The 57,141-nt window shown below is 74.3% G+C and carries 50 protein-coding genes and 1 tRNA gene (2 of these 51 cut by a window edge); 24 read left to right on the top strand and 27 right to left on the bottom strand.

Annotation, left to right across the window (positions count from 1 at the left end):
* From AB0469_RS23645 to AB0469_RS23620, 6 genes are all read right to left on the bottom strand, one after another.
* Positions 1–169, bottom strand: partial view of a hypothetical protein gene (locus AB0469_RS23645; RefSeq protein WP_366453418.1) — the start only. The gene continues 365 nt to the left of window position 1, outside the view; only the first 169 of its 534 coding nucleotides appear in the window; the start codon lies at positions 167–169; its stop codon lies beyond the left edge, outside the window.
* Positions 166–1,311, bottom strand: a complete 1,146-nt coding sequence (locus AB0469_RS23640) for a DUF4129 domain-containing protein (protein ID WP_366453417.1) — start codon at positions 1,309–1,311, stop codon at positions 166–168. The genes AB0469_RS23645 and AB0469_RS23640 overlap by 4 nt, the downstream gene beginning before the upstream one ends.
* A 165-nt stretch (positions 1,312–1,476) precedes the next feature.
* Positions 1,477–2,118: a DUF305 domain-containing protein gene (locus AB0469_RS23635; protein ID WP_366453415.1), complete on the bottom strand. Its 642-nt coding sequence runs from the start codon at positions 2,116–2,118 to the stop codon at positions 1,477–1,479.
* Positions 2,119–2,188: 70 nt separating this feature from the next.
* Positions 2,189–2,758 (bottom strand): DUF6153 family protein, encoded by a 570-nt coding sequence (locus AB0469_RS23630; RefSeq protein WP_366453414.1) that lies wholly within the window; start codon positions 2,756–2,758, stop codon positions 2,189–2,191.
* 65 nt (positions 2,759–2,823) lie between these two features.
* A complete protein-coding gene (locus AB0469_RS23625; protein WP_366453413.1) occupies positions 2,824–3,861 on the bottom strand; it encodes an NUDIX hydrolase in 1,038 nt (345 codons plus the stop codon).
* Between the two features lie 90 nt (positions 3,862–3,951).
* Positions 3,952–4,575 carry a LysE/ArgO family amino acid transporter gene (locus AB0469_RS23620; protein WP_366453412.1) on the bottom strand — a complete coding sequence of 208 codons (624 nt, stop codon included), beginning with the start codon at positions 4,573–4,575 and terminating at the stop codon, positions 3,952–3,954.
* Between the two features lie 69 nt (positions 4,576–4,644).
* Between AB0469_RS23620 and AB0469_RS23615 the strand changes: the two genes are divergently transcribed.
* The 9 genes from AB0469_RS23615 to AB0469_RS23575 all read left to right on the top strand — a co-directional run bounded on the left by AB0469_RS23615 (position 4,645) and on the right by AB0469_RS23575 (position 14,651).
* Positions 4,645–5,595, top strand: a complete 951-nt coding sequence (locus AB0469_RS23615; protein ID WP_366453411.1) for a LysR family transcriptional regulator ArgP — start codon at positions 4,645–4,647, stop codon at positions 5,593–5,595.
* A 113-nt stretch (positions 5,596–5,708) separates the two neighbouring features.
* Complete coding sequence (locus AB0469_RS23610) at positions 5,709–6,329, top strand: dihydrofolate reductase family protein (RefSeq protein ID WP_366453410.1); 621 nt, start codon at positions 5,709–5,711, stop codon at positions 6,327–6,329.
* Between the two features lie 100 nt (positions 6,330–6,429).
* Complete coding sequence (locus tag AB0469_RS23605) at positions 6,430–8,526, top strand: serine/threonine-protein kinase (protein ID WP_366453409.1); 2,097 nt, start codon at positions 6,430–6,432, stop codon at positions 8,524–8,526.
* 32 nt (positions 8,527–8,558) lie between these two features.
* A complete protein-coding gene (locus tag AB0469_RS23600; RefSeq protein ID WP_366453408.1) occupies positions 8,559–8,951 on the top strand; it encodes a TOBE domain-containing protein in 393 nt (130 codons plus the stop codon).
* A 73-nt stretch (positions 8,952–9,024) separates the two neighbouring features.
* Entirely contained in the window at positions 9,025–10,107 is a 1,083-nt protein-coding gene (gene corA / locus AB0469_RS23595; protein WP_366453407.1) for a magnesium/cobalt transporter CorA, read from the top strand.
* Positions 10,017–10,742: a GNAT family protein gene (locus tag AB0469_RS23590; RefSeq protein WP_366453486.1), complete on the top strand. Its 726-nt coding sequence runs from the start codon at positions 10,017–10,019 to the stop codon at positions 10,740–10,742. The genes corA and AB0469_RS23590 overlap by 91 nt, the downstream gene beginning before the upstream one ends.
* A gap of 151 nt (positions 10,743–10,893) precedes the next feature.
* Positions 10,894–11,724: a chitosanase gene (locus tag AB0469_RS23585; protein ID WP_366453405.1), complete on the top strand. Its 831-nt coding sequence runs from the start codon at positions 10,894–10,896 to the stop codon at positions 11,722–11,724.
* A gap of 157 nt (positions 11,725–11,881) precedes the next feature.
* Positions 11,882–12,235: a DUF805 domain-containing protein gene (locus AB0469_RS23580; RefSeq protein WP_366453404.1), complete on the top strand. Its 354-nt coding sequence runs from the start codon at positions 11,882–11,884 to the stop codon at positions 12,233–12,235.
* Between the two features lie 196 nt (positions 12,236–12,431).
* Positions 12,432–14,651 carry an NADP-dependent isocitrate dehydrogenase gene (locus AB0469_RS23575; protein WP_366453403.1) on the top strand — a complete coding sequence of 740 codons (2,220 nt, stop codon included), beginning with the start codon at positions 12,432–12,434 and terminating at the stop codon, positions 14,649–14,651.
* Positions 14,652–14,733: 82 nt separating this feature from the next.
* Here AB0469_RS23575 and AB0469_RS23570 read toward each other — a convergent pair whose 3' ends face one another.
* The gene (locus AB0469_RS23570) at positions 14,734–15,222 is read right to left on the bottom strand and encodes a hypothetical protein (RefSeq protein WP_366453402.1); all 489 of its coding nucleotides are present in this window, start codon (positions 15,220–15,222) and stop codon (positions 14,734–14,736) included.
* Positions 15,223–15,345: 123 nt separating this feature from the next.
* On the bottom strand, positions 15,346–16,680 hold the full coding sequence (locus AB0469_RS23565; protein ID WP_366453401.1) for a DUF2254 domain-containing protein: 1,335 nt from the start codon (positions 16,678–16,680) through the stop codon (positions 15,346–15,348).
* Positions 16,681–16,924: 244 nt separating this feature from the next.
* On the opposite strand from AB0469_RS23565, the gene AB0469_RS23560 reads away from it, so the two are divergent.
* Together AB0469_RS23560 and AB0469_RS23555 are read left to right on the top strand one after the other, a co-directional pair.
* Positions 16,925–18,535: an endo-1,3-alpha-glucanase family glycosylhydrolase gene (locus AB0469_RS23560; protein WP_366453400.1), complete on the top strand. Its 1,611-nt coding sequence runs from the start codon at positions 16,925–16,927 to the stop codon at positions 18,533–18,535.
* A gap of 225 nt (positions 18,536–18,760) precedes the next feature.
* Positions 18,761–19,903 (top strand): aminotransferase class V-fold PLP-dependent enzyme, encoded by a 1,143-nt coding sequence (locus tag AB0469_RS23555; RefSeq protein ID WP_366453399.1) that lies wholly within the window; start codon positions 18,761–18,763, stop codon positions 19,901–19,903.
* Positions 19,904–19,918: 15 nt separating this feature from the next.
* On the opposite strand, the gene cobF is transcribed toward AB0469_RS23555, so the two are convergent.
* Positions 19,919–20,671: a precorrin-6A synthase (deacetylating) gene (cobF, locus tag AB0469_RS23550; protein ID WP_366453398.1), complete on the bottom strand. Its 753-nt coding sequence runs from the start codon at positions 20,669–20,671 to the stop codon at positions 19,919–19,921.
* 18 nt (positions 20,672–20,689) lie between these two features.
* On the opposite strand from cobF, the gene AB0469_RS23545 reads away from it, so the two are divergent.
* The 4 genes from AB0469_RS23545 to AB0469_RS23530 all read left to right on the top strand — a co-directional run bounded on the left by AB0469_RS23545 (position 20,690) and on the right by AB0469_RS23530 (position 24,066).
* Positions 20,690–21,445 carry a (Fe-S)-binding protein gene (locus AB0469_RS23545; protein WP_366453397.1) on the top strand — a complete coding sequence of 252 codons (756 nt, stop codon included), beginning with the start codon at positions 20,690–20,692 and terminating at the stop codon, positions 21,443–21,445.
* Positions 21,442–22,920 carry a lactate utilization protein B gene (locus AB0469_RS23540; protein WP_366453396.1) on the top strand — a complete coding sequence of 493 codons (1,479 nt, stop codon included), beginning with the start codon at positions 21,442–21,444 and terminating at the stop codon, positions 22,918–22,920. The genes AB0469_RS23545 and AB0469_RS23540 overlap by 4 nt, the downstream gene beginning before the upstream one ends.
* A 197-nt stretch (positions 22,921–23,117) precedes the next feature.
* Positions 23,118–23,666, top strand: coding sequence for an LUD domain-containing protein (locus AB0469_RS23535; protein WP_366453485.1), 549 nt, complete (start codon positions 23,118–23,120; stop codon positions 23,664–23,666).
* A gap of 4 nt (positions 23,667–23,670) precedes the next feature.
* A complete protein-coding gene (locus AB0469_RS23530; RefSeq protein ID WP_366453395.1) occupies positions 23,671–24,066 on the top strand; it encodes a VOC family protein in 396 nt (131 codons plus the stop codon).
* Here the strand turns inward: AB0469_RS23530 and AB0469_RS23525 are convergent.
* Complete coding sequence (locus AB0469_RS23525; RefSeq protein WP_366453394.1) at positions 24,046–24,528, bottom strand: DUF309 domain-containing protein; 483 nt, start codon at positions 24,526–24,528, stop codon at positions 24,046–24,048. The two genes, AB0469_RS23530 and AB0469_RS23525, sit on opposite strands and share 21 nt — an antisense overlap.
* A 119-nt stretch (positions 24,529–24,647) precedes the next feature.
* Between AB0469_RS23525 and AB0469_RS23520 the strand changes: the two genes are divergently transcribed.
* A tRNA-Pro gene (locus AB0469_RS23520) sits at positions 24,648–24,721 on the top strand.
* Here AB0469_RS23520 and AB0469_RS23515 read toward each other — a convergent pair.
* The 13 genes from AB0469_RS23515 to AB0469_RS23455 all read right to left on the bottom strand — a co-directional run bounded on the left by AB0469_RS23515 (position 24,687) and on the right by AB0469_RS23455 (position 45,316).
* Entirely contained in the window at positions 24,687–25,949 is a 1,263-nt protein-coding gene (locus AB0469_RS23515; RefSeq protein ID WP_366453393.1) for a hypothetical protein, read from the bottom strand. The two genes, AB0469_RS23520 and AB0469_RS23515, sit on opposite strands and share 35 nt — an antisense overlap.
* Positions 25,946–26,854: a phytanoyl-CoA dioxygenase family protein gene (locus tag AB0469_RS23510; protein WP_366453392.1), complete on the bottom strand. Its 909-nt coding sequence runs from the start codon at positions 26,852–26,854 to the stop codon at positions 25,946–25,948. The genes AB0469_RS23515 and AB0469_RS23510 overlap by 4 nt, the downstream gene beginning before the upstream one ends.
* 14 nt (positions 26,855–26,868) lie before the next feature.
* The gene (locus AB0469_RS23505; protein WP_366453391.1) at positions 26,869–27,330 is read right to left on the bottom strand and encodes a lasso peptide biosynthesis B2 protein; all 462 of its coding nucleotides are present in this window, start codon (positions 27,328–27,330) and stop codon (positions 26,869–26,871) included.
* A gap of 1 nt (position 27,331) precedes the next feature.
* Positions 27,332–27,583, bottom strand: a complete 252-nt coding sequence (locus AB0469_RS23500) for a lasso peptide biosynthesis PqqD family chaperone (RefSeq protein WP_366453390.1) — start codon at positions 27,581–27,583, stop codon at positions 27,332–27,334.
* Positions 27,577–29,346, bottom strand: a complete 1,770-nt coding sequence (locus AB0469_RS23495) for an asparagine synthase-related protein (RefSeq protein WP_366453389.1) — start codon at positions 29,344–29,346, stop codon at positions 27,577–27,579. The genes AB0469_RS23500 and AB0469_RS23495 overlap by 7 nt, the downstream gene beginning before the upstream one ends.
* A 150-nt stretch (positions 29,347–29,496) precedes the next feature.
* Positions 29,497–29,628 carry a lasso RiPP family leader peptide-containing protein gene (locus AB0469_RS23490; protein WP_366453388.1) on the bottom strand — a complete coding sequence of 44 codons (132 nt, stop codon included), beginning with the start codon at positions 29,626–29,628 and terminating at the stop codon, positions 29,497–29,499.
* A 167-nt stretch (positions 29,629–29,795) separates the two neighbouring features.
* Entirely contained in the window at positions 29,796–30,860 is a 1,065-nt protein-coding gene (locus AB0469_RS23485) for a COX15/CtaA family protein (protein WP_366453387.1), read from the bottom strand.
* A 153-nt stretch (positions 30,861–31,013) separates the two neighbouring features.
* The gene (locus AB0469_RS23480; RefSeq protein ID WP_366453386.1) at positions 31,014–32,465 is read right to left on the bottom strand and encodes an FAD-dependent oxidoreductase; all 1,452 of its coding nucleotides are present in this window, start codon (positions 32,463–32,465) and stop codon (positions 31,014–31,016) included.
* A gap of 109 nt (positions 32,466–32,574) precedes the next feature.
* Positions 32,575–33,798: a LuxR C-terminal-related transcriptional regulator gene (locus AB0469_RS23475; protein ID WP_366453385.1), complete on the bottom strand. Its 1,224-nt coding sequence runs from the start codon at positions 33,796–33,798 to the stop codon at positions 32,575–32,577.
* Positions 33,795–35,555, bottom strand: a complete 1,761-nt coding sequence (gene paaN, locus AB0469_RS23470) for a phenylacetic acid degradation protein PaaN (RefSeq protein ID WP_366453384.1) — start codon at positions 35,553–35,555, stop codon at positions 33,795–33,797. The genes AB0469_RS23475 and paaN overlap by 4 nt, the downstream gene beginning before the upstream one ends.
* Before the next feature lie 356 nt (positions 35,556–35,911).
* Positions 35,912–36,799 carry an SDR family NAD(P)-dependent oxidoreductase gene (locus AB0469_RS23465; RefSeq protein WP_366453383.1) on the bottom strand — a complete coding sequence of 296 codons (888 nt, stop codon included), beginning with the start codon at positions 36,797–36,799 and terminating at the stop codon, positions 35,912–35,914.
* Positions 36,800–36,900: 101 nt separating this feature from the next.
* Positions 36,901–38,082 carry an NAD(P)/FAD-dependent oxidoreductase gene (locus AB0469_RS23460; RefSeq protein WP_366453382.1) on the bottom strand — a complete coding sequence of 394 codons (1,182 nt, stop codon included), beginning with the start codon at positions 38,080–38,082 and terminating at the stop codon, positions 36,901–36,903.
* 1 nt (position 38,083) lies between these two features.
* A complete protein-coding gene (locus tag AB0469_RS23455; protein WP_366453381.1) occupies positions 38,084–45,316 on the bottom strand; it encodes an amino acid adenylation domain-containing protein in 7,233 nt (2,410 codons plus the stop codon).
* Positions 45,317–45,514: 198 nt separating this feature from the next.
* Here AB0469_RS23455 and AB0469_RS23450 point away from each other — a divergent pair, with 198 nt between their 5' ends.
* Positions 45,515–46,306 carry an alpha/beta hydrolase gene (locus tag AB0469_RS23450; protein WP_366453380.1) on the top strand — a complete coding sequence of 264 codons (792 nt, stop codon included), beginning with the start codon at positions 45,515–45,517 and terminating at the stop codon, positions 46,304–46,306.
* Positions 46,307–46,499: 193 nt separating this feature from the next.
* On the opposite strand, the gene AB0469_RS23445 is transcribed toward AB0469_RS23450, so the two are convergent.
* On the bottom strand, positions 46,500–47,705 hold the full coding sequence (locus tag AB0469_RS23445) for an MFS transporter (protein ID WP_366453379.1): 1,206 nt from the start codon (positions 47,703–47,705) through the stop codon (positions 46,500–46,502).
* Between the two features lie 132 nt (positions 47,706–47,837).
* On the opposite strand from AB0469_RS23445, the gene AB0469_RS23440 reads away from it, so the two are divergent.
* From AB0469_RS23440 to AB0469_RS23430, 3 genes are all read left to right on the top strand, one after another.
* Positions 47,838–48,749: a LysR family transcriptional regulator gene (locus AB0469_RS23440; RefSeq protein ID WP_366453378.1), complete on the top strand. Its 912-nt coding sequence runs from the start codon at positions 47,838–47,840 to the stop codon at positions 48,747–48,749.
* A gap of 197 nt (positions 48,750–48,946) precedes the next feature.
* Complete coding sequence (locus tag AB0469_RS23435; RefSeq protein ID WP_366453377.1) at positions 48,947–50,023, top strand: hypothetical protein; 1,077 nt, start codon at positions 48,947–48,949, stop codon at positions 50,021–50,023.
* Positions 50,024–50,318: 295 nt separating this feature from the next.
* The gene (locus tag AB0469_RS23430) at positions 50,319–52,133 is read left to right on the top strand and encodes an ABC transporter ATP-binding protein (RefSeq protein ID WP_366453376.1); all 1,815 of its coding nucleotides are present in this window, start codon (positions 50,319–50,321) and stop codon (positions 52,131–52,133) included.
* 38 nt (positions 52,134–52,171) lie between these two features.
* Here AB0469_RS23430 and AB0469_RS23425 read toward each other — a convergent pair whose 3' ends face one another.
* Complete coding sequence (locus tag AB0469_RS23425) at positions 52,172–52,765, bottom strand: TetR/AcrR family transcriptional regulator (RefSeq protein ID WP_366453375.1); 594 nt, start codon at positions 52,763–52,765, stop codon at positions 52,172–52,174.
* Between the two features lie 147 nt (positions 52,766–52,912).
* On the opposite strand from AB0469_RS23425, the gene AB0469_RS23420 reads away from it, so the two are divergent.
* Genes AB0469_RS23420 through AB0469_RS23410 form a run of 3 tightly spaced genes read left to right on the top strand, consistent with a single transcriptional unit; the run spans position 52,913 to position 54,774 of the window.
* Positions 52,913–53,866 carry a class I SAM-dependent methyltransferase gene (locus tag AB0469_RS23420; RefSeq protein WP_366453374.1) on the top strand — a complete coding sequence of 318 codons (954 nt, stop codon included), beginning with the start codon at positions 52,913–52,915 and terminating at the stop codon, positions 53,864–53,866.
* Positions 53,866–54,213, top strand: coding sequence for an STAS domain-containing protein (locus AB0469_RS23415; protein ID WP_366453484.1), 348 nt, complete (start codon positions 53,866–53,868; stop codon positions 54,211–54,213). The genes AB0469_RS23420 and AB0469_RS23415 overlap by 1 nt, the downstream gene beginning before the upstream one ends.
* A gap of 33 nt (positions 54,214–54,246) precedes the next feature.
* Positions 54,247–54,774: an ATP-binding protein gene (locus AB0469_RS23410; RefSeq protein ID WP_366453373.1), complete on the top strand. Its 528-nt coding sequence runs from the start codon at positions 54,247–54,249 to the stop codon at positions 54,772–54,774.
* On the opposite strand, the gene AB0469_RS23405 is transcribed toward AB0469_RS23410, so the two are convergent.
* Complete coding sequence (locus AB0469_RS23405) at positions 54,746–55,327, bottom strand: hydrolase (RefSeq protein WP_366453372.1); 582 nt, start codon at positions 55,325–55,327, stop codon at positions 54,746–54,748. The genes AB0469_RS23410 and AB0469_RS23405 overlap by 29 nt on opposite strands.
* Positions 55,328–55,563: 236 nt before the next feature.
* Between AB0469_RS23405 and AB0469_RS23400 the strand changes: the two genes are divergently transcribed.
* Entirely contained in the window at positions 55,564–56,613 is a 1,050-nt protein-coding gene (locus AB0469_RS23400) for an enoyl-CoA hydratase/isomerase family protein (protein ID WP_366453371.1), read from the top strand.
* Between the two features lie 7 nt (positions 56,614–56,620).
* Here the strand turns inward: AB0469_RS23400 and AB0469_RS23395 are convergent, their stop codons facing one another.
* Positions 56,621–57,141, bottom strand: partial view of a TetR/AcrR family transcriptional regulator gene (locus tag AB0469_RS23395; RefSeq protein WP_366453370.1) — the 3' portion only. Its footprint extends 223 nt past the window's final position; 521 of the gene's 744 nt are visible here — the last part of the coding sequence; its start codon lies off the right edge, out of view; it ends in the stop codon at positions 56,621–56,623.

Raw genomic sequence — 57,141 nt, 5'->3', positions numbered from 1 at the left:
AGGTGACGAGGGCGGCGCCGGTGGCCGCCGCGGCGGCCCCGTCGGTCAGGGCGAGCAGCACTTCGGCCGCGACGGCGACCGTCGCCAGTACGGCCACCGAGTGCCGTACCGAACCGGGCTCCCGCAGCACGGAGCCGGCCAGGCCGCGGATCCGCGCGCCCGCCTTCACCCGGCCCCCGCCCCGGCTCCGGCTCCGGCTCCGGCCTCGGCTCCGGCTCCGGCCTCGGCTCCGGCCTCAGCTCCGGCTCCGGCCTCGGCTCCCGCCCCGGCCCCGGCCTCGGCTCCCGCTCCGGCCTCGGCACCGGCTTTGGCCTCGGCCTCGGCTCCGGCCTCGGTCCCGGCCCCGGCTTCGGCCTCGCGCGCCGGCGGGCGCAGGCCGTGCGCGATCTCGCCGAGCGCGGCCGCCGCCCGGTCGCGGTGGCCGTCGTGCATCGGGTGCGTGGAGTAGCGGGCCTCGCGGAACAGGGCGGTGAGGTCGGCGGCGGCCGCCCCCGCGGACAGGCCGCCGTCGAGGGCCCGCTCCAGCAGGTCCTGGGGGCTGTCCGAGGCGTGCCGCGCCACGCCGGAGCCGGCGAGCGACTCCTGCATGGCGAGGTAGCAGGCGATGACGGCCGTGCGGGCGTCGGCCGCGTCCAGCAGGGCGCGGCGCCCGGAGTCCACGGCCCGGGCCATGCGCTCCCGCCCGCCGTCGGGCGTCGCGTACGTCGCCGGTGCCCCGGGTGCCGCCGGACGAGTCAGGTACCGCCACAGGCGGAACGCCGCGAGGACGAGGGCCACGGCCAGCACGGCGATGCCGAGGCCGAGCAGGACGGGCGTCAGCCCGAGGTGCGCGCCCTCCTCGCCGGGGGCGGCCTGCGGCGGGGCGGAGGGCGGTGCGGACAGGGGGTCCTGCCGGGAGAGGGGAGGGGGCACGGGCTCCGCGCCGCCCCCCGAACCGCCGCCGGACGTGCCGAACCGGTGCAGGACCACGATGAGCAGGGGGACGACCAGCGGTGCGGCCAGCAGGACGCGGCCCACGCCGTCGGCCAGCCGCTGTTCCACCGGGCCGAGCGCCAGGTGGGAGCCGACCCGCTCCCGGTACTTCCCGCGCAGGGCGATGCCGACGAGGAGCGACAGCAGGGCGAGGGCGAGCACGAGGACGGGGTTGCCGCCGAGCGGCCCGCGGCCTTCGGCCAACAGGCCCGCGCCGGGGTGCAGCAGCAGTGCCACCAGGGCCGTTCCGCCCACGACCAGGACGCTCGCCGCCGCCCGTGCGCCGCCGGCCGTGCCGCGCAGCCGTCCCCCGCCGGACGTACGTTCCCGCCCCACCATCGCCCCCTCCCCCCGGAGACCGGCAGCTTCGCACACCGGATGTCGGTGATCCATAAGGTCAAGGGGCGGGCGGGGGAACTCCGTTGCCGCCGCGCCGGCCGCCCGGCCGCCGCCACGCGGAAGGCACTCGCCGCCGGACGGGGCGGCGAGTGCCTTCGGCCGGTGTCAGTTCCCGCCGAGGAGGCCGTTCATCCGGGTGATCTCGGCGCTCTGGGAGCCGATGATCGCGGCGGCCATGTCCTTGGCGGGCTGGTACCTGCCGTCCGTCTGCTCGGTCCTGGCCATGGCGACGGCGCCCTCGTGGTGCTTGACCATCAGCTGGAGGAACGCGGTGTCGAAGGCCTTGCCGGAGGCCTTCGACAGCCGGTCCATCTCCTCGCCCGTCATCATTCCGGACATCGAGTGGCCCGCGTGGCCGCCGCCCTCCGCGGCGGGCACCTGCTCGCCCCAGGAGGCCAGCCAGCCGGACAGGGTCCGGATCTCCGGGTCCTGGGCCTTCTCGATCTCGTCGGCGAGCGCCTTGACCTCGGCCGACTCGGCGCGGGTCGCGGCGAGGCCGGCCATCTCCAGGGCCTGGCGGTGGTGCGGGATCATCCCCTGGGCGAAGGCGGTGTCGGCGGCGTTGTTCGCGCCCCGGCCCTGGGCCGTGCCCGAGGGGGCGGCGGAGGCGGAGGCGCCGGCTTCGTGGCCGCCGCCGTGCCCGGAGGCGTCGCCGGAGGTCCCGCCGCAGGCGGCGAGGACGAGGGCGGCGGTCGCGGTCGCGGCGAGCGCGGTGGTGCGGCGGATCAGGGAACGCCGGATGTCCATGGTGGTGCTTCTCCTGTGCTGGGACGTGTCGGAACGGCTCGGCCGGCGGGAGGTGCCGGCGAGGTCCGCCCTATACGCGCAGGAGCTGCAGTTCGCTGAGGGAGGGCGGCGCGCGCCCGTGCGCCGTCGACCCGGGCGGCGCCGCGTGGGCGGCCGCCGCCGCGGCGGGGACGCCGCCGGGGGCCGGGGCGGGGGCGGGCAGGACCGGTGCCCCGCTGGTGCCGGAGGCCGCGCAGGTGGGGTCGGCGTGCTGGGCGTGCCCGCCGCCGCCGTGGGCGGGGTCGCCTGCGCGGGTGCATCCGCAGTCGTCCGCCGGTCGGGCCTGCGCGGATCCGGTCTGCGCCGGTCGGGCCTGCGCGGACCCGGTCTGCGCCGCTCCGGTCTGCGCCGCGTGGGTGCGGGTGGCCCAGGCGTGGGTGGTGGAGGCCCCGGTGTGGGTGGTGGCGGCCCTGGTGTGGGCGGCGGCCCCGGTGTGGGTGGTGGTGGCCCCGGTGTGGGCCGCGGCCGGTGCGTGGGGCCGGGGCAGTCCGCCCGGACCCAGGCCGTGCATGGCCACCAGGCCCGTCAGGACGGCCAGGACGAGCAGCAGGAAGGCGGCCGGCCCGCCGGGCCTCCCCGTTCCTCCCGCTGGTGTCCTCATGCCGGGCATCGTATGCGACGCCTCCACGCATACTCCACAGGGGTAGGGGGTATGTGTCGGGCTCCTCAGACCGGCCGGCCCCGGTGCAGCTCCAGCGGGCCGCCGCCCTCGGCGAGGGCCTTCAGGCAGGCCTTGATCTGCCGCCGCAGATGCGGCTTGACCAGCCCGCGCAGCTCGCCGCGGCGCGCGGTCCGCCACTCCAGCAGCTCGCCGGGCGCCAGCCGGATCCGGGCCAGGGAGGCCGCGTCGAGCACCCCGCCGTCGTAGAGGAACCGCACCCGTGCGGGGCAGCCCGGGCGGTGGGACCAGTTGACGGCCAGGAGCCGGCCGGGGGCCAGGTCCAGGCCGATCTCCTCGTGGACCTCCCGCGCGGCGGCCGCCCGGGGGGTCTCCCCGAGGTCGCTGTCGACCCCGCCGCCGGGCAGCAGCCAGCGGCCCGGCTCGCCGTAGCCGGGCCGGACCAGCAGGACGGCCCCGTCCCGGTCGGTGAACAGGACGTTCGCCGCGGTGAGGGCCTTGGGGCGGGCGGCCAGGTGTGCCGCGGCGTCGTAGCCGCCCGCGTGCTCCCGGGCCGCGCGGTCCGCCGGGTCGAGCCCGGCCGGCGATCCGGGCTGCGGGACACCGTCGACGAGGTGCGCCAGCGAGCCCGAGTGCAGCGCGGCCAGCGCGGCGGCGAGCCGCGGCGCGAGCCGGGCGGACAGCTGCCGCACCGCCTCCCCGGGCGGGAGCCAGCGGGCCTCGGAGACCTCGCCGTCGGGGAAGGTGAGCGCCCCGGCCCGTTCGGCGGAGAGCGGCCCCACCAGGTACACGTGGACCACGAGCGAGCGCCCGAGCGCCCCGGGCGGGCAGGAGTCCACGGCGAGCAGCCGGCCGACCGGCACGGACAGGTCCAGCTCCTCCTTCAGCTCGCGGGCCAGGCCCTCCTCCGGGGTCTCGGTGTCCTCCACCGTGCCGCCCGGCAGTTCCAGGCCGTCCTTGTAGGAAGGGGTCAGCACGAGGACCCGCCCCTCCGCGTCGAGGACGATCCCGGTCGCGGCGACCAGCGGGGACGGCTGGGCGGCGTAATAGGCGCGCACGGCCTCGGGCGACGGTCGGTCGGGCACGGCGGCGGCTCCTGGACTCGCGGGGTCGGTGGTGGGCGGCGGGCCCGCGGCGGGCACCGCGCACCGCGACCGCCGCCCCGCCCGCCGGCCTCAGGCCCGGGCGAGGAGCATGCCGCCCATCGTCACCATGGTCGCCGCCACCACCCCGTCCAGCACCCGCCAGGCCCCCGGCTTCGCGAGCAGGCCGCTCAGCAGCCGGGCCCCGTAGCCCAGGGTGGAGAACCAGGTCAGGCTGGCCAGGCCGGCCCCGGTCCCGAAGGCCCAGCGCAGGTCCCCCCGGTCGGCGGCGAGCGAGCCCAGCAGCAGGACGGTGTCCAGGTAGACGTGCGGGTTCAGCCAGGTCATGGCCAGGCAGGTGAGCACGGCCGCGCGGGCGGAGCCGGAGGCGGCGCCCTCGGCCGTCAGGGCCGCGCCCGGGGCCGGGCGCAGCACCCGGCGCGCGGCGAGGATCCCGTAGCAGACGAGGAATCCGCCCCCGGCGATGCCGACGGCCGTCAGGGCGGCCGGCCAGGCCGTGACGAAGGCGCCGACTCCGGCCACGCCGAGGGCGATGAGGACCGCGTCGGACACCGCGCAGATGGCGACCACCCACAGGACGGCGTGCCGGCGCGCCCCCTGCCGGAGGACGAAGGCGTTCTGCGCGCCGATGGCGACGATGAGGGACAGGCCGGTGCCGAAGCCGGCCAGGAGCGCTGCGGTGATGCCGTTGTTCATGACTCCGACCGTAGACAGCGCGCGTCTCTCGGTACAGCTAAAGATTTTTACGTACCCTTAGCGTTCGTGATGGACGAGCTTCCCCTGGAGCAGGTGCGGACCCTGCTCGCGGTCGTGGACGAGGGCACCTTCGACGCGGCCGCCGCCGCCCTGCACGTGACGCCCTCCGCCGTCAGCCAGCGGGTCAAGGCCCTGGAGCAGCGCACCGGGCGGGTCCTGCTGATGCGCACCAAACCGGTGCGGGTCACCGAGTCCGGCGAGGTGGTGGTCCGCTTCGCCCGGCAGCTGGCCCGGCTGGAGCGGGACGCGCGGGCCGAGCTCGGGATGGGCACGGCCGACGGCCGGGGGCCCGTCCGGCTGCCGATCGCGGTGAACGCCGACTCGCTGGCCACCTGGTTCCTGCCCGTGCTCTCGCGGGTCCCGCAGGACCCGCCCGTCTGCTTCGAGCTGTACCGGGAGGACGAGTCCCACACCACGGCGCTGCTGCGCGAGGGCCAGGTGATGGCCGCCGTCACCTCCTCGCCGGACCCGGTGGCGGGCTGCACCGTACGGGCCCTGGGCCTGGCCCGCTACCTGCCCGTGGCCGGCCCCGGCTTCGCCGCCCGCCACCTGGCCGGGGACCCCGCGGAGGACCTGCGGGAGGCGCCGACCATCGTCTTCGACCGCCGCGACGACCTCCAGGACGCCTTCGTCCGCTCGCTGACCGGGGACGGCACGGGCGCCTCGGCCGTCCGCCACCAGGTGCCCACCTCGGAGGGCTTCCGCGACGCGGTGGCGGCCGGACTGGGCTGGGGGCTGGTGCCCGAGCCGCAGGCCGAGCCCCTGCTGCGCGCCGGGGCCCTCGTACGGATCACGCCGGGGCGGACGCTGGACGTGCCGCTGTACTGGCAGCAGTGGAAGCTGGACTCGCCCGTGCTGGCGGTGGTGGCCCGGCTGGTCGCCGAGACCGCCCGCGGGGCGCTCCTTCCGCCGGGGCGGCCCGGACCCGGCGGGCCCGCCGCCGGGGACCGCTCCCGCTGACCGCTCCCGCTGACCGCTCCGGGGCGGTCGCCGCCCGGGATGAGGCCCGGCCGCGGGCGGCGTCTACTGGGAGACGACGGGCGTACGCCGACCGACCGCCGGGGAGCACCGGGATGAGGAAGATCACCGCAGAGCTGTTCGTCTCGCTCGACGGCGTCGTGGAGGCGCCCGACCAGTGGCACTTCCCGTACTTCGACGACGCCATGGGCGCGGCCGTCGACGCGGTGGTCGGAGCGGCCGACACCCTCCTCCTCGGCCGCCGGACCTACGAGGGCTTCGCCGGGTCCTGGCCGCAGCGGGAGGCCGCCGGCGGGGAGGACGCCGCCTTCGCCGCGCGGCTGGGCGACGTACGGAAGATCGTCGTCTCGCACGGGACCCCGGACCTCGGCTGGCGCAACGCCGAGCTGCTCCGCGGGGACCTCGTCACGGGGGTCAGGGCCCTGAAGGCCGAGCCCGGCGACGGGCCCGTGGTGATCAGCGGCTCGGTCTCCGTCGTCCGGCAGCTGCTGGCGGCGGGCGAGCTCGACCGGCTGCACCTGCTGGTGCACCCGCTGGCCGTCGGCCGGGGGATGCGGCTGTTCGAGGACGACGCGCCCCCGATCCCGCTGAGGCTGCTCTCCTGCGAGGCCTTCGGGACCGGCGTCCTGAACCTCTTCTACGCCCCCGCCGCGGCGCCCCGCAGCGCCGGCTACGAGGACGCCAGGACCCATCTGCCCCGGGACGGATCCGCCTGAACGCGCTCCGCCGACCGGGTGAACCCTGATGTGATCATGCCCTCTACCCTTGGCTCCGGCAGGCCGTCGACGGACGGCCGGTGAGGGAACGGAGCGGGCGGTGCCGGTGCCATCGGAGCAGGCGAACGACGGGGACCTGGTCGGCCGGGCGCTCGGGGGGCGCTACCGGGTCACGGCGGTCGTCGGCCGCGGCGGCATGGGCGTGGTCGCGCGGGCGGTCGACGAGCTGCTCGGCCGCGAGGTCGCCGTCAAGCTGCTGCGGGCCTACACCGACGCCAGCCCCGCCGAACTGGCCGACCTGCGCACCCGGATGCAGCGGGAGGCCCAGGCCGCCGCGCGCATCCGGCACACCGGTGTGGTCACCGTGCACGACGTGACCGAGGAGCAGGGGCTCCCGGTCATCGTGATGGAACTCGTGGACGGCCCCTCGCTCGACGCGGTCGTCGAACGGCAGGGCGCGCTGGACCCGTACGAGGCCGCCGCGATCGGCGCGCAGCTGATGGACGCCCTCGACGCCGCCCACCGGGCCGGCGTCCTGCACCGGGACGTCAAGCCGGGCAACGTGCTGATGGAGCGGGGTGGCCGGGTCGTCCTCACCGACTTCGGCATCGCCAGCATGCAGGCCCCCGACGACGAGGAACGGGCGAAGCTCACCCGCAGCGGCGAGATCGTCGGCTCCCTGGACTACCTGCCGCCGGAGCGCGCCCAGGGCCGCGAGCCCGGCCCGGCCTCGGACATCTGGTCGCTGGGGATGACGCTGTACGCGGCGGTGGAGGGGGTCTCGCCGTTCCGCCGGACCTCGGTGTGGTCGACGCTCTCCGCCATCGTCGCCGAACCCCTGCCCCAGGCCCGGCGGGCGGGACCGCTCGGGCCGGTGCTCCAGGCGCTGATGGCGAAGGATCCGGAGGCCCGGCCGACCGCGGAGCAGGCGCGGGCGATGCTGGAGGCGGTGGCGTCCGGAGCCGGCGGGACGGGCGGGGCCGCTGGGACGGCCGGGGCGGCTGGGATGGCCGGGCCGGTCGGGGCCGTCGGGGCCGCTGGGACGGCCGGTGGTGCCGGCGTCGCCGGGCCGCACCCCGACGGTCCGGGTGCGGCCGGGGTCCCGGCGCCCGGCTGGACGGGGCCGTATCCCGTCGCGCCAGGAGCCGGAGTGCCGGGCGGGACGGGGGACCAGCCCGTCGGTCCGGGTGCGGCCGGTGGTGCCGGCGTCGCCGGGACGCATCCCGGGCAGCGGGGTGCGGCCGGGGTTCCGGCGCCCGGCTGGACGGGGCCGTATCCCCTCATGCCCGGGCCGGGCGGGACGGGGGCCCACCCCGACGGTCCGGGTGCGGCCGGGGCGCAGCCTCGGCCCGCCGGGTTCGGGCCGACGCCCACGGCGCCGTCCGCCGCCGCGCCCGCCCATGGACCGGCCGCCGCGCCCGCTCACGGACCCGGCGGCGCGTCCGCCCACGGAACCGGCGGCGGGGCCGCGCCCGCCGGGTTCGGGCCCCCGCCGGGCGCCGTGGACGCCGGTGCCGGTGGGGCGGGATCGTTTCCGCACCCGCCCCACGCCCCGTCCCCCTACGCCCCGTTCCCCGCGCAGGGCGGTCCGGCGGGGCGTTCCCCGGCCGCCGCGGGGGCCCCGGCCGGGGGCGGGGCACGGCGCGGCCGCCGGGCCGCGATCGCCGTCGCCGTGGCCGCCGTACTCGCCGCCGGAGGCGTCGCGTACGCCCTGACCTCCTCCGGCGGCGGCAAGAAGGCGCACACCACGGCCACGCCGCCGACCGCCGCCGCGTCGCCGGCGACCGGCGACCTGCCGGTCCCGGCGAGCCCGGGCCCGTCCCCCTCCCCGTCCCGGACCGGCCCCTCCGCCACGCCCTCGAAGAAGGCCGGCACGGCGTCGCCCTCCGCGTCGGCCCCCTCGGCCGCCGCCAAGCCGGGCCCCGTGCCGACGGGCTGCGCCGGCTGGACCCACAAGGACCCCAAGCCCGGCACCTACGGCTACATATCCGGCGACCACCACCTCCTGGCCGCCCCCTACCAGCAGTGCGCCCAGGGCTCCCTGGTCAAGAGCGGCACGAAGCTCTGGTACCACTGCTACGTCGTCAACTCCTACGGGAACCAGTGGACGTTCGTGCGCGTGGACGGAACGAACCAGACCGGATGGCTCTACAACCGCGACCTCACCGGCCAGAAGGGCTCGTCCCCCGCGTGTTAGCCCCCCGCCGCCCCCCGGCCTAAGCTGCGCCCATGGAGTCCTACACCATCGGCCAGGCGGCCCGGCTGCTCGGCGTCAGCGTCGACACGGCCCGCCGCTGGGCCGACGCCGAGCGCTTCCCCACCCGCCGCGAGGGCACCCGCCGCATGGTCGACGGCCCGGACCTGGCCGCGTTCTGCGTGGAGGCCGCGCAGGAGGGGACCGAGGGGGAGGAGACCCCGTACACCTCGGCGCGCAACGCCTTCCCCGGCATCGTCACCGGGGTGAAGCTCGGCACCGTCGACGCCCAGGTGGAGATCCAGGCCGGCCCGCACCGCATCGTCTCCCTGCTGACCCGGGAGGCGGTGGAGGAGCTGGGCCTGGAGGTGGGCTCGCGGGCGACGGCGCGGGTGAAGTCGACCAGCGTCTTCGTCGACCGGGGCTGACCTCCGGCGGGGCCTCCGGCACGGCGGTGGCAGACTGGCCGCTGATCCGCCGAAGGGAAGTACCTCCTTGTCCATGTTCAGCAACCTGCGCCGGGCCGTGCGCCGCGGCTACCGGCGGGCCGTCGACCTCAGCCACCCGGCCCGCTCCCCGCTCGGCAGCGCCGTGGTCAACTGCGTGGTCTACCAGGACGGCATCCGCCAGGAGGGCTGCGCCGAGGTCGAGGAGGCGCTGCGCCGGGTCCGCAAGACCGGCGAGGGCTTCGTCTGGATCGGCCTGCACGAGCCGTCCCAGCTGGAGCTCGCCGGACTCGCCGAGCTGCTCGGCCTGCACCCGCTGGCCGTCGAGGACGCCGTCCACGCCCACCAGCGCCCGAAGGTGGAGCGCTACGACGACACGCTCTTCGCGGTCTTCAAGACCGTCCGCTACGTCGAGCACGAGGAGCTGACGGCGACCAGCGAGGTGGTGGAGACCGGCGAGCTGATGGCCTTCGTCGGCGAGGACTTCGTCATCACCATCCGGCACGGCGGCCACGGCACCCTCGGACCGGTCCGCGAGGCGCTGGAGGCCGAGCCGGAGCAGCTGGCGAAGGGGCCGGCAGCCGTCCTGCACGCCATGGCGGACCACGTGGTCGACGACTACGTGGCCGTCACGGACGCGGTGCAGAGCGACATGGACGCCGTGGAGACGGCCGTGTTCAGCGAGCACGGCGGGCGCGGCGACGCGGGCCGCATCTACCAGCTGAAGCGCGAACTGCTCGAACTGCGGCGGGCGGTGGCCCCGCTGGGGCGGCCGCTGGAACACCTCGCCACGCAGCCGATACCGGTCATCCCGGCGGAAGTCCGGGCGTACTTCCGCGACGTGGCCGACCACCTGACCCGCGCCACGGAGCAGATCTCGGCGTACGACGGGCTCCTCGACTCGATCCTCCAGGCGCACCTGGCGCAGGTGACGGTCGCCCAGAACGAGGACATGCGCAAGATCACGGCGTGGGCCGCGATCGTGGCCGTGCCGACGATGGTGTGCGGCGTGTACGGCATGAACTTCGACCACATGCCGGAACTGCACTGGACGTACGGCTACCCGGCGGTCCTCGTGGTCATGGCGGTGGCCTGCTACGTCATCCACCGGGGCTTCCGCCGCAACGGCTGGCTCTGACACCGGGACCGGGTGCGGTCCGGCCCCGTCCGGGAGGTGGAACCGCTGCGCGCGCGGCACTCGCCGGCGGGCGGGTACGGCTGGAGCCGCTCGACCCGCGGCACCACGACGGGCTGTGCGAGGCCGTCCGCGACGGGAACCTCTGGGAGCTCGCGGTCACCCTCGTCCCGCACCCCGACGACGTGCGCGGCTTCATGGCCGACGCCGTCGCGGCGCGCGAGGCGGGCACGGACCGCGCCTACGCGACGGTGGACCTCGCCACCGGCAGGATCGCCGGCTCGACCCGGCTGATGAGGATCGACACCGCGCACCGCCGGCTGGAGATCGGCTGGACCTTCCTCGGCCGGACCTGGCAGCGGACGGGGGTGAACGCCGAGGCCGAACTCCTCATGCTCGCGCACGCCTTCGAAGAGCTCGGCATGAACCGCGTGGAGCTGCTCACCGACGTGCGCAACGCCGCCTCGCGGGCCGCGATCGCCCGCCTCGGGGCGACCCGGGAGGGGGTCGTGCGCCGGCACATGGTGATGCGGGACGGCCACGTCCGCGACACGGTGATCTTCTCGCTCACCCGCCCCGAGTGGCCGGAGGCGAAGCGGGCCCTGTGCGAGCGCCTGGCGGCCCGGCGGGCGGTCTGAGTCCGTTCCCGCGGCGCGCCGGCCGGTTCGCCCAGGGTGTGGACCGTCGGATTCCGGAGGTGGCCTCCGCAGGGGTGTCCTCTGCCGCCCGTATCTGGTAGGAAAGTTTCCTAACGGAACAGGAAAGGCTCAACCCCCCTACGGAGGCCTCGTGTTCACGATCCCCCGCACCCCCCTGGTCATCGGCGTAATCCTCGGTGCCGCGCTCCTCGCCACCCCGGCCGCGGCCCAGCCCGTGGCCGCGCCGCCCGCGCCGGTCACCGTCCGCGCCGCGGCCGGCCTCGACGACCCGGCGAAGAAGGACATCGCCATGCAGATCGTCTCCAGCGCCGAGAACTCCTCCCTCGACTGGAAGGCCCAGTACAAGTACATCGAGGACATAGGCGACGGCCGCGGCTACACCGCCGGCATCATCGGCTTCTGCTCCGGCACCGGCGACATGCTCGACCTCGTCGAGTACTACACGCGGGTCAAGCCCGGCAACGTGCTCGCCAAGTACCTCCCGGCCCTGCGCAAGGTCAACGGCAGTGACTCCCACGCCGGCCTCGACCCCGACTTCACCAAGGACTGGGCGAAGGCGGCCCGGGACGCCGAGTTCAAGAAGGCCCAGGACCACGAGCGCGACCGCGTCTACTTCGACCCCGCCGTCAAGCAGGGCAAGGCCGACGGCGTCGGCACCCTCGGCCAGTTCGCCTACTACGACGCCATCGTCATGCACGGCGACGGCGGCGACGCCACCAGCTTCCGCAACATCCGCAAGCGGGCCCTGTCCAAGGCCAGGCCCCCGGCCCAGGGCGGCAACGAGACCGCCTGGCTGAACGCCTTCCTCGACGCCCGCGTCTGGGCGATGAAGCAGGAGGAGGCGCACAGCGACACCAGCCGCGTCGACACCGCCCAGCGCGTCTTCCTCAAGAAGGGCAACCTCAACCTGAACACCCCGCTCGACTGGAAGGTCTACGGGGACTCGTACCACATCGGCTGACCCCGGCCCGCGGGCGGTCCAACTCCCCCTGAAACCAGGGGTGCTGGCCTAATCCAGATGGCTCGAAGTGGCTTGAGCGCGTCGCCGCGGGGGCATAACCCCGGCCCGGCCCCGTTTTCAGGGGAGGGGCCGCAGGTTCCGTCCCAAGGGGGGACTCGTGAACTACTACCTCGACGTCATCAAGCGGTACGCGGACTTCCAGGGCCGCGCCCGCCGCCAGGAGTACTGGATGTTCCTCCTGTGGAACATCCCGATCGTCATCGTCCTCGCGATCCTCGACTTCGCGCTCGGCAGCTACCCGGTCATCAGCTGGATCTACACCCTCGCCGTGTTCCTCCCCTCCCTGGGGCTCACGGTCCGCCGGCTGCACGACACCGGGAAGTCGGGGTGGTGGTACCTGATCAGCCTCATCCCCTTCGTCGGCTTCGTCTGGATCATCATTCTGATGGCCACCGAGGGTGACGCCGGGCCGAACGCCTACGGCGCGAACCCCAAGCAGACCGGCGCCTGACGCACCTCCCGGCACCCCGCGTTCCACAGCGCCGTCACCGGCTCGTCGCAGCCGGTGACGGCGCTTTCGCGTGCGGGGTGACACGCGTCTCGCTCGGGTTGCGGCAGGGGGCTGTCCTGACCGGCCCGATCACGAGATATCTTGATGTCGAGCAATGTTGCAGACGAGAGACGCAGACTGTGGAGCGGAGCATCCGGTGACTGACTCGACCATCATCTACACGCACACTGACGAGGCCCCGGCCCTCGCGACGTATTCCTTCCTGCCTGTGGTCCAGGCCTACGCGTCGACGGCCGGTGTGAATGTCGAGACCCGTGACATCTCCCTGGCCGGTCGGATCATCGCCGTGTTCCCCGAGTACCTCGAGGAGGGGCAGCGCATCGCCGACGCCCTCGCCGAGCTCGGCGAGCTGGCGAAGACCCCCGAGGCCAACATCATCAAGCTGCCCAACATCTCGGCCTCGATCCCGCAGCTGAAGGCTGCGATCGCCGAGCTCCAGGGCCAGGGCTACGCCCTTCCGGACTACCCGGACGACCCGAAGACCGACGAGGACCGCGACGTCCGCGCCCGTTACGACAAGGTCAAGGGCAGCGCCGTCAACCCGGTCCTGCGCGAGGGCAACTCCGACCGCCGCGCCCCGGGCTCGGTGAAGAACTACGCCAAGGCCCACCCGCACCGCATGGGCGCCTGGACCCCCGAGTCGAAGACGAACGTCGCCACCATGGGCGCGAACGACTTCCGCTCCACCGAGAAGTCGGCCGTCATCGCCGAGGCCGGCACCCTGCGCATCGAGCACGTCGCCGCCGACGGCGCGACCACCGTCCTGCGCGAGTCCGTACCGGTCCTGGCCGGCGAGGTCGTGGACGCGTCCGTCATGCACGTCGACGCCCTGCGCACCTTCCTGAACGACCAGATCGAGCGGGCCAAGGCCGAGGGCGTCCTGTTCTCCGTGCACCTCAAGGCCACGATGATGAAGGTCTCCGACCCGATCATCTTCGGCCACGTGGTCCGCGCCTTCCTCCCGAAGACCTTCGCCCGCTACGGCGAGACCCTGGCCGCCGCCGGCCTGTCCCCCAACGACGGCCTCGGCACCATCCTGAACGGCCTGGGCGCCCTCGCCGACGGCGACGCGATCAAGGCCTCGATCGACGCCGAGATCGCCGAGGGCCCGGCCCTGGCGATGGTCGACTCCGACAAGGGCATCACCAACCTGCACGTGCCGTCCGACGTCATCGTCGACGCCTCGATGCCGGCCATGATCCGCACCTCCGGCCACATGTGGGGCCCGGACGGCGCCGAGGCCGACACCCTCGCCGTCCTCCCGGACAGCAGCTACGCCGGCGTCTACCAGGCCGTCGTCGAGGACTGCCGCGCCCACGGCGCGTTCGACCCGTCCACCATGGGCTCGGTGCCGAACGTCGGCCTCATGGCCCAGAAGGCCGAGGAGTACGGCAGCCACGACAAGACCTTCGAGATCGCCGCCGCGGGCACCGTCCGCGTCGTCGACGCCGCGGGCAACGTCGTCATCGAGCAGGAGGTCGCCGCCGGCGACATCTTCCGCGCCTGCCAGACCAAGGACCTGCCCATCCAGGACTGGGTCAAGCTCGCCGTCACCCGCGCCCGCGCCACCGGCTCCCCGGCCGTCTTCTGGCTCGACGAGAACCGCGCCCACGACGCGCAGCTCATCGCCAAGGTCAAGACGTACCTGGCCGACCACGACACCGACGGCCTGACCATCGAGATCCTCTCCCCGGTCGAGGCCACGAAGTTCTCCCTCGAGCGCATCCGCCGCGGCGAGGACACCATCTCGGTGACCGGCAACGTGCTGCGCGACTACCTGACCGACCTCTTCCCGATCCTGGAGCTGGGCACCAGCGCCAAGATGCTGTCGGTCGTCCCGCTGATGGCGGGCGGCGGCCTCTTCGAGACGGGCGCCGGCGGCTCCGCCCCGAAGCACGTCCAGCAGCTGGTCAAGGAGAACTACCTGCGCTGGGACTCGCTGGGCGAGTTCTTCGCGCTGGCCGCGTCCTTCGAGCACCTCTCCACCACCACGGGCAACGCCCGCGCCCAGGTGCTGGCCGACACCCTCGACCGCGCCACCGGCACCTTCCTCAACGAGGACAAGTCGCCGACCCGTCGCCTCGGCGGCATCGACAACCGCGGCAGCCACTTCTACCTCGCCCTGTACTGGGCGCAGGAGCTGGCCGGCCAGAGCGACGACGCCCAGCTGGCCGCGGCCTTCGAGCCGCTCGCCAAGACGCTGGCCGAGCAGGAGGAGGCCATCGTCTCCGAGCTCGTCGCCGTCCAGGGCTCCCCGGCCGAGATCGGCGGCTACTACCAGCCCGACCCGGCCAAGGCCGCCGCGGTCATGCGTCCGTCCGCGACGCTGAACCAGGCGCTCGCGCTCCTGGGCTGACGCCCCGGGCAGGAGCAGTGGTACGGGTCCGCCCCGGCCGGCACACCACGCCGGCCGGGGCGGACCCGCGTCCGGCAGCGGCTCAGAGGCGGTGGACGCGACCCTCGCCGACCGCCAGGGGGTGGCGCCCCGCCGCCAGGATGCGCAGGCCGGGCGCCACGGCGAGCAGCCGCCGCAGCCAGGCCAGGGCCTCGGGGGAGAGCCGGTCGCTGTCGTCCAGCACCAGCAGCAGGTCCCGTTCGGCGAGCCAGGAGGCGGCGTCCGCGGCCCCGCAGGGCAGGACCGGCACACCGGGCAGCCGGCCCAGCGCGGCCACGAGGTCGCGCACGCCGCCGTCCCCGCAGGGGCGGACCACGACCGCGCCGTCGCAGAAGTTGGAGGAGATCCGCCGCGCGATGTCCCGCACGAGCAGGCTCCGCGGTGCGCGGAAGCGGCCCGTGACGGTCAGCACCCGGCCCCGCCGGACGGCGGTGAGCAGGACCGACAGCTCCGTGGAGGTGGCCGGAAGCGACCCGGCCGCCCCGTCCGATCGTGCAGGTCTGGTGTCGCCCATCATCACGATGCCCCCCATTGCATGCGTGACCGGTGCGGCAGCCGGGACGGTTCGGGCCGCGTGACGACGATTATGCGCCCCTTCCCCGGCATGCCTAGGGGAATGTCGTATTCCGTACCGTCGCATGCCCGCCGACGGGGTTCAGCCGATGCCCTGCCGGTCCGGGTGGAGGGCGAACGCCGCGCGCTGCGGGGTCGCCGCCGTGGTGTGCACGGCCTCCTCCAGGAGGTCCCGGTGGCGCCGTACCGGCTCGCGCCGGTCGGGCGGGGCGAGCCGCTCCAGGTCGTCCAGACAGGCCGCGACGCGCCGGGTGATCTGCACCGAGCCGATCCCGTAGTCCCGCGCCTCGGTGAGGGCCAGGTCCAGCAGATCCGGCCAGCTCGGCAGGGTCTCCACCAGCCGCACCGTCCCGTCCCCGTCCCGGTGGAACGCCCGCCCCAGGGGCTGCACGGCGAAGGCGGTCAGCAGCACCTGGATCCGGTCCAGGGCCTGTACGGCGGTCGTCGGGTCGTTGACCGAGGGGGACAGGGCGCGCGAGGCGATGTCGGCCAGCTGGCGGATCCCGAAGGCCAGGTCCTGCTCGGTGGTCCGCTCCACGCCCAGCTCCAGGGCCGCCTGGAGGTCCGCGTCCGACGGCGCCGGCCCGCCCGCGACCCGGAACAGCACGGTGCCCGGCACCAGGTAGTCCCCGATCCGGGGGACCAGGTGCAGGACGAGCCCCTCGCGCCGGGCGAGCGCCACCAGCCGCGGCACGTCCACGGCCTGGAGCACCCCGGGCCGCCGGACGTGCGCCACCGTCGCGCCGCCCGGGTCGGCGGCCCGCTCCGCGGCGCCCCCGTCCACGGCGCGCCCCGGCCCGGCGCTGTCGCGGATCAGCCGCAGGCTCTCCCGGCACACCCGGTCCATCACGTACGGGACCCTCATCAGCCGGATGGTGGAGTGCACGTAGACGACGAACAGACCCAGGCTGAGCACCAGGAAGCCCATGGCGAGCGAAGCACCCAGGTAGGGCACGACCGCGTCCCCGCCGTCGGACGCCCCGTACTCCTTCTGCACGCGCAGGGTGTACAGGAAGGTGCACAGGAACGTCCCCAGCGTCAGCTTCGTGACCCTGCTCTCCACGTAGAGGCGCAGCACCCGCGGCGAGAACTGGCCCGCCGCCATCTGGAGCGCGACCAGGGTGATCGGGAAGACCACGCCGATGAACGTCAGCATCGCCGAGCTGACCGCGGCGACCGCCGTCTTCGCCGCCGACCCGAAGTCCGCGGCGGTGCGCAGGAACCACAGGCCGGAGAGGTCCGCTTCGGCCCAGCGGGCGTCGAGGTCGTGGATGAAGGCGTCGGCCTGGACCACGAGCGTGGCCAGCACCCAGCCGATCAGCAGACCCGCGAACGGAACGAGGAGGAAGGAGTTGCGCATGCGCTTGCGCAGCCTCGGGAACACCCCTCGGCGGCGCCGCACCACGGTCATGGGCATGGACGCCAAATTAGCCCCGGCGCAGCGGTCTTCGTCGTTCCTGAGGTCCGCGTGACGTACGTGCCGCAGCCGTGCCGGGGCGAACGGTTGTCCGTGCTGCGGACATCGGCTCTACTGCTCTCAGCCCCCCGGCGGGGCGATTCCAGGGAGGGGCTCGACGATGACGGCGGACCGGCGGACCAACAGGCGTGCACGCAGGCCCTCTTCGCACCGGCGCCGTCCGCTCCTGCGGGGGAGCGGGACGTTGGCCGCCCTGCTGCTCTCGGTCTTCCTCCTGGTCGGCGTCTGCGCCGCCGCCGGCATCGCCGGGGACCCCTTCTCGACCGGCGCCGCCGCCCCGGCCGCACCCCGGTCCGGCGCATCCGGCTCCGCCGGGCCGTCCGCCGTCCCCTCCGCCCCGCCGTCCGGCGGCCGGGGCGCGGACCCGGGCACCGCGGGGTCCGCGCCTCCCGCCACCCGGGGCCAGGTCGACACCGGCGGCCCCCGGCCCGCCGGCGCCCTCCCCTTCGACCTGCCCGGCCCGGCCGCGCTGCGCTCCGGCGACGCGGGCCGCAAGCTGGTGTTCGCCCACTACTTCACCCCGTACCCGCTCTCCCTGGACAACGCGAGCGCCGACGCCGACTACTACACCCGCAACTACCTCGACCCCGGCGGCGAGAGCGGCAAGCACCGGCGCTACGGCGGCCTGCTGCGCGACCGTCCCCTCCCCGTCCCGCCGAAGGACGGCGACTGGGAGTACGCCAACCTCCGGCAGGAGGTGCGCACCGCGCGCGACGCGGGCATCGACGGCTTCACGCTCGACCTGCTCTCCCTCTCCGGCAAGAACCGGGAGCGGGCCGAGATGCTGCTGCGGGCGGCCCACGCGGTGGACCCCGCCTTCAAGATCATGCTGATGCCGGACATGACCGCCCTGGACACCGACGACCCCGCGGTGCTCGCCGACGCCGTGGCCGCCCTCGCCGCGTCCCCCGCCGCCCACCGGCTCGGCGACGGCCGCCTCGTCCTGTCGCCGTTCAAGGCCGAGCAGAAGGACCCCGGCTGGTGGAGCAGGGTCCTCGACACCCTCAAGGCCCGGCACGGCATCCGCACCGCCTTCGTCCCCCTCTTCCTCGACTTCGACGCCCACAGCGCGGCCTTCGCGCCCCTCAGTTACGGGTTCTCCGAGTGGGGCAGCCGCAGCTACGCCGGCCAGGAGGGCGCCACCGCCGACGTCCGGCGCGCCCACGGCCTCGGCAAGATCTGGATGCAGCCCGTGTCCGTCCAGGACGCCCGCCCCAACCAGGGGGTCTACGACGAGGCCGGCAACACCGCGACCCTGCGGTCCACCTGGACCCACGCCATCGACGACGGCGCCGACTGGGTCCAGCTCACCACCTGGAACGACTACTCCGAGGGCAGCCAGTTCGCCCCGTCCCTGCACAACGGCTACGCGTACCTGGACCTCGCCTCGTACTACCTGACCCGCTTCAAGACCGGCGGCTGGCCGCCCGTCGTGCGCGACACGCTGTACCTCACCGCCCGCACCCAGTTCGCCGACGCCGACCCCGGCGGCGGCCAGTCCCTGGTGATGTCCCTGCGCAAGGGCAGCGCGGCCGCACGGGACGCGGTGGAGGTGCTCAGCTTCCTGACCCGGCCCGGGACCGTCCGTACGGCGGTCGGCCGGACCGCGGGGGAGTACGGGGCCCCGGCCGGACTCCACTCCGAGCTGCTCCCCCTGGGGCCCGGCATCAGCTCCGCCCGGCTGGTGCGCGACGGCAGGTCCACGGCGGAGGTGGAACTGCCGTACCCGGTGGACCGGAAGGTACCCGTCCAGGACCTCCAGTACTACGCGGCCACCAGCGGCCGGGCGGGGTAGCGGAGCCGGGACGGCACCCGCCCGACGCAACGCCCCGGCCGCCCCCGCCCCCGTGGCGCACCCGGGTGGCGCCGTCGGGCACAGGGGTGAAATCGGGCGCGGCGGGGGCCCTGCCAGGCCAATCCCGCCCAAGCGGCCCTTTCCCTGCGCCCCGGCGCGCCGCATGCTGCCCGAGCGGGCCCACGAGGCCAGGCGCGCCCGCCCGTCCCCGACCCGGAGGCATCCGTGACCGAACCGACCGCCCCGTCCGCCTTCCCCGGCGGCCCCGCCCTCTTCCGGCTGGACCCCGCCGTCGCGCACCTCAACCACGGCTCGTACGGGGCGGTCCCGCTGCCCGTCCAGGAGGCCCAGGAAGCCCTGCGCGCCCAGGCCCACGCCGACCCCGACGCCTTCTTCAACGGGGTCTCGGACCGGCTCGCCGCCGCCCGCGGCCGGATCGCGGCCCGCCTGGGCGCCGACCCGGACGGCCTCGCCTTCATCTCCAACGCCACCGAGGGCGCCAACCTCGCCCTCGACGCCATTCCCCTCGGCGAGGGCGACGAGATCCTCGTCACCGACCACGGCTACGGCACCGTCGTCGACGCCGCCGCCCGCCGGGCGAAGGTCACCACCGTGGCCCTGGACCCCCGCCTTCCCGACGAGGACGCCGTCCGGGAGGCCGTGCTCGCCGGGGTCACCCCGCGCACCAGGGTGGCCGTGCTCGACCACGTCAGCTCGCCCACCGCCCGCCTCATCGCGGGCCCCCGGCTCCTGGCCGACCTCGCCGCCCGCGGGATCACCACCGTCGTCGACGGCGCCCACACCCCCGGCATGCTGGCCGAACCGATCGCCGCCGGCGCCGACTTCTGGTTCGGGAACCTGCACAAATGGGGGTACGCCCCCTCCGGCAGCGCCCTCCTCGCCGTGGCCCCCGCCCACCGCGCCCGGGTCCGCGCCCTCAGCCCGTCCTGGGAGGACCACCGCGGCTTCCCGCTCTCCGTCGAGTACCGCGCCACCTTCGACTACACCGGCTGGCTGGCCGCCCCCGAAGGCCTCGACCTCCTGGAGCGGCTCGGCGCCGACCGGGTCCGGGCCCACAACAGCGCCCTGGCCGGCTACGGGGCCGAACTCCTCGCCCGGATCCCCGGACTCACCCCGCTGCCGCACACCCCGGGCCTGGCCCTGCGCTCCCTGCTGCTGCCGCCGGGCGTCGCGGAGACCCGCGAGGCCGCCACGGCCCTGCGCGAGGAACTCGCCGCGAAGCTCCGCATCCGGGTCCTGGTCTGGCCCTGGGCGGGCGGCGGCGGCCTGCGGGTCTGCGGGCAGGTCTACAACCGGCCCGAGGAGTACGAACGCCTCGCCGCGGCCCTCCCCGCCTTCCTGCCCTGACCCGCCCCGGCCGCCTCAGGCCCGCCGCAGCAGATAGGTGTCCATGATCCAGCCCTTGCGGGCCCGGGCCTCGGTCCGCAGCTCCTCGATGCGGCCGGACACCTCCGACAGCTTCCCCGACACCAGGATCTCGTCCGGGGTGCCCACGTACGCGCCCCAGTAGATGAACAGGTCCTGGTCGAGGTGGGCCGTGAACGCGTGCCGCGCGTCCAGCATCACCACCACGTCGTCCACGTCCTGCGGCCAGCCCTCCGCCAGCCGCCGGCCGGTGGTGATCTGGACCGGGCGCCCCACCCGGTTCAGGTTCGTGCGGTGCCGCGCAAGCAGCGCCGACACGCTGCTGATGCCCGGCACCACCTCGTGCTCGAAGGCCACCCGGCCGCGCTCCAGCACCTCGTCGAGGATCGCGAGCGTGGAGTCGTACAGGGAGGGGTCGCCCCACACGAGGAAGGCCCCGGTCTCCCCCTCCGCCAGGTCCTCGGCGATGAACCGCTCGAAGATCTCGGCCCGGGCGCTGCGCCAGCCGTCCACCGTCGGGGCGTAGTCGGCCGGGGTCCGGTCGCGGTCCGGGTCGCGCCCCTCCACCAGGCGGTGCCCGGGCCGGGCGTGCGCCTCCAGCATGGTGCGCCGCAGCCCCGTCAGGTCCGCCTTCTCCTCCCCCTTCTCCAGGATGAGGAATGCGTCCGCCGCGCCGATCGCCTTGACCGCCTGGAGGGTCAGGTGGTCCGGATCGCCCGCGCCTATACCGATCACTGAGAACTTCTTCACCGGGCTATTGTGCCCACCATGCGTGTCGCCCTGTTCGTCACCTGCGTCAACGACGCCCTCCACCCCCGCACGGGCATCGCCGTCGTCCGCCTCCTGGAGCGGCTCGGGGTCGACGTGGACTTCCCGGCCGCGCAGAGCTGCTGCGGCCAGCCCCACTACAACACCGGCTACCGCCGCGAGGCCGAACCGCTGCTGCGCCGCACCGCCGAGGCCTTCGCCGGCTACGACCACGTGGTCACCCCCTCCGGCTCCTGCGCCGCGATGGTCCGCGCACACTACCCGCGCATCGCCCGCCAGGCCGCCCTGGAGGGCAGGGGGAGCGGACTCGAACGGCTCGCCGAGGACCTCGTCCCGCGCGTGTACGAACTCACCGAGTTCCTCGTGGACGTGCTCGGCGTGACCGATGTGGGCGCCTTCTTCCCGCACACCGTCACCTATCACCCCTCCTGTCACGGCCTGCGCACCCTCGGGCTGGGCGAGCGCCCCCGGCGGCTGCTGGCCGCCGTCAAGGGCCTGGACCTCGTCGAGCTGCCCGGCGCAGAGGAGTGCTGCGGCTTCGGCGGCACCTTCGCCGTCAAGAACCCCGACGTCTCCGCCGCCATGGGCGCAGACAAGGCCGCCGCCGCCCGCGCGACGGGCGCCGGGGTGCTGTGCGGGGCCGACAACTCCTGCCTCGCCCACCTCGACGGCATCCTCCGCCGTGCCAGCTCCCCGCTGCGCACCCTGCACCTCGCCGAGATCCTGGCGTCGACCGAGGAGGACCCGCTGCGATGACGCCCACACCCCTGGGCATGCCCGCCTTCCCGCCCTTCCCGGAGGCGGCGAAGGAGGCCGTACGGGACGGGGTGCTGCGGGCCAACCTCCGCCGCGCCACCCACACCATCCGCGACAAGCGGGCCCGCGCGGTCACCGAACTCGCCGACTGGGACCGGCTGCGCGAGGCGGGCCGGGCCGTCAAGGACCATACCCTGCGCCACCTCGACCACTACCTGCTCCAGCTGGAGGCCTCCGTCACCGCGGCCGGCGGCACCGTGCACTGGGCGGCCGACGCCGACGAGGCCAACCGCATCGTCACCGGCCTCGTCCGGGCCATCGGCGCACGCGAGGTCGTCAAGGTCAAGTCGATGGCCACCCAGGAGATCGGCCTCAACGAGGCCCTGGAGGCCGCCGGGATCGCCGCCTACGAGACGGACCTCGCCGAGCTCATCGTCCAGCTGGGCCACGACCGGCCCTCGCACATCCTCGTCCCCGCCATCCACCGGGGCCGCGACGAGATCCGCGACGTCTTCCGCTCCGAGATGGGCGCCTGGGGCCGCCCGGCCCCCGACGACCTCGGCGACGACCCGCGCGAACTCGCCGAAGCGGCCCGCCTGCACCTGCGGGAGAAGTTCCTGCGCGCGAAGGTCGCCGTCTCCGGCGCCAACTTCATGGTCGCCGAGACCGGCACCATGGTCGTCCTCGAATCCGAGGGCAACGGCCGGATGTGCCTGACCCTGCCGCAGACCCTGATCTCGGTCGTCGGCATCGAGAAGGTCGTCCCCACCTTCCGCGACCTGGAGATCTTCCTCCAGACCCTGCCGCGCTCCTCGACGGCCGAGCGGATGAACCCGTACACCAGCATGTGGACGGGCACCCTGGGCGGCGACGGCCCGTCCGCCTTCCACCTCGTCCTGCTCGACAACGGCCGCACCGACACCCTCGCCGACGAGACCGGGCGCCAGGCCCTGCGCTGCATCCGATGTTCCGCCTGCCTGAACGTCTGCCCCGTCTACGAACGCGCCGGCGGCCACGCCTACGGCTCCGTCTACCCCGGCCCCATCGGTGCCGTCCTCAGCCCCCAACTGCGCGGCACCGGCAGCGCCATCGACGCCACCCTGCCCTACGCCTCCACCCTGTGCGGGGCCTGCTACGAGGTCTGCCCCGTCGCCATCGACATCCCCGAGGTACTGGTCCACCTGCGCGAACGCGTGGCCCAGGGCGGTCCCGTGACCCGCGAGGGGGTCCGGGTACGGCTGCGGCCCGCGCACGGCCACACCGCCGAGCGGGCCGCCCTGCGCGCCGCCCGGCTCCTCCTGGACCACCCCGGCGCGCTGCGCGCGGGCGAACGCCTCCTGGCCCGCGCCCGCCGCCTGCGCCCCCGCCGGCTCCCGGGCCCGGGCCGCGCCTGGACGGACACCCGCGAACTTCCCGACATCCCCGCGGAACCCTTCCGCGACTGGTGGCTCCGAGAACGGGGGACCCGACCGTGACCACGAGGGACCGCATCCTGTCCCGCATCCGCAGAGCCACGCCCACCCCGGGCCCCTCCTCCGGCGCCGCCCCGGGCCTCTCCTCCGGCGCCGCCCCGGGTCCCTCCTCCGGCACCGCCCCGGGTCCCTCCTCCGGCGCCGCCCCGGGTCCCTCCTCCGCGCCCGCCCCGGGCACGGACCGCGTCCCCCGGGACTACCTGCGCGTCCACGGCACCCGCACCCCCGCCGAGACCGCGGACCTGCTCGCCGCCAACCTGGCCGAGTACCGGGCACGGGTCCACCGCACCGACGAAGCCGGCCTCCCCCCGCTCCTGGCGCGGCTGCTCTCCGCCTCCCGGACGGTCCTGGTACCCCCGGCCCTGCCGCCGCACTGGCTCTCGGCGGCCGGCGCGACCCGGATCCCCGACCGGGCCGCCTCCACCCCCCACGACCTGGACGGGGTCGACAGCGTCGTCACGGGCTGCGCCCTGGCCATCGCCGAGACCGGCACGCTCGTCCTCGACGGCGGCCCCGACCAGGGCAGGCGCCGCATCAGCCTGATCCCGGACCACCACGTCTGCGTGGTGCGCGTCCCCGCCCAGGTCGTCGACTCCGTCCCGCAGGCCCTCGAACGCCTCGACCCCACCCGCCCCCTCACCTGGATCTCCGGCCCCTCGGCCACCAGCGACATCGAACTCGACCGGGTCGAGGGCGTCCACGGCCCCCGCACCCTCGACGTGGTGCTCCTCGGCGCGCCCCCACAATGAGGGCATGCCATCCCACATCGCCCTCACCGCCCTCGTGGTCCGCGACTACGACGAGGCCATCGACTTCTACACCCGCGCCCTCGGCTTCGAACTCACCGAGGACACCCCCCGCCCCGACGGCTCCCGCTGGGTCGTCGTCCGCCCGCCGGGCGCCAAGGAGGCCGCCCTCCTGCTGGCCCGCGCCAAGGACGACGCCCAGCGCTCCCGCATCGGCGACCAGACCGGCGGCCGGGTCGGCTTCTTCCTCTACACCGCCGACTTCGCCGCAGACCACGCCCGCATGACCGCGGAGGGCGTCCGCTTCCTGGAGGAGCCGCGCCACGAACCGTACGGCTCCGTCGCCGTCTTCGAGGACCTCTACGGAAACCGCTGGGACCTGCTACAGCCCGCCTCCGCCTAGCTCCGGCGCCTCCCGCGCCGCGTCCACCGCGGCCCCGGCCTCGACCCGGTGGGCCAGCTCCCCGGCCCACCGGACCAGCCCCGGCAGGTCCATCCCGTACGCCCGCTCCACCCCGCCGAGCGCAGCGGCCCCGCGCCGCAGCAACCGCGCCCCGCCGACGGAGTTCCCCCGCGCGGCATGCGTCAGCCCCACGGCGAGCTGCGCCATCGCCCGCCACAGGACGGCGTCCTCCGGGGGCCCGGACTTCCAGGCGTCCTCGAACACCTCGTGCGCGTGGAAGGGCATCCCGGCATCCAGCAGCCGCTGTGCCTCCGCCACCGTCCGACCGGGCGACCGCACCACCCCCTCGGGCTGCCGCTCCACCCCGTCGGCCCCGTACGGCAACGGCCGCCCCAACCCGTCCCGGGGCCGCGCACTCCGCGCCCGCCCCGCACCGTCCCGATCCCGCTCCCGCCCGTCCACGGACCCATCCTCCCCCGCCCCGGTCACCCGTGCACACGCACCCCTCGACGTGCGGTAATGTTCTGCATGTGCCCGGCGCGCGGGGGAAACCCCAGGTCGCAGGGACGCAAGCAGTACAACGGGACGTGGCGCAGCTTGGTAGCGCACTTGACTGGGGGTCAAGGGGTCGCAGGTTCAAATCCTGTCGTCCCGACTTTGCTTTTCAGCAGGTCGGAGGCCGTTCTCTCAAGCGTGAGAGAACGGCCTTTCTCCGCTGTTACGGGCTCCTGTGAGGGCGCGGCCGATGGTGGCCCGGCCCGGGCCAGGGGCGTGCAGCCGGCCCGCGCCGGGATCCGTGCCGTCCGTGCCGCCTCCACCGCCGCGGCCGAGGTGTAGAGGGTGAGTGCCCGCCCGCCGTGGACCAGCTTGGCCGCCGCCCAGTGGAACGGGTTCGCCCGCCCTTCCACGGCATCGGCGTGGTCGCTCACCAGCCGTCCGACCCGCGCAAGGAGCGCCGGGTCGAGACTCCGGCGCAGTCTGTCGTGCGCCTCCTGCTGCTGTGGGGCGTACAGGTTGAACGGCAGGTACAGCGTGGCGTCGTCCGGCCGCGCCCCGTCGCGCGAGGTCATGCTCCAGCACAGGGTCGGGCGTACCCCGGGCGTGTCGAGCGGCTTCGACCCCTGCGGAGCGGTGTCCGTCAGCAGACCCGTTGCGGCGGCCGCCGCTGCGCGGCCCAACGGGGCCAGACGTGCTTCGAGTTCGGCGGGGGAGCGCTCTGCGACCGTCGTGTAGAACTTGATCCGTGCGTGCGGGGACCCGTCCACGTCGAGCGCGAAGAAGGCCGGCATCAGGTGGGCCATGCCCCGGGGGTCGTGGCGCTGCAGCCACGTCCACGCGCCGCCGCTGCCGAGCCGGTCGAGCGCCGTCCCGACGGTCTCCCGGCTGCGCTCGGTGCCCGCCGCCAGCGTGTCGAAGTACACCTTGGGGCGCGCGATTCCCGAGGCGCGGACCGAAGCGGCCAGGCACATCCCGAACGCCGCCCGTTCGCTGTGCGGCCGGAACAGGTCGGCCACCTCCCGGGCCCGTTCCAGGCGTGCGAGGCCCAGGCGTTCCAGCTCGGCCAGTGTCCGCCGGCCGCGCTCCCAGCTCCCGGTCGCGGAGGCGGGACCCCGCTCGGGGAGCGGCCGGAAGAAGAGCCGGACGTCGACACGGTCCCCGTCGAGCACGAGGGAGTACTCGAACGGGGCGGTCGCCACGGCGTCCTGCGGGGTCCCGCCGCCGTCGTCGGTGTCCCGCGAGACCCGGTGCCCCCACCCGTCGAAGAGGGTCCGGACGGATTCCTCGGCCGCCGCCTCGAAGCGTTCCCCCAGGCCGAGTACCTCTCCCAGGTAGCGCAGCCCGTCGACGGCCACCCTCGCGTACCCCGGCCGCTCCGTCGTCACGAGACGACCGGTTCGGGGGTCGGCGGCAGGTAGGGCTTGGAGTCGATCCCGGGGTACATCCGCTCCAGGTGACCGATCGTCTCATCGGTCCAGTAGTCGTCCCCGGGGGGCGGGAAGCCCAGGAGGTGGCGCTGGCGCGGGTCCAGTTCGACCACGAGCTCGTGCAGAGTGTTCCAGTTCGGGTGGGCCGGCCGCATCGACCACAGGTGCTTGTCCGTCCAACGGGCCTGTGCGCCGTGCATGTTGAAGAAGAGCGCGAGGCGTCGTCCGAGCAGTTCGTTGTAGGCCGACCCGCGGTGGACGATGTCGCCGACGAAGAGCAGGAGCGAGCCGGCCCCGGCCTCCACGGGCCGCTCCTGCTCGTACAGTCCGGGATACTCCGCCTTGTCGTACGAGCCCTTGCCCGCGTCGGTCAACAGGGGCAGCCCGAGGTGTGCGGCGCGGTCGACGACATAGGTGGGCGCGGTGTCCACGGTTACGTCGGTCAGGTAGAGGATGCCGTACACGCGCTGGTAGGCGCCGTCCGCACGCGGGTGCACCAGGCTGCTGGCCGCCCAGGCGTCGTTGTGCAGGGTCTGGTCCCGGCTCTCCCCGTACGCCGTGCCGTACTTGGCCTGGATGAAGGAGCTCGTCAGCCGCAGATCGGTGGTGCCGAGCAGTTCCTCGACGACGTCGATGACCCGGGTGTCCAGCGCGTGCCGGTTCAGGTCGTTGCTGGTGAAGGGGAACGGAACCGCGTGCTTGAGATCGTTGACCTCCTCGGGCGTGCTCCCGCTCGCCTCCGGGTCGGGGAAGTAGGTGTCGATCGCGGCCTGCGCCCGCGCGAGGGCCTCGCCCGTCACGAAGCCGGGTACCAGGGCGTACCCCCGGCCGGCCAGTTGTTCCACTATCCGTCGGGTGTCCATGGTGTCCGTCCGTCTCAGCTCTCGGAGAGGTGGTCGTTCGGCCCGCCGCTTCGCTGCGTGCGGGGGGTGCGGGAAACGACGATGTTCTTGTGGAAGGCGTCCAGTCGCATGGATTCGCCGACCGCTCGGCCCTCGGCCTCGATCCAGGCGTGCGCGGCGAAGGGCATCAGGCTCACGCCGGAGATCCAGTCGGGCCAGCTGCCGCGCAGACGGGCCAGCAGGGCCGCCGCGACCGACCGCTCCAGGCAGTACGGCCCGGCGGCGCGGCGGCTGACGGAAACGACGTCGCTGCGCGCGCCCAGTGCCTCGGCGCGGGTGGCGGGGCGGGCGCCGCCGCTGAGCAGGCGCAGCACCCGCTCCAGTGCGTGCGGGCTCAGCCGGGTCAGCAGGCGGCTCGCCGCGACGGCCAGCATCGGCAGGGGCCGACGGTGCAGGGGTAACCGGGCGCGGGGCTCCAGGGTCATGGGCAGTGACACGTCAGATCAACACCTTCGCGCGCCGCATGGTGTCGATCAGCTCCGCGACGTCGCCGGGTATCCGGTCGGCCGCCTCCGGGTGGCGTGCGCACAGCTCGCTCACGACCTCGTCCCGGGTGCGTCCGGCGGCGAGCATCTCGAACACCGATGCCCCTGTCGGATTGATACGGAAGTACGTGCCTGACTTCTTGTCCAGGAGGACGGCCGCGTCCTCGGTCTTGGTGAGGACGACGTAAGGGGAGATCTTCAGCATGGTGAGGCCAGTCGTCGGTTCGTGAGTGGGCGTTCGGACGCCGGTGCCGGGGCCCCGGCGAGAGCCTGCATCCAGGCTTCGGCGGCGATGGTCAGTTCCAGCGCGTTGGTCTCGTACTCGGGGCGCATCGTGTCCCGCAGGGCGGCGCGCAGCCGGTCGATGTCCACCAGGCCGTGCTCGGCGAGCAGTGAGTCCTCGAACAGGCCGAGGAGCGAGCGGCGGTTGCGGGCCAGGCCGCGGTGCACCGACATGCTGAACTCGCCTTTGGTGGAGCGGGAGAGCGCACCCGCCCGGGAGCCCGGCGTCGGGTCGACCCGCATGGCGGCCTTCAGGACCGGCTTGAACCCGGTGCCGGGAAGGGCCTCGGCGCGGGAGACCGACAGCGCGGCCTCCAGTACCGCGTCGTCCATGTACGGCAGCGACAGGGTGATGCCCTGGTGCTCCATCAGGGCGCGCAGTGGGCAGAGCCGTTGTCCGCCGATGCGGTGTCCCGCGATGCTGGTGTGTACCGAGCGGGTGTCGGCCTGCGGGGTCCGGCCGGCATCGTCGGCGGTGGCGACCGCTCGCACGGCCTCGACGTTGGCGGGTGTCGACCACGGGGTCACGCGGACCTGCGGGCCCCAGCTCAGGCCGGGGCCGAGGACGTCCGGCCGGGGCAGGTGCAGACTGCGCAGCTGCTCCTGGAGCCAGCCCTGGTACGTCTGCTGCCGGGCGAGCCCGCGCAGGACGGAGGGCATGCTCCAGCGCCTCAGCCGGGCGAGGTCGCGGATGCCGCGGACCGCCCGCAGGGGTGCGTGCGCGTAGAGGTCGCCGAAGTACGACGGTGCGATGGTGAACAGCTCGTCCCCACCGAATCCGCCGATGTGCACGTCGGAGCCGGTGGCGGCGAAGATCTTGGACATCGCGGTCTTCCGCGCCCGGTTCCGGATGAGGGTGTACGGCTCGCCCAGTCCGTACGGGACGTCCTGGACGAGCCCGCGGCCAGGTTCCCAGATGCCGTCGTACGGGCCCGGGACGTCCTCGGGGCCGAGGACCGTCAGGGGCCGGTCGATCTCCTGGGCGGCGATCGCCGCCCAGTGGGCGTCGTCGTGGTTGGGGTCTACGGTCTTCTCGACGAAGGATTGGAAGCGGGCGCCCTGGCCGGCCAGGAGGAGGCACAGGGAGGTCGAGTCCATACCGCCCGACAGGTCCGCCGAGAGGCCGCCGGCCGTGGCGAGCCGGACGGCCACCGCCTCCTCCAGCGCGGCCCGTACCTTCGGCGCGCCGTCGGCGACCGACATCGTCGGCGCCGGGGGGCGCCACCACGTGGTGGATTCCACCCGGTCGGCGGTCATGCGCAGCCGCTGGTCGGCGGGGAGCCGGTGGACTCCGTGCCAGTAGGTGCCGCGGGTCAGCCCGTAGTCGAATCCGGGGTGCAGCATGCCCCAGGCGACCATCTCGATGCGCGGGGTGCCGCCGCTGAGCCGAGCCAGTGGTTCCACCGAGTCGGATGCGGCGTACGAGCCGTCCTGGAGGCGGGCGTAGAACACCTGGCGCAAGCCCGACGCGCTCCCCTGGACGTGGGTGGAGCGGCCGTCGGTGTAGAGGATGTGGAAGCTGCCGGTGATCCCGTGCGCGGCGGCCATCAGCCCGGCGGCTCCATCGTGCTGTGCCAGGAGGCGCGCCAGACGCCCCGCGTCGATGCTCGTCTCGCCGAACAGCGCGAGGCGTCTGGCGCCGGCTTCCGCGGCGATCAGGCGGGAATGGGAACTGTCTGCGACCACCCAGGTCCGGCCTGAGGCATACGTCAGCACTTCGGTGTTCTCAGTAGGCCCGGGGTGGACCGGAAATGTGTCATCGACGTTCTCCGGGAAAGCGATGAACCATGACGCACTCAAGGAATCCCCCTAGCCGACTGAATCTGCGCACGGCGACTAGATGATCGCGGTGCCCTCACCGTCGTTGCTGGCCCAGCCGTACCACATCGTGAGTTCGGAGAACTCGCCGATGGGCAGCATCTCGGGTGCCTCGTATTCGACAACCTCGTGGTCGTTCATTTGTGTCACCCCCTTCCACTCGATTGATCGTCAACCTAACAAGCGGGGACGGGGGTTTGCGAGAACGCTTTTTCGGTGCCGTCGCGCATTGTGGCCGGAAGTCGCAAGTCGGACAGAAGCGGAATGTTGAATTCTGCTTGTCGAGTACATGGCATATACACTGGTCCCCGGGTGGATCAGGCGTGCGTCGCGGCGCTCCGCGCGCGCGGCGGCGCTGCACTGCCGAGCGGACCCGAAGGGCCGAATCGGGCCCTCTTGACCGTGAAGTGCACCTGAAGTACTCCGGTCCAGACGAGCGCCGAGCCCAGCAGGTGAAGCATCACGAGGAGTGAGGGCAGGGCCGTCAGCGACTGCACCAGGCCCACGAGGCCCTGGCCCAGGAGTGCGGCCAGGAAGGCGATCGCCTTGCGGCGTGCGGCGCCGAAGCCGTCCTTGGGCAGCGCGGACAGCAGGACTCCGGCCAGGACCAGGGTCGCCCCGGCCAGCACGCCGTGCACGACGGTCACGGCCGTCCAGTCGAAGGGCATCCGCGCCACGTCGGAGGAGTCACCCGCGTGCGGTCCGGAACCGGTGGCGAGCGTGCCCATGACGACCAGCAAGGCCGTCACCGCGACCAGGGCCGCCGACAGCGACCCGATCCGCGCGCCGGATCGCTGCGCGAGCGGTACCGGAGCGCCGGGCCGGTCACCCTCGCCACCCGGGACACCCGCGCCGCTCCGGTCACCCCCGCCCCCCGAGCCGCGCCCGGCGCCGTCGGGGCCGGCCTCGGCGGAGGCCGCGTGCCAGGTGTACACCGCGGTGGTGAGCAGCAGCGTGGCGGCGAGGAAGTGTGCGGCAACGATGTACGGGCTCAGCCGCATCCATACGGTCACTCCGCCGACGACCGCGTTCAGCATGACGATCCAGAACTGCGCCCAGGCTCCGCGCAGTACCGCGGGCATCGGATTCTTCTGGAGCCGTGCGGTAATGATGACCCAGCCCACCACCGCGCACAGCACCCAGGTCAGGAGCCGGTTCCCGAATTCGATGACGCCGTGCACCCCCATTTCCGCGGTGGGGGCCAGTGTCTCTCCCGTACACATGGGCCAATCGGTGCAGCCGAGACCGGAGCCGGTGACGCGGACGATTCCACCCGTCACGATGATCGCGATACTTGCCACGACTGAGGTCAGCGCCGCCAGTCTGACACTTCTCGCTCCGAGTGAGTACCTGCCGGCAAGCCATGAGAGGGGAGTTCGCACGATCGGCCTTCCTTTATTTTGCTTTTACGTGCCCTGGCGCGAAACCCCAGCGTACGCCGCGCGTTCACCCGGGCCTGACGGGGCGTCGCACAGGGGGAACGGTCCGCTTTCGTGCGTTCGGGTCCTTCCGCGGTCCGTGGGCGCCGCCCGGCGTCAGCGGCGGAAGGCGGAGGGGTCCAGGGAGGCGAGGCGTTTGACCGCGGGCGGGACGCCGCGGCCGCGGTCCTCGCGGTGCTCCACCGCCCGCAGGGCGGGTATGACCAGCCGGGCCCCCGGGTAGCGGACCGGCTCCGGCGGGATCCAGCCGCCCGGGGGCCGGGTGAAGGCGGAGCCGGACCATTCGTCCGCCGTGCCCAGGACGAGGGAGGCCAGCACCTTGGCCATCAGGCGGGACGGGCCCACGCCGTCGCCCGAGTAGCCGGTGGCGTAGCAGACCCCGGGGACGGACCTCAGCCATCCGGCGAAGGGCAGCGAGGTGGTGGAGTACTCGACCGGCGCGGTCCAGGCCATGTCCACGGGGGCGTCGGCGAGTTCGGGGAAGAGCCGGGCCAGCTGCGCCCGGAGTTCGGCGGGGCGCAGGGGGTCGCCCCACAGGGTGTCGGCTCCCGCCTGCCCGTAGGCCACGCCGGAGCCGCCCTTGCCGAAGACCAGCCTGCCGTCCGGGGTCGTGCGGTAGTAGTTCAGCCGCCGCCGCGCGTCGCAGACCGAGGTCCCGCCGTCCCAGCCGAGGGCCGCGAGCCGCTCCGGGACGGGCCGGGTCAGGACGGTGTCGCTGGCCACGGTCACCATGCGGCGGCCGAGGTCCTCCAGCTGCCCGGCCCAGGCGTTGACGGCCAGGACGACCCGGCCCGCGCGCACCCGGCCGTAGGGCGTGTGCGCGGTGGTGGCGCCGCCGGGCGCGTTGCGCAGGGCGGTCAGCGGGGTGCGCTCGTGGATGCGCACGCCGGAGTCCAGCGCGACCCGGCGCATCCCCCGGGTCAGCTTGGCGGGCTGAAGGGTGGCGCAGCCCGGGTCCATGACGCCGCCGAAGTGGTTGCGGGTGCCGACCGCACGGCGCGATTCCGCTTCGGAGACCTCGTGCAGCGGCTCCGTCCCGGCCCGCCGCAGGTCCTCCAGCGTCTGCCGCCAGGCCCCGCGCTGGGCGGGGGAGGAGGCCGCCCACAGCCAGGGGCCGCGCCGGTGCTCGATGTCGATCCCGTGGCTCCCGGCGAAGTCGAGGATCTCGTCGACGGCCCGGGCGGAGGCCTCGCCGATGCGGCGCGCCTCCTCGTACCCGCCGATGGCGACCAGGCTGCTGAACCGCGCCCACATCGGCATCAGGTAACCGGCGTTGGCCCCGCTGGCCCCGGCGCCGCACACGTCGGCCTCGATCAGCACGACGTCCGTGCCGGGGGCCCGCCGCAGGACCTCCAGGGCGGTCCACAGGCCGGTGAAGCCGCCGCCCACGACGAGGACGTCGCAGCGGACCTCGTCCAGCAGCTGCGGTGCGCGGCCGTCGTCGGGTTCGGCGGCCAGGGCGTCGCGGAGCCAGGCGGTCCGCCGGGCCGGCGCGGGGGTGTCGGGGCGCGGCCAGGCGCCGGCGAGGACGAGGTCGGGGGCGTTCACGGTGCGTCTCTCCACGGTCGGTGTGCGGATGGGGCGGGGGTGGGGGACAGGGGATGGGGAGCGGGGAGGGGGAGGGAGGAGGGGGAGGAGGCCGGGTGGTGCGTGCCGGTCAGTTCTGGCGGGCGCGGGCCGCGCGGCCCGCGGGGTCCGGGTGTTCGGCCGCCGTCAGCAGGTCGATGCGCGAGCTCACCCCGTAGGCCTTGAACAGCCGGCGCAGGTGGTAGTTGACGGTGTGCGGGGACAGGGCCAGGCGACGGGCGATCTGCTGGTTGGTCAGGCCCTCGCGGACCAGCCCCACCAGCTCCCGCTGCTGCCGGCTCAGTTCGGGACCGGCGGGCGGCGGCGCGTGGAGGCCGGTCGTGGTGCGCAGCGCGGCCGCCTCCCGCTGGAGCGAGAGCCGCAGCGACTCGGGGACGGACTCGGCGACGAGGCGGCGCAGCAGCGGGCCGGCGAAGACGGCCCGGCCCTCCTCGCTGCGCACGACCCCGGTGGCCGCGACCTCCTCCAGCGCCGGCAGCAGCGCCGAGACCGAGGTGCGCAGCAGCAGGGCCACGTCCTCGTAGACCACCTCGCACCCCAGGACCGCCGCGACGCGCAGCAGCTGGCGGCACTCGGGGGAGAACCGGTCCAGGGTGGCCCGCGTCCGCAGGGCCAGCCGGGCCGGCAGCCGGCTGGTCAGCAGCCGGACCTCTCCGTCCACGGTCGCGAGGGAGTCCTCCTCCCGGAGCCCGGCCAGCAGTTCGAGCAGCAGCCGCGGGTGCCCGCGGGCCTGGTCCAGCAGCCGGACCAGGTCGGGCGCAGGCTCGGCGCCCAGCAGGTCGCGGGCCAGGTCCAGGGCGTGGGAGGGGCTGAGCGGGCCGAGGGAGAGCCGCTCGCTGCGGCCCGTGAGGCCGGACGGCAGGACGGGGCCCGTGCCGGGCCGGTGGGCGACCAGCCAGACCACGGGCCGCTCGGCCCCGGCCTGCTCGCGCGGTGCGTAGGGTCTGCGGGACGCCGCGCCCTGGCCGGGCCGGGCGTCGTCGACCAGGATGAGGAGGGGTCCGGCGGTGGCGGCGGGGCAGCGGCCGGGCCGGCCCCGGCCGTGCCGGGCCGCCGCGGCGCGGCGCCGTGCCGGGAGCCGCTCCGTCCACGGGTCGGGGTGGTGGCGGGCGTAGCCCAGGTCGTCGGCGAGGGCGGCGGCCTCCTGCAGCAGCCGGGTCTTGCCGATGCCCGGCATGCCCTCGACCGTCAGCAAGGCGCGCCCGCTGCGGCGGCCGTAGTCCAGCACCTCGCGGACGGTCTGCATCTCCCGCTCGCGCCCGCGCAGCGGCAGTTCGGTGAGGGTGCGGTTCATATCGAACCGCCGTAGCGGCGCACGCCGACGGTGTGGAAGCGCGCGGTCACGTACGCGGGGTCGCAGTACACGGCGTTGCCGGACGGGTTCAGGCCCGTGCCGTGCAGGTCGGAGTAGACGGCCGACTGGGAGATGTACCAGTCGCCCATCAGGTTGGCCGAGAGCATCACGCCGGCCTCGGCGCAGGCCCGTTCCATCGCCGCCTCCACCTCCGGCGAGGTGGAGTAGAGGCCGACGGAGAGCGCGCCGCACTCGCGCGTGGTGCGGGCGACGAGTTCCACCCCGGCGGCGGGGGAGTCCACCGCCACCGCGAGGACCACCGGGCCCTGCCATTCGGACAGCAGCACGGCCCGGTCGGCCTCCCGGTCCGCGTCGAGGGCCACCACGGCCGGGGTGCGCACGACCGCCTCCGGGTGGCGGGGGTCGCGCACCGCCCGGGAGGGTACGGCGACGGGTCCGGCCGCCCCGGCGGCGACCCGCTCGACCCGGTCGAGGACCGCGGGCCCGAGCAGTGCGCCCAGGACGCCGCTCGCCCGCGCGTCGTCCTCCAGCAGCTCGGCGAGGGCGCCGCCGAGGTCGGTGACGACGTCGGTGAAGGAGCGGTGCCCCTCGTCGGTGCTGATCCCGTCCCGCGGGATCAGCAGGTTCTGCGGGCTGGTGCACAGCTGTCCGCTGTAGAGGGAGACCGAGAAGGCGAGGTTGGCGAGCATGTCGCGGTAGTCGCGGGTCGACTCGACGAGCACGCTGTTGACCGCGGATCCGGAGGTGAACACGCGCGCCTGCCGGGCGTTGTCCTCCAGCCAGGTCCCGAAGGCCGTGCCGCCCGCGTAGTCGACCAGGCGCACCTCGGGCCGGACGGCCAGCCGGCGGGCCAGTCCCTCGCCGGGGTGCTCGGCGGCCAGGCACACCAGGTCGGCGGGGAAGCCGGCCTCGGTGAGCACCTCGCGGGCGGTGCGGACGGTGAGCGCCAGCGGCAGGACGGCGGCCGGGTGCGGTTTGACCAGGACGGGGTTGCCGGTGGCCAGGGAGGCGAAGAGGGCCGGGTAGCTGTTCCAGGTGGGGAAGACGCTGTTGGCGACGACCAACGAGACGCCCCGGGGGACCGCCGTGAAGGTCTTGGAGAGGGTCAGGGTCCGGCCGTTCCCCAGGGGCTTGTGCCAGAGCGCCGCGGCCGGCATCCGGGTCTGCTCCTCCAGGGCGCGGGCCACCGCCTCCAGGCCGCGGTCCTGGGCGTGCACGGCGCCGGCGTGGAACGCCATCAGGAAGTTGTGGCCGCTGGTGTGCACGGCGGCGTGGGCGAACTCGGAGCTGCGGGCGTTGACGCGGTGCAGGATCTCGGCGCACACCGCCGCCCGGACGTGGGGGCCGGCGTCGCGCCAGACCGGCAGGGCGGCCTCCATGGCGGGGAGCAGGACGTCGGGGTCGCAGTGCGGGTAGGAGACCTCCAGGAGGCCCCCGTACGGGGAGCGCTCGCCGCCGGCCTCCGGGGCGGGCCCGACGGTGCCGTCGCGGCCGGGCTGGCCGAGGGTGAACTCCCGGCCGAGGAGCGCACGGAAGGCGGCCTCGCCGGCCTCCCGCGCGCCCGGGCCGTAGGAGCGGGGATCCTCGGGGTCCTCGGAGTACGGGGACCAGTGCGCGCGGGTGCGGACGGTCTCGAGGGCCTTGTCCAGGGTGTCGGCGTGGCGGGCGGCGAACGGGGTCGGGGCGGAGGGGTCGGCGTGGGTTCCGGGAACGGGCAGGGGCACGGTGTGCGCCATGGTCGTCATCCTTGTCGAACGGGTGGGGGGTCGGTCCGAGTGCGAACCGTGGAACGCGGAGACTCCTGGCGATCACGATAAATCGGCACTTTCGGACCCACGTCGGAGTCTGGTCACGCGAGGAATTGACGGCCCGTTCACACGATTCCGAGGCGGATCGGACGTGTTCGGGGACCTGCCGGCGTTCTTACGGGGTGCGCGTCACCGGCCGGACGAGGCCCTTTGGGCCCGAACGCCGGGGAGGGAGGGCAAAACGTGATGATGGCCATATTGCTCGACAACTCACCACTATCAGCCGCAAACTGGCTCGATAGCGTCGGTCGCCCCTCCCCGGCGGGCCCGCCGACTGGCGGGTTCTACTCGGTGATCGGCCGCAGGTACCGGTCGAGCGCCGCGTCGGGCAGCACCCGGGCGAGCACGCTCACCTTCCGGGCGTCCGCCCCGACCCGGTAGCGGGTCCTGGGCCGCCGGGCCGTGAGGGCCACCCGCACCGTCTCCGCGAAGTCCTCCGGCCGGGTGGTGCTCTCCCGCGCCTGCCTCTCGTTCTGGTGCAGGAACCGGCCGAAGGGAATCCGGTACAACTCGGCCACCGGTCCGGGGACCCCGTCCATCGCGTCCCGCGCCACCTCGGAGACCTTGCCCCAGATCGGCGTCATGATGGCGCCCGGCTGCACGAGGGCGACGTCCACCCCCTGCGGGGCCAGCTCGCGGCGCAGCACGTCGGTCAGCGCCTCCTTGGCGAACTGGGCCGCCGCGTACGCCCCGAGGAAGGGGATCGCCACGCTGCCCAGGCCCGAGGTCACGTTGACCACCCGGCCGCGGGTGCGCCGCAGCAGCGGCAGGAACGCCTGGGTGACGGCCAGCTGCCCCACCACGTTGGTGTCCAGCTGCGCGCGCAGCCGCTCCGGCGAGACGCACTCCAGCGGCGCCGACACGCAGATCCCGGCGTTGTTCACGAGCCCCCACAGGCCCGCGTCCCCGGTCTCGGCCGCGACCCGTTCGGCGGCCGCGGCCACCGACTTCTCGTCGGTCACGTCGACCCGTACGGGCACGATCCGGCCGGACCCGCCGCCGGCCCCGGCGAGCGCGGCCCCGTCGGCCTCCCTGCGGACCCCGGCGAAGACCCGGAAGCCCGCGTCGGCCAGCCGGAGGGCGCAGACCCGGCCGAGGCCCGAGGAGGCCCCGGTGACCAGCACGGACCGGCCGCGCGGGGACAGGGCGGGACGCTGCGGGACGGACGGCACGAACTTCCTCCTCGGGGAATCGGGGGAATCGGGGGAACCCGGAGATCCGGGGGACCCCGGGGCCTCGGCGGAACCGGCGGAGCCGAGGGATCCGGCGGCGGTCATCCGGCCACCGCCGGGAAGGTGAGGGCGTCCTCCAGCGTGCGGGTGAGCCGGCGTTCCGGCATGAACCGGAAGTAGGCGTCCCGCACCGGCCGCCGGAACGGGTCCTCGGACTGCTCGAAGGTGCTGATGCCGCGCGAGGCGGCGACCATGCCCCGGGTCCGCTCGCGGCGCTCGTCCTCGTACCGGCGCAGCGCGCGCGGCAGGTCGCTCGCACCGCGCAGGGCCCGGCCGAGGACCACCGCGTCCTCGATGGCCATGCCCGACCCCTGGCCGAGGCTGGTCAGCATCGGGTGCGCGGCATCGCCCAGCAGGGTCACCGGGCCCCGGCCCCACCGCTCGAGGAAGGCGCGGTCCCGGGAGGGCACCGCGATGATCGACTCCTCGGGGGTGGCGAGGATCGCCTGCCGCACCTCGTCGGCCCAGCCGTCGTAGCTGTGCAGGATCTCCGCCTTGCCGCCCTTCCAGTCCCGGGAGAGCTCGGCGGGCATGTTCTTCGTCCCCCACCAGTACAGCCGCCCGGCTCCCATGTCGACGAGGCCGAAGCGCTTGCCACTGCCCCAGAAGTGGGTGACCGAACCCGGGGTGAACCGGGGGTGGGAGAACGGCACGACCGCCAGCCAGCAGATGTAGCCGCTGTCCTGCGAGTCCTCCGGGCCCACCAGCTGCCTGCGCACCACCGAGTGGAAGCCGTCGGCCCCGATCAGCACGTCGCCCTCGGCGGTGCTGCCGTCGTCGAAGGCGACCCGCACCCCGCCGCCCGGCAGCCCCTCGGACTCGAAGCCGGTGGCGGCCGCGCCGAGCCGGATCGGAATGCCCTGCGCGGCCTCCAGCAGCGACTGCTGGAGGTCGGCCCGGGTGATCAGGACGCTCGGCACCCCCAGCCGGCCGATGATCTCCGGGAAGGGGAACTCCCGGATCAGCCGGCCCGAGGCCGTCTTCACGTGGTACGAGCGCAGGGCCTCGCCGCGCTTCTCCAGGTCGATGCCCACGCCCAGCGAGTCCAGCGCGCCGACGGCGTTGCTCATCACGGACAGGCCCGAGCCCGCGGCCCGCAGCTCGCCCGCCCGCTCGTGGACCTCGACGTCCAGGCCCGCCTCGCGCAGCGCGATCGCGGCGGTGAGGCCGCCGATGCCCGCCCCGAGGACCAGGGCCTTCCTGCGGTCTGTCTGCTTCGTCATCTCACTGTCCGATCAGTTCGGTGACGACCCGGACCATGTGGGCCACGTGCGGCTCCTCCATGATCGTCAGGTGGTCGCCCGGTACGTCCACGACGTCGAGCCTGCCGCTGGTGCGCTCCCGCCAGCCGTTGCTGGGGTCGGCGTGCATGCTCTCGATCGCGGTGTGCATGGAGTTGAGGACCTCCGGCAGCGGCTCGGAGGCGTGGATGAGGACCATGTCCTGGTCGACGACCTCGGGCCGGTAGGCGAACGCCGCCTTCCAATTGGCCTCGTACACGTGGAAGAGGCGCCGCACCACGGCCCCGCCGCTCCCCGCGGGCAGCACGCCCTCGTCGCTCGCCAGTTTGGCGATGAAATCGAACTTCTCGTCCAGCGTCGTCAGTTCGGCCGGGATCAGCTCCAGCGGGGAGTCCCCGCCGCGCCGCAGCCACAGCAGCTCCCAGAAGAACCAGCCCAGCAGCGCCTCGTCGCCCGTGGTCAGCCGCCGGCCCGGGTTGAGGGCGGTGGTGTCCAGGAGCACGAGCCTGGCGACCTCCTCGCCCGCGGCCCGCAGCTGACGGGCGATCTCGAAGGCCACGAACCCGCCGAACGACCAGCCGCCGACCACGTACGGACCGCTCGGCTGCACCCGGCGCATGGCCTCGACGTAGCTCGCCGCGATCTCCTCCACGCTGCGCAGCGGCTCGGTGCCCGGATCGCCGCCCGCGGCCTGGAGGGCGTAGAACGGCTGGTCCTCCTCCAGGTACTTGGCGAAGCGCACGTAGCAGAGCACGTTGCCGCCCATCGGGTGGACGAAGAACACCGGGCGCTTCGACCCGGCCGGGCGGATCGGCACCAGCGGGTCGAAGGCCGTCGTCGCCCCGCCCGAGCGCAGCCGCCGCGCCAGCTCGGCCACGGTCGGCGCCGACACGAACTCGGACAGCGGGACGCTGATCCCGTAGCGCTGCTCGATCTGGACCACCAGGCGCATCGCGGTGAGCGAGGTCGCCCCGAGGTCGAAGATGTTGTCGTGCACCCCCAGCCCGGTCAGCTGGAGCAGGTCGCCGACGAGCTCCGCGAGGGTCTGCTCGTACGCGTCGCGCGGCGCGGCCGCGGTGTCCGCGCCGGCCGCGGCGGACAGCGGGAGCGCCCGCAGGGCCGCGTCGTCCCGCTTGCCGCTCGGGGTCAGCGGCAGCGCCGCCACCCACTCGATGTGCGAGGGCATCATGTACTCGGGCAGCACGGTCCGCAGCTGCTTGCGCAGCAGCGCCGGGTCGGCGCCGTCCGGGTCCCCGGTCAGGAAGGCCGCGAGGAAGGAGTCGCCGCCCTCCCGGCGGCGGGCCACGACGGCGGCCTCCGCGATCCCGGGGTGCCCGGCGGCGAAGCGGGTGATGGCCAGCTCCACCTCGGCCGGCTCCACCCGGTAGCCGCGCACCTTCACCTGGGCGTCGGCCCGGCCCAGGCACACCACGTTCCCGTCCGGCAGGACGAAGCCGAGGTCGCCCGTGCGGTAGACGAGCTCCCCCGCCGCCGCGGCCTCGGGGGACGGGTGCGGGAGAAACCTTTCGTCGGTCAGGTCCTGGCGGCCCACGTAGCCCTCCGCCAGGCAGGCGCCCGCCAGGTACAGCTCGCCGCGCACCCCGGCCGGGACCGGACGCATCCGGGAGTCCAGGACGAGCACCGCCGAGCCCGTGACGGCCCGCCCGATCGGCGGCAGCGCCGGGAAGGCGGCCGGATCGCCGGTCATCGTGTACGTGGTCACCACGTGCGACTCGGTCGGCCCGTACTGGTTCTCCAGCAGCACCCCCGGCAGGGCCGCGCACAGCCGGCGTATCTCGCCGGTGACGCGCAGCTGTTCGCCGGAGGAGAGCAGGGCCCGCAGCGAGCGCGGGACCAGGCCGAGCGCGTCCGAGGCCTCGGCGAGCTGCTGGAGTGCGACGTACGGCAGGTACAGGCGCTCCACCCCGGTCCGGTCGAGCAGCCGCAGGAGGGCGGGCATGTCGCGGCGCTCGTCCTCGGAGAGCAGCAGCAGGGTGCCGCCGCCCGCGAGGGTGGAGAAGATCTCCTGGAAGGAGACGTCGAAGCTCAGCGGCGCGTACTGGGCGGTGACCCCGCCGGCCACCCCGCTGGGGACGGAGTTCTGCCAGGCGACCAGCTGGCCCAGCGAGCGGTGCGGCATCGCCACGCCCTTGGGCGCACCGGTGGAGCCGGAGGTGAACAGGACGTAGGCGATCGAGTCGGGCGTGATGTCCCCGGTCACCTCCGCCGGGATGCGCGGCAGGTGCGGCCGCCCGTCCTCCTCGCCGAACAGGTCCTCGGCGGGGAGGACGAGCCCCGGGACGCCCACGGTCGAGCGGTGCGCGGCGCCCGCGACGACCCGGAAGGGCCGGGCCTGCCTGATCATCGAGGCCAGCCGGTCCGCCGGGTACGTGACGTCCAGGGGCACCGTCGCGGCGCCGGCCCGCATGACGCCGAGGATCACGGCGACGGTCTCCGGGGAGCGGTCCATGGCGATGCCGATCCGGTCGCCCGGGCGGGAGCCGATGGCGAGCAGCTCGCGGGCCACGCGGTCGGCGGCCCGGTCCAGTTCGGCGTAGCTCCAGCGGCGGTCGCCGAAGACCAGCGCCGTGGCGTCGGGGGTCCGCGCGACCTGCGCCGCCACGGCCCGTACGACGTCCGGCGGGCCGTCGGCCCCGGTCCGCCCCGCCGGCGCGGACTGCGCCGAGGGGGCCAGGAAGCCGAAGTCCGGAACCTCGTCGGGGTGGTGGACGAGCCGGTCGAGGACCGCGGTGAACCGCTCGGCGTACAGGTCGGCCTGGGCCGGGGTGAAGGTCTGCCCGTGGTGGTCCAGCCGCAGGCGTACGGAGCCGTCCACCGGGTCGGTCATGGCGTTGACGAGCAGCTGGAAGTTGGTCTCCTCCCAGGTCCGGAAGTCCAGCAGCCGGACCCCGGGCAGGGTGAACACCCCGGCCAGCTGCCGGAAGTGGATGTAGTTGAAGGCGGTGTCCAGGACGGCGGCGCCCCGGTCCTCCTGGATGGCGCTCAGCGGGTACCGGCGGTGGGCGTGGCTCTGCTGCTCCTGCCGGAACGCCGCCCGGACCACGTCCGCCCAGCTGTCGGCGGCGATGCCCAGCCGTACGGGCATGGTGTTGAGGAAGAGGCCCGTGACGCGGTCGCCGCCCTCCAGCTCGGGCCGCCCGTGGGTGACCAGGCCGGTGGTGATGTCCTCGGAGCCGGAGAACAGCCCCAGGGTCAGGCAGTGCGCCGCGAACAGCACCGACTTCACGGGCAGGGCCCGCTCCCGGGCGAACCGGTTCACCTGTGAGGTGAGGCCGGCCGGGAGGTCCACGATCCGGGTGATCTGCGTGTCCGGACCGGGGGCCTCGTGGCCGCGGAAGGGCTCCAGCCGCAGCAGCGGCGCGTCCCGCAGCCGCTCCCGCCAGAAGGCGCGGGTCCGCTCCGACTCCAGGGCCTCGCGTTCGGCCCGTACGTGGTGCGCGGCCGACGGCAGGGCGGTCTCGGCGACCGCCCCGACGGGGTGGCCCAGCCCGTGCAGGTAGTCCTGGAGCAGCTCGGCGACCAGGGTGGCGACGCTGCCGCCGTCGAGGAGGGCGTGGTGGAAGCTCAGCACCAGCTCCAGGGTGTCCGGGCGGACGTAGGCGCGCAGGTGGTACAGCGGCGCCCGCTCGAACACGTAGCGGTGGTGGCGGCGTTCCTCGACGTGGGCGCCGATCTCGGCCAGGGCGGCGGCCTCCTCCCGGCCGCGCAGGTCCACGGCGTCGAACCCGCCGGCCACCTCGTGGTCCACGATCTGCAGCGGCTCGGAGAAGGAGCCCAGGTCGAAGGAGGAGCGCAGCACGGGGTGGCGTGCGACCAGCCGCTCGAAGGCGCGGCGGAAGCCCTCCTCGTCCCACGAGGCCGTCACGCTGTACTGGAAGACGTCCCGGTAGACGGCCGAGTCCTGCTCGGCCCGGCTGTGGTAGAGCAGCCCGAGCTGGAGGCGGGTCAGCGGGTAAGCGTCGGCCCGTCCCTCCAGGCGGGCCCGGTCGACGCCCGACACCAGGGCGAACGGCGGGAGTTCCGCGTCGGGTGCCGTGGAGGCGCCGCCCGCGGTCGCCAGGGCCGCCAATCGGGCGACGGTCGGCTGCTGCACCAGGTCGGTGAGGGAGAACAGGATGCCGGCCCGCTCCGCCCGCGAGCGGATGCGCAGCATCGTGATGGAGTCCCCGCCCAGGGCGAAGTAGTCGTCGTGGACGCCGACCCGGTCGGCCTCCAGCACCTCCGCCCAGATCGCGGCGAGGGCCTCCTCGGTGGCGTCGCGCGGGGCCGTGTACCCGGAGCCGGAGTCCGCCGCGGGCGCGGGAAGCGCGCGGCGGTCGGCCTTGCCGTTGGGGGTGAGGGGGACCGCGTCGATCCGGATGAAGTGCGCCGGGACCATGAACTCGGGCAGGACCGCCGCCAGTGCGGCGCGCAGGTGCGCCGCGCCGGGGTCGGAGTCGGCCACGTAGTAGCCGACCAGGACGGTGCCCCGGCCGTCGGACAGGTGGTCGACCACCACGGCGTCGCGCACGCCGGGCAGGGAGGCGAGCCGGTTCTGGACCTCGCCCAGCTCCACCCGGTTGCCCCGGATCTTGACCTGTCCGTCGATGCGGCCGAGGTACTCCAGGGTGCCGTCGGCCAGCCAGCGGGCCAGGTCGCCGGTGCGGTAGAGCCGCCCGCCGGGGACGAAGGGGTCCTCGGTGAACTTCTCCGCGGTCAGCTCGGGCCGCTCCAGGTAGCCGCGGGCCACGCCGACGCCGCCGATGCACAGCTCCCCGGGGACGCCGGCGGGCTGGAGCCCGCCGTGCGCGTCCAGCACGTACAGCCGGGTGTTGTCGATGGGGCGGCCGATGGGGACCCGGCGGACCGGGCCCTCGCCGGCGGGGCAGTCGTGGTACGAGACGTCGACGGTGGCCTCGGTCGGCCCGTACAGGTTCACCAGGCGGGGCGCGTCAGCGCCGCGGCCGGCGAAGACCCGGTTGAACTGTTCCACGCGCGCGGCGGGCAGGGCCTCGCCGCTGCAGAACACCCGGCGCAGGGAGCGGGCCTCGTCGCGCAGCTCCGGCGCGTCCTCCAGCAGGTCCAGGAACGGGCCGAGCATCGAGGGGACGAAGTGCAGCGTGGTGACGCGCTGTTCGGCGATCGTGCGCAGGATGCCGCGCGGGTCGCGCTGGCCGCCCACGGGCAGCAGGGCCAGGCCGGCGCCCTCGATCGCCCACCAGAAGAGCTCCCAGACGGAGACGTCGAAGGAGATCGGCGTCTTCTGGAGCAGGACGTCGTCCTCGCCGACCGGGTAGGCGTTCTGCATCCAGGCCAGTCGGTTGACCACCGAGTGGTGCTCGACCATGACGCCCTTGGGGCGGCCGGTGGAGCCCGAGGTGTAGATCACGTAGGCGAGGTCGTGGGGCCCGGCCTGCTCCGCCACCGGCCCGTCCGGACCGGTCAGCAGCTCCGCGGTGGCCAGCACCGGCACCGCCAGGTCACCGGCCCGGCCGGCGTCGTCGGCGAGGACCGCCTTGGCGCGGCTGTCCTGGAGCAGGAAGGCGATCCGCTCGGCCGGGTAGCCCGGATCGACGGGGACGTAGGCGGCGCCGGCCTTCAGGACGCCGAGCAGGGCCGTGATCAGCAGCGGTGAGCGGTCCATCAGGACGGCCACCCGGTCCCCGGTGCCCACGCCGTGCCCGCGCAGGGCGTGCGCCACCTGGTTGGAGCGGGCGTCGAGGTCCGCGTAGGTCAGCCGGGCGCCGTCGGCGCCGGTGACGGCGGTGCGTCCGGGGGTCCGGGCGGCCTGCTCGGCGATCAGGGAGTGGACCGTCCGGTCGTGGGCGTACGGGGTGTCGGGCCCCTGCCACAGCTCGGTGAGCTCCTTGGACTCGGCCTCGTCGAGGAGGGGAAGGGTCACCGCGGGGCGGCCGGGCTCGGCCAGACCGGCGGCCAGCAGCCGCAGCAGGTGTCCCGCGACCGCGGTGACGGGCAGGTCCTCGTCGAACACGTCCACGGCGTAGTCGAGGTCGACCCGCAGCTCGGCGTCGTCCTCGAAGGCGTGGACCATCACCGCCAGGGCGTCCTGGTGGTGGACGGGTGCCAGGACGACGGAGTCCAGCTGCGCACCGGGAAGCGGGGCCGGGCGGGGGTGGCGCAGGTAGGACAGGGTGACGTCGAACAGGCGGCGGGAGCCGGCGCCGACGGCCGGCAGGTCGCGCAGCACGTCGCCGAGGGACAGCCGCTCGTGGCCGCGCAGCGCGTCCGTGCCGCGCCGGGCGGCGGCGGCCAGCTCGGGCAGGGTGGTCTGCGGGCCGACCGCCAGGCGCAGCGGCAGGTTGTTGGCGAGCTGGCCGACGGTCCCGAGCTCGGCGTCCGTGCGGCGGTTGCGCAGGGGGACGCCGAGGACGAACTCCTCGGCGCGGTGCACCCGGCTGAAGTAGGCGGCGAAGGCGGCCGCGAGGTAGGCGAACGGGGAGCCGCCGGCGCCCCGGATGCGGCGGACCAGCCCGGCGTCGACGGTGAAGGTGTGCCGGTCCCGGCGCTGCCCTCCGACGGGCGCCACGGTGGCGCGGGTGAACAGGGCGGGCCGGACGCCCGCCAGCGCCTCGCGGAAGTGGGCCCGGTCCTCCTCGAAGGCGGCGGAGGTCCGGTAGGCGGCCTCGGCCTCGACGAGGGAGGCGGTCGAGCCGGTGGACGCGCAGGAGGCGGATCCCGCCGCGGGAGCCGCGCCGCCGGTCAGGGCGGCGTAGCGCTCCCAGAGGTCGAGGGCGACCCGGTTGAGCGCCCAGGCGTCGGCGATCAGGTGGTGCGCGTTGAGGTGCACATGGACGACCGAGGCACTCTCCCGCAGCACCGCGGCCGTGAACAGTCGCGAACGCCGCAGGGTGAAGGGGCGGGTGAGGGAGAGCTCGCGCCAGGCCGCGCAGGCCGCCGCGGGGTCGCTCTCGCCGGACAGGTCGACGTACGCGACCCAGGGTTCGGCCGCCTCCTCGCCGCCGGCCGAGGCGGCCCACTGGAAGGGGGTCCCCGCCTGTTCGTCGAAGCGCAGCGAGAACGCGTCGTGGGAGCGCAGAGCGGCTTCCAGGGCCTCCTGCAAGCGGTCCGCGTCGACCTCGCCGGCCAACCGCTCGTGCAGGACCACGTTGAACTGGGGGTCACCCGGCGCGGTGGACTCGGCGATCCAGATGTCCTGCTGATAGGCGGACAGAGGGAGCTGGCGTGTAGCGGGCATCGGCCTTCCTTCGCTAATTCGGACAGCCGGATGTTTTTCGCCGTCCGATGATCAGGAGCCTACGTTTCCCGCAATCGAGTACACCACTACTCGTATGAGTGGGCGCGGACTACTCGTTCAAGTAGTCGTACCGGGGAACATGTGATTCGCGCAATATCGGGTCAAGAATTCCCGTAGGTGCTCGCTAACATCTCCGTCATGACCTCCACACCTCCTTCCCGGAAATCCGTCATCGTGCGCGGAAGCGGTCCTGGGCTGCTGCTTGCGCACGGAGCGGGCAGTGACATCGAGGACAGCTACGGTCCCGTCATCGAAAATCTCGCGGCCCGCAGGACCGTGATCGGGCCCGATTATCCGGGCTCCGGTGAAAACCCCCTCCCGGACGTTCCGCTGACGCTCGACATGCTGTCGGACCACATTGTGGAAAGCGCCGTGCAATCCGGAGTGCATTCATTTGCGATATCCGGATTCTCCATGGGGTCGGCCGTGGCCGTACGGGCCGCCGTGCGCCATCCCGAACGGGTTTCCGCGCTGGTCCTCTCGGCCGGTTTCGCCCGGCGGAACGCCCGTCTCAAGCTGGCGGTCGACACCTGGCGCGCGCTGGGCGCCCCGGGCGGCGACGGCCGGGTCCTGGCCTCCTACCTCTCGCTGCTCGTCGGCGGCACCCGCTGGCTCGACGCCCGCTCCGAGGCGGAGGTCGACGAGCAGCTGGAGCTGTTCGCCGCGGGCATGCCGCCGGGTACCGACGCGCAGCTCGCGCTCTTCGACGGGATCGACGTCCGGGCCGATCTGTCCCGGATCACGGTGCCCGTCCTCGTCGTCTCGCCCTCGGGGGACCTCCTCACCACTCCCGTTCACTCCCGCGAACTCGCCGAGGGGATCCCGGGTGCCCGGCTCGCGACCCTCGACTGCGGCCACGCCATCGCCGCGGAGCGGCCGGCCGAATGGGCCGCGCTGATCGACGACTTCCTGACCTCCGTCGGGGGCTGACCGCCCGGTCCCGGCGGGGCCCGTGCCGCCGCCGGGGTCCGCCGGTGCGGCCGGACCTCCGCCGGAGGCCCGCCGCACCGGCGGCGCCGGCCGTACCCGACCGGGCGCGGCCGGCGGCCGTGAGCCCGGCGTCCGGCCCCGCCGCCCCCGGCACGGGGCGGCGCGGCCCGGGGGAAGGACGCCGGGCCCGGTCTCAGAGGCGTCCGGAGTCGGGGGACTTGCCGAACGCCGTCACCAGCAGGGCCGCCGCCGCCAGGCCCGCGCCCAGCCACATCACGGCCGTGACGCCGATCCCGTCGGCCGCCAGCCCGCCCAGCAGGGCGCCCAGGGCGATGGCCCCGTTGAAGACGCCGACGAACAGGGCGGACACGCCTTCGCGCGCCTCGGGCGCCGAGGCCAGCAGCCAGGTCTGGGTGCTGACCGACACGCCGCCGTACGACAGGCCCCACACCGCGAGCAGCACCCCGGCGGTCAGCACGGAGCCGCCGAGCAGCGGCATCAGCGCGACCGTCGCCGCCAGGACGGCGCTGATCACCAGCAGGGTGCCGCGCGGCGAGCGCCCGGCGCCCGCACCGGAGGCGAAGTTGCCCGCGACACCGGCGAGTCCGTACACCAGCAGCAGGGTGCCGATCATCCCGGCACCCGCCCCGGAGACCTCCTCCAGCACGGGCCGCACGTACGTGTAGGCGGCGAAGTGGCCCGTGACCAGCAGGGCCACCACGGCCAGCCCCGTGCGGACCCGGGCGTCTGCGACCAGCCCCAGCACACCGCCGAGGCGCACCTCCTGTTCGGCGGGGAGTCTCGGCAGCGCGGCCGCCAGCGCGACCAGCACCACCAGCGCCAGCACGCCGACGGTGACGAACGCCGTCCGCCAGTCGGCCAGTTCGCCGATGTACGTGCCCGCGGGCACCCCGAGCACCGAGGCGACCGCGATCCCGCTGAAGACGAGGGAGGTGGCCGGCCCGATCGACTTCGGCGGCACGAGCCGCACCGCCAGCCCCGCCGCGATCGCCCAGACCCCGCCCATGCCGATGCCGACGAGCACGCGGGCGACGACCATCACCGCGAAGTGCGGCGACCACGCGGCGAGCAGGTTGCCGACGGTCAGCACCGCCATCAGCGCGCACAACACCGTCCGCCGGTCGAACCGTCCGAGCAGCGGGGTCAGCAACGGTGCCGACACCGCCCCCACCAGCCCGGTGATGGTCAGGGTCAGTCCGGCGGTGCCCTCGGTCACCTCCAACGCGTCACCGATGGGCGTCAGCAGGCCCACCGGCAGCATCTCCGACGTGACGACGGTGAACGTCGCGCTCGCGACCGCCGCGACGCCCAGCCAGCCGCGCCCCGCGGACCGCTCGGGCCCTCCGGTGGTGTCCGCAATTTCCTCAGTCTGTGCCATGTCCTCAGCCAACCCGCCGCGACCTGCGGGAACAACGGCCGATCCCTCATCCTTCGATGAGCTGGGCTACTCGATGGGCCGGGACCGGCCCGTGACCGGCCGTGTACAAAGGGACATCATGGAGGGAACAGCATGAGTGGTGTGGAGATACGCGAACTGGAGGCGTTCCTGGTCCTGGCCCAGGAGCTGCACTTCGGCCGGGCCGGGGAGCGGCTGTACGTCTCGCAGAGCCGGGTGAGCCAGCTGCTGAGGTCGCTGGAACACCGCATCGGCGCCCCGCTCGTCGAACGCACCAGCCGCCGGGTGGCCCTGACACCGCTCGGCGAGGACTTCCTCGCCGGCCTGCGCCCCGCGTACGACGCGCTGCGCGCCACCGTCGACGAGGCGAGGGCCGCCGCCCGCGGCATGGGCGGGGTCCTGCGCATCGGCTTCCAGGGGACGGTCGACGACTACCTCAGCCGGGCCATCGCCCGCTTCGGCGACCGCTACCCCGAGTGCGCCATCGACATCGTGGAGATCCCGCTCTCCGACCCCTTCGGGCCGCTGCGCCGCCAGGAGGTCGACTGCGCGGTGGTCCTGCTGCCGGTGGCCGAGGAGGACCTCGTCCTCGGACCGGTCTTCTCGCGCCAGCCCCAGACCCTCGCCGTCTCGGTCCGCCACCCGTTCGCCGCCAGGGAGTCGCTCTCCGCGGAGGAGCTCGCCGAGTGCCGGCTCATCGGCATCGACGGGGGAGCACCGGACTACTGGCGGCGCGCCCAGGCCCCGGGCCTGACCCCGGCAGGCCTGCCCGTCCCGGCCGGGCCGAGCGTCAACACGCTCCAGGAGGGGCTGAGCCTGACCGCGGCCAACCGCGGCGCCATGCTGCTGTGCCGTTCGACGGCCGAGTACCACGGGCGCCGCGACTCCCTCACCTTCGTCCCCGTACAGGGCCTGCCCGACTCCGAACTGGGCCTGATCCGCCACCGCCTGAGGCCCTCCGCCCAGGCGTCCGCCTTCGCCGAGGCGGTGGCCGAGGCGACCGGAGCGGACCGGGCGGACGCGTGAGCGCGGCACGTCCGCCGTCCGAACGGCTTTACGGAAGGCCCCGGTTCGGCCGATTCGGCCACGGTGGCGGGAGGGCGCGGGTAGCGTGAAGGCGCCTGCGCCGTCCCGGGCCCCGTCCGGGCCCCGCCGGCGTTCCCGTGCCCCGCTCCTCCCCCTCACCCGGTCCACACGTGCTGCGCCCGACCGAAGGGAAGACCATGAGCACCCAGACCCCGCCCGCCCCGTACCCGAACCTGCTGCGCTGGCTGGGCGGCGAGACGCCCGACACCGTGAAGACCGCCGCCGAACTGCGCGCCATGGCGCAGGGCCAGGACTTCGCACGGTTCCTGCTGGACCTGGAGGAAGAACAGGAGGCCTTCCGCACGGCCCTGCTCCCCGCCTTCCCCCAGCTCGTGCTCGCAAAGCCCGACTTCTCCACCGTGGTGAACCCGCTCCAGGCCGTGGCGTCCCCGACGCTCAGGACGGCCGGGCCCGTCTGCCTGACCTCCCTCGCCCTCGGCGAGGCACGGAACACCTTCAACCCCGCCCATCTGTGGACCGCCCCCGACAGGACGCTCCGGTACAAGGGCGGCTCGGTCTTCGGCACGGTCAAAGCCCGCCGGATGCGGTTCTCCGCCGACGGCACCGGCCGGCTGTACGTCGCCTCCGCCGCGCACCCGCTCAAGCTCTGGATGCGCAAGAACGGCCAGGACGCCACGGTCCAGGACGTCTTCACCCTCGTGGCCGACCCGGGCGCGGGCGGCTACGACGCCTTCGTGGCGCAGGGTGTCGGCAGCTGGGACAACTCGCCCGGAGGACCGCTCACCACCCCGCAGGGCCTGGTGGAGGTGATCACGAAGAGCGGTGCCTTCCGCTCGATCGTCTGGGGCGCCCCGTACTGCACGGCCGGCTGGGTCGACTCGCTGATGCCCACGCTCAGCACCCAGGGCACGATCGCGGTCCCCGGAGGGCTCACGGCGACGATCGGCCAGAACGTCCACTCGGCGCAGACCGTCGGCAGCGCCTGGCTCGTCGGCGTCGACGGGCTCGACTGCAAGCCCGCCGTCATGCCCGCCCAATGGCGGGCGGACGTCGCCGCCACGCTCTGCCCCCTCGCGGTGAACCACGTCCAACTCGGCCTGATCAAGGAGTTCTGCGACATCCTGAAGGCCGCGACCCCCACCCCCGCCGCCCTGCCGGCCCGCATCACCTACCTCCTCACCCACCACCCGCACCGCCGGGCGGACCTGGAGTCACTCCCGAACATCAAGACCTACTACCAGCAGTGCTTCTGAACCCCTGAGCCGCCGGGCCCCCTGTTCACACTGCGGGCCCACAGCCGCGCCGGGGGGCGTCGGGGGCACGCCCTCCGCCACCACCGGATCCGCCCCGCTCGCGGGTCCGCCGCCCGTCCCGCCCCGGCGCCCCTGCTCCCGCTGCGCGGCCGATACGCCCTGTCGTGCACCGCGCCCGTTCCCCTACAGTGCGTGATGCCCGTACCGGCCCAAAAACGCATGGACCGTACGGGCGCCCTTGCGGAACACTGCGGAACCTTGTCTGACGGTCCGACACAGCAGGGTTGGTACGGGAATGCCACCATCACCGAAGAGTTCGCCGAGCAGGGGCTCGGTGTTCCTCGCACTTCGCTACTACGGACGGGAGCTGGCCCGCCTCAGGCGCTGGACGGCCCCCGCGATGCTGCTCCCGGCGCTGGGCAACATCGGCATCAGCTACGTGGCGCCGCTCGTCGTCGCCAAACTCGTCGGCCGGATCTCGGGCGGCGCCCCCACCCGTACGGGCGACATGCTCCCGTACGTGGCCGGCTTCGCCTCGGTCCTGCTCCTCTCCGAGGCGATGTGGCGCCTCGGGCTGCACTGCCTCAACCGCGTCGACGCCCTGGGCGTCGAGCGCCTGTACGTCGTCGGCCTGGACGAACTCTTCGCCAAGGACGCCGCGTTCTTCCACGACAACTTCGCCGGCTCGCTCACCAAACGGGTCCTCAGCTTCGCCTCGCGCTTCGAGGAGTTCGTCGACGCCCTGACCTTCAACATCGTCGGGCGGCTCGTCCCGCTGGTCTTCGGATCGGTGGTGCTCTGGCAGTACGACCCGCTGCTCGTCGTCGGGCTCCTGGTGATGATCGCGGTGACGGCGGTGTGCGCCGCGCCCCTGATCCGCCGTCGGCAGGCCCTCGTCGACCAGCGGGAGGAGGCGATCGCGCGGGTCTCGGGCCACGTCGCGGACAGCCTGATGAACATGGAGACGGTGCGGGCGTTCGCCGCCGAGCGGCGCGAGGCCGCCGAACACCGGGCGCGCGTCGCGGAGTCGCGCCGGCTCATGCTGCGGTCGTGGGACTACGGCAACCTGCGCATCGACACCCTGGTCGCGCCCATGTCCGTCCTGACCAACGCGCTCGGCCTGTTCCTGGCCGTCTCCCTCGTCGGGAGCGGGCACGGGGTGGAGGCGGTCGTCGTCGCCTTCACCTACTACGGCAACGCCACCCGGATCATGTTCGAGTTCAACCAGATCTACCGCCGCCTGGAGAGCTCGATGACGGAGGCCGCGCAGTTCACCGAACTGCTGCTGACCCCGCCGAAGGTGCTCGACCCGGCGTCCCCCGAACCGCTCGGGGCGGCGCGGTCCGCCGACGTCTCCTTCGAAGGGGTGCGCTTCACCCACGCGGGCGGTTCCGAGCCCCTCTTCGAGGGCCTCGACCTGTCCGTCGCCGGCGGGTCGAAGATCGGACTCGTGGGGCGGTCCGGCGGGGGGAAGACCACGCTGACCCGGCTGCTGCTGCGGATGACGGACGTCGACGCCGGGCGCATCCTGATCGGCGGACAGGACATCAGCCGCCTGTCCCAGTCCGACCTGCGCGGCCTGATCGCCTACGTGCCCCAGGACCCGGCGATGTTCCACCGCACCCTGCGCGAGAACATCGCCTTCGCCCGGCCGGACGCCACCGAAGCCGAGATCCGCCGCGCGGCCGAGGCGGCGCACGTCACCGAGTTCGCCGACGCCCTCCCGGACGGCTTCGACACCATGGTCGGCGAGCGCGGCGTGAAGCTCTCGGGCGGACAGCGCCAGCGGGTCGCCCTCGCCCGGGCGATCCTGCGCGACGCGCCCCTCCTGCTGCTGGACGAGGCGACCAGCGCGCTGGACTCCGAGAGCGAGATCCTCGTCCAGGACGCGCTGTGGAGGCTCATGGACGGGCGGACGGCGCTCGTGGTGGCCCACCGGCTCAGCACGGTCGCCACGATGGACCGGCTCGTCGTCCTCGACCGCGGGCGGATCGTCGAGCAGGGCACGCACCAGGAGCTGCTCGCCGCGGAAGGGGCCTACGCCAAGCTGTGGCAGCACCAGTCCGGAGGCTTCCTCGACGACGTCCCGGCCGGAGCCGACCTGCGCTGACCGGCGGGCCGACGGGCCGGCGGGGGGCCGGCCGCCGGTCAGGACGGCGGCGGCGGGACGAGGGCGGCGATCAGACGGGTGACGCTCTCGCGGGGGTCCGGGCCCTCGGGGCCGCGGGTCATCAGCAGGTGGTGGACCGTGCCGACCAGGGCCAGTGCCACCGCCCCGCAGTCCAGCCCGGCCGGTACGCGGCCCCCCGCGCGCTCCCCGTCCAGGTAGGCCCGTACCGAGTCCTCGATCCCCGCGAACCCCGGGGCCCCCGACCGCAGGGCCTCCCGCGTGTGCAGGGCGGCGGCCGGCCGGGTGAGGGCGAGGCCCGCGACGCCCGGGTCCAGGGAGTCCAGCAGGCCGAGCGCCACCCCGGCCAGGTTGCCGGCCACCGTTCCCCGCCCGGTCCGCGCGGACAGCTCGCCGGCCGACCGCGCCCCGCGCGCGAACCGGTCCAGGACCAGCTCCGCCACGAACTCGTCCAGCCCCGCGAAGTGCGTGTGCAGGACCCCCTTGGCGCAGCCGGCCTCGGCGGTGACCGCCCGGCTGGTGAGGGCGGCCGCGCCGTCGCGGGCCACGACGCGTTCGGCGGCCGCGAACAGGCGCTCGCGCAGATCCGGGATGGCTACTCCACGGGGTGACATCGGGACGCTCCGGTTCACGGGTCGGGGGCGGGGTGATTGCAGGTATGGGCGGCTGCCCATACTATAGCGCCCAGGGTTTGGGCATGTGCCCATTCCACTGTCCGGCACCCGTTACCCCGGCACCCGGCACAAGGAGGAGACCGACCCATGAGCGACCTGCCCGGCACCCCCATCGCCAACACCGCCCAGGCGGAGGCGTGGAACGGCTACGACGGCATCCACTGGGCCACCCACCAGGAGCGCTGGGACGCCGTGAACGACGGGTTCAACGAACCCCTGCTCACCGCGGCGGCCATCGGCCCCGGCGACCGCGTCCTCGACATCGGCTGCGGCGCGGGCCGCACCACGCGGCTCGCGGCGCGGCGGGCCGCGGGAGGGGGCGCGTGCGCCGACGGCGGGGCCGAGGGGCTGGACCTGTCCGCCCCCCTGCTGGCCCGGGCCCGGGCCTCCGCCCTGGCCGAGGGCGTCGGCAACGCGGTCTTCACCCAGGGGGACGCCCAGGTGCACCCCTTCGCGCCGGGCACCTTCACCCACGTCCTCAGCCGGTACGGGGTGATGTTCTTCGAGGATCCCCCGGCGGCCTTCGCCCACCTCGCCGGGGCGCTGCGCCCCGGCGGCCGGCTGGCCTTCGTCGCCCCCGCCGAAGCGGGGGCCAACGAGTGGATGCGGGCCTTCCGGGCCCTGGACGGCATCCTGCCCGTCGGCGGCTTCCCCGCGCCGGGCAGCCCGGGCATGTTCTCCCTCGCCGACCCCGCCCGTACCGGGGACCTGCTCCGCACGGCGGGCTTCACCGCGGTGGCCTCCGTGCGGACCGAGGCGTACGGGGTGTGGGGCGCAGGCGCCGAGGACGCGGCCGGCTTCCTGCTCGGCACCGGGCCCGGCCGCCACCTGCTCGACCAGGTGGGCCCCGGGGCGCGCGCCGAGGCCCACCGGGTCCTGGCGGCCCACCTGCGCCCCTTCGAGCGCGACGGCGCGGTCCGGCTGCGCGCCACGGCGTGGCTGGTCACCGCGGAGCGCAGCCGGACGGCGTGCGTGTGCATAGGGTGCCGGGAGCGGGGCAGGTGCAGGGAAGCGCGCGGGAAGGGTGATGCCGGATGGTGATGCCGGGAACGGAAGGCGAACGGTTCAGCGTCGCGGTACGGACCGTGGACGGGGCGGTCGTCCTCACGCTCGGCGGCGAGCTGGACCACGACACGGCGGAACCCCTGAGGCAGGCCCTGGCGGCTGCGGCCGGCCGGGGCGGGCGGCTGGTGGTGGACATGGCCGGGCTGCGGTTCTGCGACTCCACCGGGCTGAACGCCCTGCTGCACGGCCGGATCGCGGTCGAGGAGTCCGGCGGCTCCCTGGAGCTGGCCGGCCTCGGCGGCCCGGTGGCCCGGATGTTCCGCATCACCGGAGCGGACTCGGTCTTCCCCGTGCACACGGATGTGGAAGAGGCGCTGGGATGAAACCCGGCCGGTGAGGAGAGGGGAAGGAGGGCCATGGAACAGCGCGGGCCGGTCAACCGGAACTGGCTCCTGGTCCTCGACGGGATCACGGACCCCGTATCGCGCAGCCGCGACTTCACCCGCCGCGCCATGACCGCGTGGAACTGGCCCCTCGCGACGCCGGAGGGCCGCCGGAGCGCGGAGGACGCGCTCCTGCTGGTCTCCGAGGTGGTGGCCAACGCCTGCCGGCACGGGGGCGGGCCCGGGGCGCTGGTGCTGGACTGCACGGGGGACCGGCTCCGGATCGAGGTGACGGACCTCAGTCCGGAGCCGCCCGTGCCGCCCGGGTTCCCCGTCCGGAGCGGCGCGGGCGGCGCCGCTCCCGGGCGGCCGGGCGGCTACGGGCTGCTCATCGTGGACCGCCTGGCGCGGGCCTGGGGCTGGCGTCCGGGCGCGGTCGGCAAGTGCGTCTGGCTGGAGCTGCCCTGTCCGCCCGGGGGCAAAGGTCCGCCCGGGGGCGGCGGTCCGCCCGGCGCGCCGGCCCGGGCGGGGCTCAGCGGGGGTCGTCCAGCGCGGCGATGATCTCGGCGGTGGAGCTGACGCGGCCGATGCGCGGGAAGATCTTCTCGAAGCTGTGGGCGTGCGAGGCGGCGTCCAGGTCGGCGGTGGCGTCCTCGGCGAACACCAGGCCGTAGCTGTGCTCCCAGGCGGTGCGGGCGGTGGACTCGACGCCGATGCTGGTCGAGATGCCGGCCAGCACGATGCGGTGGACGCCGCGCCGACGCAGCTGGAGGTCGAGCTCGGTACCGGTGAAGGCGCCCCAGTGCCGCTTGGTGACGGTGACGTCGCCCAGGGCCGCCAGTTCCGCGGGGATCCGGGAGAAGGCGGCCGGCGGGGCGGTGGCGGGGCCCGGCCGGTCGACATCGGTGGTGGGGAGGTCGCCGCCGTCGGGCGACCAGGCGACGTTGACCAGGACCACCGGCAGCTTGTGGGCGCGGAAGGCCTCGGCGAGCGCGATGCCGTTGGCGAGGACCTCGCCGGCCGGGCGGGCGGTGGGCATGGCGAGGATGCCCTGCTGGAGGTCGATCAGGACCAGGGCCGTGTCGGGGGCGAGGGTCAGGTCGGAGGCGGTCATGGGGGCTCCTCTGGGCGTCGCTGCGCGGGGTGGTGACGGAGGCTCAGTCTGCCCGGTGCACGCCGGACCGCCCGCACGGAGGCGCTCCGCGCCGTGCGCACCGCCGCGGGCGGAGCACCGAACGGGGCGTTCCGCAGTCAACGGTCACGCACGGCTTTAAGCCCCAAGCCGTTCAGACATGACGAGATCGTCAGAAACGATCTTCATATGGCGACGCAGCCGACATACTGGCGCCTGTGAAGACCGAAGACGAGACCGTTCAGATCGGCACCGAAGGCTGTACGGGCCTGATCACCCTCAACCGTCCCGAGGCCCTCAACGCCCTCACCCGTCCCATGGTGCTGAGGATCGGGGAGGCGCTGACCGCCTGGGAGCACGACCCGGCCGTCGAGCAGGTCCTGCTCCGCGGGGCCGGCGAGCGGGGTCTGTGCGCGGGCGGCGACATCCGGGCCATCCACGCCGACGCGAAGGCGGGCACCACCGGCTCCCTCGCCTTCTGGCGCGACGAGTACCGGCTGAACGCGCGCATCGCCTGCTATCCCAAGCCCTACGTGGCCCTGATGGACGGGATCGTCATGGGCGGCGGCGTGGGCCTGTCGGCCCACGGCGGCGTCCGGATCGTCACCGAGCGCTCCCGGGTCGCCATGCCCGAGACGGGGATCGGCTTCGTCCCCGACGTCGGCGGCACCTACCTGCTCTCGCGCGCGCCCGGCGAACTGGGCACCCACCTCGCCCTGACCGGTACGGCGGTCGGACCGGGTGACGCGATGCTGTGCGGGCTCGCCGACCACTACCTGCCGTCGGACTGGCTGGAGGAGTTCACCCGGGAGCTCACCGCCGGACCGGTGGCCGAGGTGCTGGGGAAGTTCCACGGCGCCACTCCGCCCGCGGCCCCGCTCGCCGCCGAGCGGGAGTGGATCGACCACTGCTACGCCGCCGACACCGTCGAGGAGATCCACCAGCGGCTGCTGGCCACGGGCCTGCCCGCGGCGCGCGAGGCCTCGCAGACCCTGCACGCCAAGTCCCCGACCTCACTGAAGGTCACCCTCGCCGCCCTGCGCCGCGCCCGCGGACTGGACTCGCTGGAGCGGGTGCTGGAGCAGGAGTACCGGGTCTCCAGCGCCGCGCTGTCCGCCCCCGACCTCGTCGAGGGCATCCGCGCCCAGGTCATCGACAAGGACCGCCGGCCGCGCTGGTCCCCGGCGGCCCTCGTCCAGGTCCGCGCGGCGGCGGTGGAGCGCTTCTTCGCCCCCCTCGGCGAGGGTGCCGAACTGACCTTCCCCTGACGGGGGTTCAGCCCCGGTCGAGCCGGGTCGCCAGCCCGTCGAGGACCCGCTGGAGTCCGTAGTCGAAGTTCTCGTCGCGCATCCGCGCCGGGTCCCGGCCCTGCCAGGCGGAGGCGTGGTCCTTCGTCAGCGGATGGTCCTGGAGGGCCTGCTGGGAGGCCGGTACCAGGGACTCCAGCCACTCGGTCTCGCTCTTGCCGCTGCGGGCGAGGAGGGAGAGGTAGGAGGCCTCGCTGGTCGTCGCGCCGATCACGTAGGAGATGACGGCCTTCATCGCGAGGTCCGCCTCCGCCTTCGGGAACCCGGCGGCCAGGGCCATGGCCAGCATCCGCTCCGACATGCGCATCAGGTTCGGGCCCAGGTGCGCCAGCCCGACCTGGCCGAGGACGGACGCCACCCAGGGGTGGCGCAGGACCATGCCGCGCAGGCTGTGCCCGCTGTGCGCCAGGGCCTCGCGCCATCCGTCCGGGCCGGTGGCCAGGGGCAGTTCGAGCTCGCCGTAGACCTCGTCCACGACCAGCTCGATGA

It is taken from the genome of Streptomyces sp. NPDC093801 (genome assembly GCF_040701585.1).
Taxonomy (GTDB): Bacteria; Actinomycetota; Actinomycetes; order Streptomycetales; family Streptomycetaceae; genus Streptomyces.
Note: the sequence above shows the minus strand (reverse complement) of the source record. Positions and strands in the feature narration are given on the sequence as shown.

Bases quoted from the DNA above. Each gene is read 5' to 3' on its own strand.
- AB0469_RS23640 (WP_366453417.1), bottom strand. From the start codon at position 1,311: ATGGTGGGGCGGGAACGTACGTCCGGCGGGGGACGGCTGCGCGGCACG.
- AB0469_RS23635 (WP_366453415.1), bottom strand. From the start codon at position 2,118: ATGGACATCCGGCGTTCCCTGATCCGCCGCACCACCGCGCTCGCCGCG.
- AB0469_RS23630 (WP_366453414.1), bottom strand. From the start codon at position 2,758: ATGAGGACACCAGCGGGAGGAACGGGGAGGCCCGGCGGGCCGGCCGCC.
- AB0469_RS23620 (WP_366453412.1), bottom strand. From the start codon at position 4,575: ATGAACAACGGCATCACCGCAGCGCTCCTGGCCGGCTTCGGCACCGGC.
- AB0469_RS23615 (WP_366453411.1), top strand. From the start codon at position 4,645: ATGGACGAGCTTCCCCTGGAGCAGGTGCGGACCCTGCTCGCGGTCGTG.
- AB0469_RS23610 (WP_366453410.1), top strand. From the start codon at position 5,709: ATGAGGAAGATCACCGCAGAGCTGTTCGTCTCGCTCGACGGCGTCGTG.
- AB0469_RS23600 (WP_366453408.1), top strand. From the start codon at position 8,559: ATGGAGTCCTACACCATCGGCCAGGCGGCCCGGCTGCTCGGCGTCAGC.
- corA (WP_366453407.1), top strand. From the start codon at position 9,025: ATGTTCAGCAACCTGCGCCGGGCCGTGCGCCGCGGCTACCGGCGGGCC.
- AB0469_RS23570 (WP_366453402.1), bottom strand. From the start codon at position 15,222: ATGGGGGGCATCGTGATGATGGGCGACACCAGACCTGCACGATCGGAC.
- AB0469_RS23565 (WP_366453401.1), bottom strand. From the start codon at position 16,680: ATGCCCATGACCGTGGTGCGGCGCCGCCGAGGGGTGTTCCCGAGGCTG.
- AB0469_RS23545 (WP_366453397.1), top strand. From the start codon at position 20,690: ATGCGTGTCGCCCTGTTCGTCACCTGCGTCAACGACGCCCTCCACCCC.
- AB0469_RS23540 (WP_366453396.1), top strand. From the start codon at position 21,442: ATGACGCCCACACCCCTGGGCATGCCCGCCTTCCCGCCCTTCCCGGAG.
- AB0469_RS23530 (WP_366453395.1), top strand. From the start codon at position 23,671: ATGCCATCCCACATCGCCCTCACCGCCCTCGTGGTCCGCGACTACGAC.
- AB0469_RS23510 (WP_366453392.1), bottom strand. From the start codon at position 26,854: ATGGACACCCGACGGATAGTGGAACAACTGGCCGGCCGGGGGTACGCC.
- AB0469_RS23500 (WP_366453390.1), bottom strand. From the start codon at position 27,583: ATGCTGAAGATCTCCCCTTACGTCGTCCTCACCAAGACCGAGGACGCG.
- AB0469_RS23475 (WP_366453385.1), bottom strand. From the start codon at position 33,798: ATGAACCGCACCCTCACCGAACTGCCGCTGCGCGGGCGCGAGCGGGAG.
- paaN (WP_366453384.1), bottom strand. From the start codon at position 35,555: ATGGCGCACACCGTGCCCCTGCCCGTTCCCGGAACCCACGCCGACCCC.
- AB0469_RS23460 (WP_366453382.1), bottom strand. From the start codon at position 38,082: ATGACGAAGCAGACAGACCGCAGGAAGGCCCTGGTCCTCGGGGCGGGC.
- AB0469_RS23455 (WP_366453381.1), bottom strand. From the start codon at position 45,316: ATGCCCGCTACACGCCAGCTCCCTCTGTCCGCCTATCAGCAGGACATC.
- AB0469_RS23450 (WP_366453380.1), top strand. From the start codon at position 45,515: ATGACCTCCACACCTCCTTCCCGGAAATCCGTCATCGTGCGCGGAAGC.
- AB0469_RS23445 (WP_366453379.1), bottom strand. From the start codon at position 47,705: ATGGCACAGACTGAGGAAATTGCGGACACCACCGGAGGGCCCGAGCGG.
- AB0469_RS23440 (WP_366453378.1), top strand. From the start codon at position 47,838: ATGAGTGGTGTGGAGATACGCGAACTGGAGGCGTTCCTGGTCCTGGCC.
- AB0469_RS23435 (WP_366453377.1), top strand. From the start codon at position 48,947: ATGAGCACCCAGACCCCGCCCGCCCCGTACCCGAACCTGCTGCGCTGG.
- AB0469_RS23430 (WP_366453376.1), top strand. From the start codon at position 50,319: ATGCCACCATCACCGAAGAGTTCGCCGAGCAGGGGCTCGGTGTTCCTC.
- AB0469_RS23425 (WP_366453375.1), bottom strand. From the start codon at position 52,765: ATGTCACCCCGTGGAGTAGCCATCCCGGATCTGCGCGAGCGCCTGTTC.
- AB0469_RS23420 (WP_366453374.1), top strand. From the start codon at position 52,913: ATGAGCGACCTGCCCGGCACCCCCATCGCCAACACCGCCCAGGCGGAG.
- AB0469_RS23415 (WP_366453484.1), top strand. From the start codon at position 53,866: ATGCCGGGAACGGAAGGCGAACGGTTCAGCGTCGCGGTACGGACCGTG.
- AB0469_RS23410 (WP_366453373.1), top strand. From the start codon at position 54,247: ATGGAACAGCGCGGGCCGGTCAACCGGAACTGGCTCCTGGTCCTCGAC.
- AB0469_RS23405 (WP_366453372.1), bottom strand. From the start codon at position 55,327: ATGACCGCCTCCGACCTGACCCTCGCCCCCGACACGGCCCTGGTCCTG.